General features: G+C 44.5%; 41 protein-coding genes (1 of these 41 only partly in view). 19 read left to right on the top strand and 22 right to left on the bottom strand.

Going from position 1 to position 57,671, the window contains the following annotated elements:
• The 5 genes from QUA23_RS05140 to QUA23_RS05120 all read right to left on the bottom strand — a co-directional run.
• Positions 1 to 367: the beginning of a WecB/TagA/CpsF family glycosyltransferase gene (locus QUA23_RS05140; RefSeq protein WP_333074546.1), read on the bottom strand. It extends 428 nt beyond the left edge of the window; only the first 367 of its 795 coding nucleotides appear in the window; it begins with the start codon at positions 365 to 367; its stop codon lies beyond the left edge, outside the window.
• Between the two features lie 443 nt (positions 368 to 810).
• Complete coding sequence (locus tag QUA23_RS05135; protein ID WP_333074545.1) at positions 811 to 2,181, bottom strand: O-antigen ligase domain-containing protein; 1,371 nt, start codon at positions 2,179 to 2,181, stop codon at positions 811 to 813.
• Between the two features lie 129 nt (positions 2,182 to 2,310).
• Entirely contained in the window at positions 2,311 to 2,691 is a 381-nt protein-coding gene (locus QUA23_RS05130; RefSeq protein ID WP_333074544.1) for a glycosyltransferase, read from the bottom strand.
• Between the two features lie 38 nt (positions 2,692 to 2,729).
• Positions 2,730 to 3,392 (bottom strand): hypothetical protein, encoded by a 663-nt coding sequence (locus tag QUA23_RS05125; RefSeq protein ID WP_333074542.1) that lies wholly within the window; start codon positions 3,390 to 3,392, stop codon positions 2,730 to 2,732.
• 471 nt (positions 3,393 to 3,863) lie between these two features.
• Positions 3,864 to 5,003: a glycosyltransferase family 4 protein gene (locus tag QUA23_RS05120; RefSeq protein WP_333074541.1), complete on the bottom strand. Its 1,140-nt coding sequence runs from the start codon at positions 5,001 to 5,003 to the stop codon at positions 3,864 to 3,866.
• A gap of 1,297 nt (positions 5,004 to 6,300) precedes the next feature.
• Here QUA23_RS05120 and QUA23_RS05115 point away from each other — a divergent pair.
• Positions 6,301 to 6,495 (top strand): hypothetical protein, encoded by a 195-nt coding sequence (locus QUA23_RS05115; protein WP_333074538.1) that lies wholly within the window; start codon positions 6,301 to 6,303, stop codon positions 6,493 to 6,495.
• 71 nt (positions 6,496 to 6,566) lie between these two features.
• On the opposite strand, the gene QUA23_RS05110 is transcribed toward QUA23_RS05115, so the two are convergent.
• Positions 6,567 to 7,247: a CPBP family intramembrane glutamic endopeptidase gene (locus QUA23_RS05110; protein ID WP_333074537.1), complete on the bottom strand. Its 681-nt coding sequence runs from the start codon at positions 7,245 to 7,247 to the stop codon at positions 6,567 to 6,569.
• 374 nt (positions 7,248 to 7,621) lie between these two features.
• Here QUA23_RS05110 and QUA23_RS05105 point away from each other — a divergent pair, with 374 nt between their 5' ends.
• The gene (locus QUA23_RS05105; protein WP_333074535.1) at positions 7,622 to 9,211 is read left to right on the top strand and encodes an Hsp70 family protein; all 1,590 of its coding nucleotides are present in this window, start codon (positions 7,622 to 7,624) and stop codon (positions 9,209 to 9,211) included.
• Positions 9,212 to 9,284: 73 nt separating this feature from the next.
• Positions 9,285 to 10,112, top strand: a complete 828-nt coding sequence (locus tag QUA23_RS05100) for a DUF1963 domain-containing protein (RefSeq protein ID WP_333074534.1) — start codon at positions 9,285 to 9,287, stop codon at positions 10,110 to 10,112.
• 124 nt (positions 10,113 to 10,236) lie between these two features.
• On the opposite strand, the gene QUA23_RS05095 is transcribed toward QUA23_RS05100, so the two are convergent.
• The 4 genes from QUA23_RS05095 to ftsH3 form a co-directional block, all read right to left on the bottom strand.
• Positions 10,237 to 10,758: a L,D-transpeptidase gene (locus tag QUA23_RS05095; RefSeq protein WP_333040548.1), complete on the bottom strand. Its 522-nt coding sequence runs from the start codon at positions 10,756 to 10,758 to the stop codon at positions 10,237 to 10,239.
• A 101-nt stretch (positions 10,759 to 10,859) separates the two neighbouring features.
• Positions 10,860 to 11,498: a bifunctional 4-hydroxy-2-oxoglutarate aldolase/2-dehydro-3-deoxy-phosphogluconate aldolase gene (locus tag QUA23_RS05090; RefSeq protein ID WP_333074532.1), complete on the bottom strand. Its 639-nt coding sequence runs from the start codon at positions 11,496 to 11,498 to the stop codon at positions 10,860 to 10,862.
• Positions 11,499 to 11,738: 240 nt separating this feature from the next.
• Complete coding sequence (locus QUA23_RS05085) at positions 11,739 to 12,101, bottom strand: nuclear transport factor 2 family protein (protein WP_333074531.1); 363 nt, start codon at positions 12,099 to 12,101, stop codon at positions 11,739 to 11,741.
• Positions 12,102 to 12,248: 147 nt separating this feature from the next.
• A complete protein-coding gene (gene ftsH3 / locus QUA23_RS05080) occupies positions 12,249 to 14,087 on the bottom strand; it encodes an ATP-dependent zinc metalloprotease FtsH3 (protein ID WP_006633639.1) in 1,839 nt (612 codons plus the stop codon).
• A gap of 286 nt (positions 14,088 to 14,373) precedes the next feature.
• On the opposite strand from ftsH3, the gene QUA23_RS05075 reads away from it, so the two are divergent.
• The 6 genes from QUA23_RS05075 (at position 14,374) to QUA23_RS05050 (ending at position 28,002) form a co-directional block, all read left to right on the top strand.
• A complete protein-coding gene (locus QUA23_RS05075) occupies positions 14,374 to 14,757 on the top strand; it encodes a hypothetical protein (RefSeq protein WP_333074529.1) in 384 nt (127 codons plus the stop codon).
• 348 nt (positions 14,758 to 15,105) lie between these two features.
• Positions 15,106 to 15,561 (top strand): hypothetical protein, encoded by a 456-nt coding sequence (locus QUA23_RS05070; protein WP_333074527.1) that lies wholly within the window; start codon positions 15,106 to 15,108, stop codon positions 15,559 to 15,561.
• A gap of 16 nt (positions 15,562 to 15,577) precedes the next feature.
• On the top strand, positions 15,578 to 16,837 hold the full coding sequence (locus QUA23_RS05065) for a class I SAM-dependent methyltransferase (protein WP_333074524.1): 1,260 nt from the start codon (positions 15,578 to 15,580) through the stop codon (positions 16,835 to 16,837).
• 36 nt (positions 16,838 to 16,873) lie between these two features.
• Positions 16,874 to 20,359, top strand: a complete 3,486-nt coding sequence (locus QUA23_RS05060) for a methyltransferase domain-containing protein (RefSeq protein ID WP_333074522.1) — start codon at positions 16,874 to 16,876, stop codon at positions 20,357 to 20,359.
• On the top strand, positions 20,356 to 21,228 hold the full coding sequence (locus tag QUA23_RS05055; protein WP_333074520.1) for a GDP-mannose 4,6-dehydratase: 873 nt from the start codon (positions 20,356 to 20,358) through the stop codon (positions 21,226 to 21,228). Before QUA23_RS05060 ends, QUA23_RS05055 begins: the two co-directional genes overlap by 4 nt.
• A 27-nt stretch (positions 21,229 to 21,255) precedes the next feature.
• Positions 21,256 to 28,002, top strand: coding sequence for an O-linked N-acetylglucosamine transferase family protein (locus tag QUA23_RS05050; protein ID WP_333074518.1), 6,747 nt, complete (start codon positions 21,256 to 21,258; stop codon positions 28,000 to 28,002).
• 118 nt (positions 28,003 to 28,120) lie between these two features.
• Here the strand turns inward: QUA23_RS05050 and QUA23_RS05045 are convergent, their stop codons facing one another.
• The 3 genes from QUA23_RS05045 to QUA23_RS05035 all read right to left on the bottom strand — a co-directional run bounded on the left by QUA23_RS05045 (position 28,121) and on the right by QUA23_RS05035 (position 30,558).
• Positions 28,121 to 29,326: a DGQHR domain-containing protein gene (locus tag QUA23_RS05045; RefSeq protein WP_333074517.1), complete on the bottom strand. Its 1,206-nt coding sequence runs from the start codon at positions 29,324 to 29,326 to the stop codon at positions 28,121 to 28,123.
• Positions 29,327 to 29,328: 2 nt separating this feature from the next.
• Positions 29,329 to 30,153: an HNH endonuclease gene (locus QUA23_RS05040; RefSeq protein ID WP_333074515.1), complete on the bottom strand. Its 825-nt coding sequence runs from the start codon at positions 30,151 to 30,153 to the stop codon at positions 29,329 to 29,331.
• Positions 30,154 to 30,426: 273 nt separating this feature from the next.
• Positions 30,427 to 30,558, bottom strand: a complete 132-nt coding sequence (locus tag QUA23_RS05035; RefSeq protein WP_333074514.1) for a hypothetical protein — start codon at positions 30,556 to 30,558, stop codon at positions 30,427 to 30,429.
• Between QUA23_RS05035 and QUA23_RS30985 the strand changes: the two genes are divergently transcribed.
• The gene (locus QUA23_RS30985; RefSeq protein WP_445243469.1) at positions 30,519 to 30,704 is read left to right on the top strand and encodes a Rieske 2Fe-2S domain-containing protein; all 186 of its coding nucleotides are present in this window, start codon (positions 30,519 to 30,521) and stop codon (positions 30,702 to 30,704) included. The genes QUA23_RS05035 and QUA23_RS30985 overlap by 40 nt on opposite strands.
• Here QUA23_RS30985 and QUA23_RS05030 read toward each other — a convergent pair.
• Together QUA23_RS05030 and QUA23_RS05025 are read right to left on the bottom strand one after the other, a co-directional pair.
• Positions 30,677 to 31,570 (bottom strand): CNNM domain-containing protein, encoded by an 894-nt coding sequence (locus tag QUA23_RS05030; RefSeq protein WP_333074512.1) that lies wholly within the window; start codon positions 31,568 to 31,570, stop codon positions 30,677 to 30,679. The two genes, QUA23_RS30985 and QUA23_RS05030, sit on opposite strands and share 28 nt — an antisense overlap.
• 254 nt (positions 31,571 to 31,824) lie before the next feature.
• Entirely contained in the window at positions 31,825 to 32,910 is a 1,086-nt protein-coding gene (locus QUA23_RS05025) for a hypothetical protein (RefSeq protein ID WP_333074510.1), read from the bottom strand.
• Between the two features lie 111 nt (positions 32,911 to 33,021).
• On the opposite strand from QUA23_RS05025, the gene QUA23_RS05020 reads away from it, so the two are divergent.
• From QUA23_RS05020 to QUA23_RS05010, 3 genes are all read left to right on the top strand, one after another.
• On the top strand, positions 33,022 to 33,939 hold the full coding sequence (locus QUA23_RS05020; RefSeq protein WP_333074508.1) for a YihY/virulence factor BrkB family protein: 918 nt from the start codon (positions 33,022 to 33,024) through the stop codon (positions 33,937 to 33,939).
• A gap of 561 nt (positions 33,940 to 34,500) precedes the next feature.
• Positions 34,501 to 35,766, top strand: a complete 1,266-nt coding sequence (locus QUA23_RS05015; protein ID WP_333074507.1) for a glycosyltransferase family 1 protein — start codon at positions 34,501 to 34,503, stop codon at positions 35,764 to 35,766.
• A 102-nt stretch (positions 35,767 to 35,868) separates the two neighbouring features.
• The gene (locus QUA23_RS05010; protein ID WP_333074505.1) at positions 35,869 to 36,927 is read left to right on the top strand and encodes a glycoside hydrolase family 104 protein; all 1,059 of its coding nucleotides are present in this window, start codon (positions 35,869 to 35,871) and stop codon (positions 36,925 to 36,927) included.
• A 116-nt stretch (positions 36,928 to 37,043) separates the two neighbouring features.
• Here the strand turns inward: QUA23_RS05010 and QUA23_RS05005 are convergent, their stop codons facing one another.
• The 3 genes from QUA23_RS05005 to QUA23_RS04995 all read right to left on the bottom strand — a co-directional run bounded on the left by QUA23_RS05005 (position 37,044) and on the right by QUA23_RS04995 (position 40,680).
• Positions 37,044 to 37,760: a DevA family ABC transporter ATP-binding protein gene (locus tag QUA23_RS05005; protein WP_333074503.1), complete on the bottom strand. Its 717-nt coding sequence runs from the start codon at positions 37,758 to 37,760 to the stop codon at positions 37,044 to 37,046.
• 243 nt (positions 37,761 to 38,003) lie between these two features.
• On the bottom strand, positions 38,004 to 39,188 hold the full coding sequence (gene devC, locus QUA23_RS05000; RefSeq protein WP_333074502.1) for an ABC transporter permease DevC: 1,185 nt from the start codon (positions 39,186 to 39,188) through the stop codon (positions 38,004 to 38,006).
• 64 nt (positions 39,189 to 39,252) lie between these two features.
• The gene (locus QUA23_RS04995) at positions 39,253 to 40,680 is read right to left on the bottom strand and encodes an HlyD family efflux transporter periplasmic adaptor subunit (protein WP_333074500.1); all 1,428 of its coding nucleotides are present in this window, start codon (positions 40,678 to 40,680) and stop codon (positions 39,253 to 39,255) included.
• Between the two features lie 114 nt (positions 40,681 to 40,794).
• Here QUA23_RS04995 and QUA23_RS04990 point away from each other — a divergent pair, with 114 nt between their 5' ends.
• Positions 40,795 to 41,403, top strand: a complete 609-nt coding sequence (locus tag QUA23_RS04990; RefSeq protein WP_333074499.1) for a TetR/AcrR family transcriptional regulator — start codon at positions 40,795 to 40,797, stop codon at positions 41,401 to 41,403.
• Positions 41,404 to 41,489: 86 nt separating this feature from the next.
• Here QUA23_RS04990 and QUA23_RS04985 read toward each other — a convergent pair whose 3' ends face one another.
• The 3 genes from QUA23_RS04985 to QUA23_RS04975 all read right to left on the bottom strand — a co-directional run bounded on the left by QUA23_RS04985 (position 41,490) and on the right by QUA23_RS04975 (position 44,884).
• Positions 41,490 to 42,638, bottom strand: coding sequence for a flagellar assembly protein H (locus QUA23_RS04985; RefSeq protein ID WP_333074498.1), 1,149 nt, complete (start codon positions 42,636 to 42,638; stop codon positions 41,490 to 41,492).
• 10 nt (positions 42,639 to 42,648) lie between these two features.
• The gene (locus QUA23_RS04980) at positions 42,649 to 44,160 is read right to left on the bottom strand and encodes a mechanosensitive ion channel domain-containing protein (RefSeq protein ID WP_333074497.1); all 1,512 of its coding nucleotides are present in this window, start codon (positions 44,158 to 44,160) and stop codon (positions 42,649 to 42,651) included.
• 544 nt (positions 44,161 to 44,704) lie between these two features.
• Entirely contained in the window at positions 44,705 to 44,884 is a 180-nt protein-coding gene (locus QUA23_RS04975) for a hypothetical protein (protein ID WP_333074495.1), read from the bottom strand.
• A gap of 264 nt (positions 44,885 to 45,148) precedes the next feature.
• On the opposite strand from QUA23_RS04975, the gene QUA23_RS04970 reads away from it, so the two are divergent.
• The gene (locus QUA23_RS04970; RefSeq protein WP_333074494.1) at positions 45,149 to 50,374 is read left to right on the top strand and encodes a PAS domain S-box protein; all 5,226 of its coding nucleotides are present in this window, start codon (positions 45,149 to 45,151) and stop codon (positions 50,372 to 50,374) included.
• 5 nt (positions 50,375 to 50,379) lie between these two features.
• Positions 50,380 to 51,708, top strand: a complete 1,329-nt coding sequence (locus tag QUA23_RS04965) for a response regulator (RefSeq protein ID WP_333074492.1) — start codon at positions 50,380 to 50,382, stop codon at positions 51,706 to 51,708.
• Between the two features lie 19 nt (positions 51,709 to 51,727).
• On the opposite strand, the gene hpsU is transcribed toward QUA23_RS04965, so the two are convergent.
• The gene (gene hpsU, locus QUA23_RS04960) at positions 51,728 to 52,405 is read right to left on the bottom strand and encodes a hormogonium polysaccharide biosynthesis acetyltransferase HpsU (RefSeq protein WP_333074490.1); all 678 of its coding nucleotides are present in this window, start codon (positions 52,403 to 52,405) and stop codon (positions 51,728 to 51,730) included.
• A gap of 55 nt (positions 52,406 to 52,460) precedes the next feature.
• Between hpsU and QUA23_RS04955 the strand changes: the two genes are divergently transcribed.
• From QUA23_RS04955 to QUA23_RS04945, 3 genes are all read left to right on the top strand, one after another.
• The gene (locus tag QUA23_RS04955; RefSeq protein WP_333074488.1) at positions 52,461 to 53,258 is read left to right on the top strand and encodes a cation diffusion facilitator family transporter; all 798 of its coding nucleotides are present in this window, start codon (positions 52,461 to 52,463) and stop codon (positions 53,256 to 53,258) included.
• A 366-nt stretch (positions 53,259 to 53,624) separates the two neighbouring features.
• Positions 53,625 to 53,777, top strand: coding sequence for a sulfotransferase (locus QUA23_RS04950; RefSeq protein ID WP_333074486.1), 153 nt, complete (start codon positions 53,625 to 53,627; stop codon positions 53,775 to 53,777).
• Between the two features lie 396 nt (positions 53,778 to 54,173).
• Positions 54,174 to 57,671 (top strand): DUF4347 domain-containing protein (locus QUA23_RS04945; protein WP_333110308.1); only part of this gene is annotated, 3,498 nt, incomplete at its 3' end.

Below are 57,671 nucleotides of genomic sequence, written 5' to 3'. Positions count from 1 at the left end.
TTCCAATTTTTTGGTTAATTTTTTCCTGGGCTTTCCTAGCAATACCTTCAGCAGCTCCTAGCAAAAATATTTTAATCTTCTCGTTATCTTTGTGATACATATAAAATGCAGGGAACAAATCAGAACCAGAAATTTTTTCTTTGAGAGGAGTACCCAAAAACTTGGAGGCATACATCAATATTTGACTGTCGCAGACTCTATAAGTAGATGTATTGTAAGCTTCATAGAAGTCGCGGTCATACTGCAACTTAATCAAGTGGTCTACATTGGGTGTAAATACGACACCACCTTCGCCGTCGAGTTTTTCAAACAACTCTGTGATTGACAAGTTATCTATCGAGACATTCAATAAATTAACTGTTTTCATTTATGATGCCCTTCCCGCTTTATATTAAACTACAACTCAAACTATTATCACCCACAATACAGTTTCGTGTTTTAACTAGCTGGGTGCTTCAGTGAACATACTTTTATCAGTATATCCTCCTACACCCTGCCTGTCTAGTGAGTATTTTTAAAGATTATGTAAAGAATCAGCTCGTTTTAGAAAAAGTGTATAAAGCCCGTTTTCTAAGTTTATAACTCGCAACACAGTTTCAAGAAAAAAGCCATCCCGTGCTAATACTTGTTGAAGCATTGCAAATGAATGTAAAAAAGAGTTTATGAGATTAAAATTTTAACCTAGTGAGAATTATCTCGCCACTTCTGAACTGGATTTCATCCAAAAGTGGTAGATTTTTTAGCTGTTGTCTCCAGGACTGGCAAGATAGTGTCAAGCTTGAAGTGAAGCAGCGATCGCATTTCCGAAAATCATCCTGATTTTTGGTGAACCAGCGACTGTCTTCTTGGTGGGGAACTGGTTTTCTTGGCCTTAAGACTTTCTGGAGCTTTTAAGACCAGACCTGATATTCCTCCTGCAATCAGCGCAAAAATCGGGTTAGTCATAGCATTCAAAACACAGTCAAACACGTACATAGTTAAGGCTATTCCCAGGGCGGCGGCAGGTGCCACTTTGGGATTAGACCAGGTTCGGGCGGGATATTTGAATACGGAAAAGACGATAACAGGAAGTAACAATGAAGAAAATAAACTAACTAAACCGACTGCACCGTTGATGCCAAATGCAATAATCCATAAGCTGTCGGTGACTGAGATATCATCACCGTATTCGTTATACACGCGGTTTCCGCCCGAATCTCCCCAGCCAAACATAAATCTTTGTCGCGCCTTTTCCCCCAATATCTCTTCATTGTCAAATCTAAACTTCAAAGAGGCGGCTCGTTCTTCGCCAAATACTTGATTGATGAATCCAATCACGTCTTTGCTCGAAAATTGACCCGATGCAGCCACATACAGATAAAACACTATATATCCAATTATAAATAGCAATGGCAAAGAGGTGCGAAAAAACTTGGCAGAGTATAATACTAGCAACGCCATTACAAATAAACTGTAGGCGCCTGTAGAACGGCACAGGAAAAAAGCGATTATTAATATAATTGCTAAAGTCTTGATGTTACGACCCATAAACTTTTTAAGCGTCCCAGTTTGCCACAGCCAAAGAGCAATTAAGGCGGCTGTCATCATCCACAGGCCCACCATCAAACCGTGCTGCATAAACACTACTGGTCTCCACCCCCCCAAACGCCTTGCTTGACCCCAGTCGTCAAAGGCATTGACGCCGTAAATCATTTGGTGGAGAATTGGGCCCCTAACTCCTTCAACTAAAGTAAAAGGAATGTAGGCTAACCCACCTGCAAAAATTCCGATCGCCAATTGTCGCAGCCCGTCTAAATTGCCCACATACAAGCGTCCTAAAAAATAAGGCAGACCCCAAGTAACGATTTGGTTGATAGTCGGAGAAATCGGGCTGCCGCCATTACTAACTTGTGAAACAATTGGACACAAACAGTAAATTACCATTGGCACGTCCAGCCAACCAGGCTTAAAAGATGTGAGGCGCGCAGTATCGTAGATCAGAGTCCCCAGCAAAATGCCGTAGCAAGCGGCAGAGATTTTGGTATACGGTGGCAATGAGGGGATGGGATAAGAAGCTTGCGGTAAAAAAAGCCACGCTGCCACAAAACTTATAATTACTGCCCGTTGAGCCGGAAACCTCACAAACAGGTAAAAAACGACTGGAATAAAGCCGAACATAGCAAGTGGGATTAATGCAACCATAGGTATTTTTTGGCAGTAAAATTATAGAAAGACAACTCAAATTGCCCGATAAAAATTCTCGTTTAAACGATCGCCCCACCCCAATCTTTTACATCAACCTCAATTTTACGTCTTGTTCGTTAATTGTGCCTAACGTTCCAAAGCAGTGTACAGTGCCGCCTCGAAGAGATTAGTTGCATCCTCCCAAGTATAATTTATCACCCTTTCCAAAGCAGTCTCGGACATTGCGCGCCATTCGGCATCAGACAACTGACAAATCTGCTCGATCGCTTTTGCCATATTCTCTGGGTTTTCTGGCTTGACAAGTATGCCACCCCCGCCAGCAAGTAGTTCCGGAGCCACACCAGAAGGAGTGCCAGTGACTGGAGTGCCGCAAGCTATAGCTTCTAAAACTGGCAAGCCGAAGCCTTCGGATCTGCTGGAAAACACCCAAGCATCGCATTTGCTGTAAAAATCTGTTAGTTGGTCTTGAGTAGGTTCTTTATTATACTCAGTACCCTCATGCAGCAAATTGGGATGAGAACTATCGTGGCCGGAACCAAATCCAACTAAACGAACGTTAGGAATTTTTTAGCAGCTAGAGAGAAAGGTTTTAGCGCAATATCGCAGCCTTTCAAAGGACTTGTAGTATAGTACAGCTCGACTGTGGGAACTAATTGCTTGTCTCGGGGCTGCTTCCCTCGCGACAGGGGGTTGTAAAACTGTTTGGTGTCCACCGTAGAAGGGACAAGAGATACAGACAACTCGCCGTATTCATTCCGAGCTATGTCGGCCAGCCACTGGGCCACAGCGATTTTGTGCATCGGCAGCCGCCAAGTTGCCTCTACTCGACCTTTTGGTACGTAGTCAAAAGCCTCATAATGTTGCAAAAAATATACTTTCGTTCCTTTCCTGGGAGAGAGTTTTGCCACCCACTCGGCATTTTCCCACCAAGTAGCCATGACAATATCGGCATCAGGTACCTCAAGGTCAGTAATTGGACGGTTGGTTTCGATAACTCGACTTTCGACATCCACCTTGTCAAAGTTAGACTTTTGTGTTTTAGGAGCGGACTGCCAACCCCTACCCCTCAGCAGCGATCGCAATTGTTGGATTAAAGTCGGTTGCGACAGGGGCATAGAGACAATAAATATTTTGTGTCCTCTCTTTTGCAGCAGTTCTGTGTAGATAGATAACACCCTCATGCCACCTTTAAGACTAAAGGTAGGCACGACAAAAGTAATTTTCCTGAATAGCTGCTGAAGATGGATACTGGTTAAAACTCCTCCTTATCCTTAAAGCAAGTTGGCACTTACCAGCCTTTGTTTGGCTTGTCTGCGGGGTGCGGATCTGTGCTGGAGGCGATCGTAACTCGATAGTCGAGCCGATCGATCTTACTTTGTCGTCAGGGACTTTTCCCAATTACAAATTGGCAGATGTTTGACGACTAGACAAGTTTAACGTGTAACGGAGCCAGGCTTAAAACCTCCGTTGCACTCTAGTTCAGATTTTGGCCGATCAATTTATAACCAGTATTCCTTCCTCGCTGCGCTCAGAATTCCTTTCGAGACTGCTGCGTAGAAAACAGGACACGGGCAATTTATTTTACTTGTGGCAGAAGCACTCCACCAAAGGATATTGAGTTTCTGCCCAGAAATCCGGCGCCGAAAACGCGGGTAGCGCCGAATTTCAAATTGCAGCAGTTAGCCAACCGGAATTTTTCCATAGGGAGAAAACGAAACTATCTTAACGTCGCGCTGTTTAGATTTGTCTATAGCAACTTTCAAGCCGGCTTCAAAATGATCCGTGGCATCTTCCCACGTATAATTGTTCACCTTGGCATAGGCGGCTTCAGACATGGCTTGCCACTTGGAATTTCGCAACTGACAGATAGACTCTATGGCTTTTGCCATTTCTTGGGGATCTTCAGGTCTTACAAGTATGCCAGTACCCCCGCTCAAAATTTCAGGAGCAGCGCCTGCTGGGGTACTGATGACGGGAGTGCGGCACGCCATTGCTTCGATAATAGGCAAGCCGAAGCCTTCTGAGCGGCTCGCCAGCAGCCATGCATCGCATTTGCTGTAATAGTCTTTGATTTTGTCTTGGTCGGGTTGAATTACATACTCGGCATTTGCCGGTAGTGGCAATTCCGGGGATGGGGCCTCTGTACCGAAGGCAACCAGACGCAGGTTGGGGATCTTTTCGGCCGCTAGGGAAAAAGCTTTGAGGGCGATGTCAGTTCCTTTCCAGTAGACTGTAGAGTACATTAGACCAACTGTAGGAACCGATTGTTTGTTGCGAGGACAGGCGTAAAATTGCTTCGTGTCCACGGTAGGAGGAGCTAAGGAAACTTGACGATCGCCATATTTAGTCCTAGCTAGCTCAACTAACCACTCAGAAATCGTAATTTTGTGCATGGGCAGCATCCAAGTTGCTTCTACTCTTCCTTGAGGTAGATAGTCAAAAATTTCGTGGTGCTGGATAAAATAAGCTTTTGCTCCTTTGCTAGGAGATAGTTTAGCTACCCACTCGGCGGTTTCCCACCAGGTTGCAACTACTACGTCAGCGTCAGGTACATCTTTGTCTTCTACCGGGCGGTAGCGATCGGTAATTTTGTGTTCTACACCTAAGTTATCGAAAAATGAGGGTTCGTTTTCAGGTGGGGAAATCCAACCCCCTCCCCGCAGCAGCGACTTGACTTGCTGGCGCATACTCGGCTGGGGACGGGCTACAGAGATGACGAACACGGAGTGTCCTCGCTTTCTTAAAAGTTCTGCGAAAATAGATATTACTCGTATTCCACCAGTCAGAGACAGAGTAGGGAGAACAAAGGTGATTTTCATTTTTAAGTCCCGCTTAAGACTTGGAATCGCATTCGGCACTGCTACCAGCACTGATGTTAGAGCCCAAAAGGAAAGAGGGGCGGGTGAATATTAATTACCGCTTTCCTGGTGTTTACATAGAATCCAACCGACCGACTGTTCGCAACACCCCAATATCTATCTGCCAAAACTTCACTGTCGTTGCATTGATAATAAAGATTGATGCGATCGCGAAACAGTTCCTAGAGGGATAATTTGCAGGTAAGCGAAATTTCATCCTGAAGATAGATACCTCATGAAATAGTAGCTTTTTTCGCGACAAACACCAAGCTAGACAACACCGTATGTTAAAGATTACATCATTTAGTCTCAAACAGACAAGGATGTACGGTAAACCGAATATCACCCAAATTTCAAGGTGGAATAAAGGTAACATTTGCAACAAAATTCAGTAGATTGACATCGCGTTTGGCAAAATTTTATACAGAATTAAAGAGAGAGATTCTTACCTTGAGAATGTTGAGTCCTCCATCGCTGGAATAGATATAAACATCCATCGGTAGCTGGGATTTTTTGGTAACAGTCCTCTAGGTATTGCTTGATACAATATCCTATTTTGTCAGGATTCAGACATGGTAGTTTTCTCAGATACCAGCAGGGGCGCGATCGCGCGAATCACCGTCGTGGACGTGCGAATGAGGAAATAAAGCCTGTTTTTCAAGCGATATCCCTCGCCCTCACTTGTCGTATGTTCGTGTAAAAACCCAGTTGATGCGTCCACTGTTTGAAAAAATAGGTTTCCCAATCCTGCTACAGAACATAGAGTTTCACCGATATAAATTTAATTAGCTGCCTGAGTTTTAAATTTGTTAATAAAAGGCGATCGCCTGAAAAATTTCCCAAAAGAGACTGACACTGCGGGGCAGAGTATATGTAGCGTTACTGCCCAATTCCTGTCTAAGTAATTACCGTAAAAATAATTCAGCAGCAAATTATCAAATGACCCTATAAAGATCAAAGGAATACTCAAGGTGGATCTGCCTATATCGTGCAAACCTTGACTCCTAAGCAGTAGCAGCAACTTCGTGGTATGTATCAAACGATTTCGCGTACAAAAAATTTCATGTTATGAAAGCATCATTTTTCCTAAGTTTGCAATTGCGGATGACAATCGGTGTAATCTTGGGGGATCTACCACCGATGCTGATAGCGATATGTTGGCCAGTTTTCATGCAGCTAAAATTATGCGATCGCAGCAAAACAAAACTTTGAATTTAAAGCAGATACCTTAACGAAAATCATCTGCCGGTGGGAAGATATGAACGTTCGATTATTGCACAGCATCAGTCAAGAAACCAGTACAATCAGCATGAATGCCAGCAAACAGTTGTCGCTGCTAGTTGGCATGAAGCGCAGCTACAGCCACAAATACCTTGCAAAAGCTTACAATTTATCAGGGTGTACGATGCCTGCGGCAGTGGCACGCCGTCCGGATGATGGGGGGAGAGATTAATCAGGAGAGTGAGTTGGGCAAAAGATAAAATTTTACTGTAGAATTGCCTGCGATAGTCGCTGAAAAAGCAGCTAGTTAAAGAGGATTTGCCAAGCAATAGTTGCTAGGGCTAAATCTGCGATCGCGTGGCTGATATAACTAGGCCAAAGCGAACGGTAAGTCAGATAAGACTGAGACCAAATTATCCCGGCGGTGAAGACAGCTAAGGAACCTAAGAGAACAGCCTGCCAGTCGCTGTAAGCTGCTATTACAAAAATGTGGTGGATTGTGAAAAATAGCGAACTCAGAAATATTGCTTTTGTTCCCGGTATGAGAATCTGGCATTTCTTGCAGACAAACCACCGCCAAGTAAATTCTTCAATCAGCGAGTTAACCAGCACAAAATATGCTTCTACAATCAAGTAAATAGTAGGGCTGGTAATACCTAATTGGTGCGCTTTTTCTTTGGCAACTACAGGATCGATCCACTGCTGCCCAAAGAGGCTATAGATACCCACAATCACCGCAAACATGAATATTCCCCAAATAGATCCAGCCAGCAATTCTTGGCGCTTGGGTAGGGAGAAACTCAGCTTTTTGCGATCGACAAAAACAGACCACGCCATCGGAAAAATCAGCAACCAAACTTGACACAAGACTGACAGTGTTTGCCCCCAGCTTTCCGGGGCAATATACAAGCCTGCTATGATACCAATACTAGCAGCAGGGACAAGTAGTGTTAGAGCCAATAGTGCTTTTTTGCGATCGCCCATATCCAGCATTTTTCACGCTTCATTGGAAAATTGGATTAAGATCAAAGGTAAAATATTGGTCACGGCAGACAGGCGCTACCACTTTCAAAAAACAAGGTAACTGTAGGGCGGTACTCCAAACCTTTATGCAGTTATTCATTCTCCATTTTTCAATCTAAAATTTAAAATGGTATGAGTTTTGTGCCGCTTATGAAAGTGGTGCTTATTTGTGGCATCGAAAAATATACAGTTGCATAAAATTGAAGACTCCGCCGTTAAAGAAGTTTTTGTGGCAAAAAAGTCTTTATTCAAGCACAATTTGATAATCTGTTGGCATTGGTGACTCGAAATACCATAATATGATTAAATCCCTAGTAGCTGTGTATTTTGGCTGAATGACGATCGCAATTGATTTTGGAACTAGCAACACCGTCGTCGCTCGCTGGAATCAAGTCCTCCAGCAGCCCGAAACTTTACAATTACCGGGATTGTCGGCAATCTCGGCTCAAAATCCGCCCCTCATTCCTAGTTTACTCTACGTTGAGGACGCTGCTCAAAGTAAAGTCTTACTCGGTCAGCAAGTCCGCGATAAAGGCCGGGATTTGAGTGGAGATTCTCGGTTTTTTCGCAATTTTAAGCGGGGAATTGGCACTTCAGTTCAGGGTTTTGTGCCGGAACTTGACGGGAAAATTATTACTTTTGAACAAGTAGGTGAGTGGTATTTGAGTCAAATTGTTAATTCAATTCGCCAACTGCCCTTGCCGATCGATTCTTTGATTTTTACTGTGCCGGTAGATAGTTTTGAAGCTTACCGCCATTGGTTGGGCAAAGTGTCTCAATCTCTCCAAGTAGAACAGGTGCGGATGTTGGACGAACCTACGGCGGCTGCTTTGGGTTACGGTTTGGCCGATCGCGAAAATCTGTTAGTCATTGATTTCGGCGGCGGAACTCTAGACCTTTCTTTGGTGCGTTTGGACGCTTCCTCCGACAAAAAGCCCCTTGGTTTTATTCTCAAGTGGGGCGAAAAACTATTAGCTGAATCTTCATCGCAAAAAACAAAAGTTGCCCGGGTTTTGGCTAAAGCAGGACAAAATTTAGGCGGTTCTGATATTGATAATTGGCTGGTTGACTATTTTGTGAAAACAAAAGGGCTGGCAAAATCTCCGATCACAACGAGATTGGCAGAACGGTTAAAGATTCAGTTGTCTTTAGTGAATCAGGCAGTTGAGGTTTATTTTGATGACGAAAACTTTGAGAGTTACGAATTAGAATTAGACCGAACTCGTTTTGAATCTATCCTCGCTGAACATCAGTTTTTTGACAAACTCGACGAGTGCATGAATCAAGTATTGCAGCAAGCGCGGCGTCAAGGCTTAGAAATTGGGGATATCGATGCAGTTTTGCTAGTTGGCGGTACTGTACAAATTCCCGCTGTCGGGCGTTGGGTGGAGCAATATTTCGAGCCGGCAAAAATTCGCTGCGACAAACCCTTTGAGGCGATCGCCCAAGGTGCTCTGCAACTGAGTCAAGGGCTAGAAATCAAAGATTTTCTCTATCACAGTTACGGCATTCGCTACTGGAACCGCCGCGACAATTGCCACAGTTGGCACAGTTTAATCAAATCCGGCCAGTCCTATCCGATGAGCGAACCGGTAGAATTAGTCTTGGGAGCTTCTTTAGAAAATCAGCCAAGTATAGAATTAATTATCGGCGAATTGGGAGCGGAAACTGGCGGCACCGAGATATATTTTGACGGCGACAGACTAATTACTCGCCAACTCACAGGTCAAACATCGGTACAGCCCTTAAATGATAAAGAAGGAGCACGCAGCATCGCGCAATTGACGCCACCTGGGTATCCGGGGAGCGATCGCATCAAAATCTTCTTCCGCGTTGACGAACAGCGCTTTTTGCGAATAACCGTGGAAGATTTGCTGACAAATGAAACTTTGTTAGAGGATAAACCCGTGGTGCAGCTAAGTTAAGAATAGGTTTTACAGGTAAGGTGCGCTTCGGCGCACCCTACTGATTGCCTTCAAAACAAATTGTTAAAAGCAGATGAACTATAAACTAGAATTTCCCCTCTCTCCCGAATTAGAAAAGTATCGCGACAAAATTGAAGCTACAATTAAACCTTACATCGAAATTCAAACCCAGAATAATGATGACGTTAATTGGTGGCAGAGTAAGTTTGGGGGATTTCCTTATTTACCTAAAGGCTTTGAATATCCCAAAACTTGTGACGGTAAATATTTATTTTTCCTAGCGCAACTCAACTTTGATGAAATACCGCCTTTAGATGGTTTTCCCGATCGGGGTATCTTGCAGTTTTATATAGCAGACGATGACCTATATGGTTTAGATTTCGGCAATTACGCCAATGTAGATAATCCCGCAGTCGAGCAAAAATTCAAAATAATCTATTTTACTCAGCCAGACTTCCAAGTTGAAAACATCATTACCAATTATGATTTTGTGCCGGAACTAGAAAATTTTCCTGTTCGTGGCTGTTGCAGCTTGCAATTTACTAAAAAATATGCGCCGCTTAGTACCAATGACTACCAATTTATTGAACTTTTAGGAGAAGAAATTAACGAGTTATTTATGAACCCTGAAATTGAGGATGAGTACCGAGAAATATCGAATTCCTTTGGTCATAAAATAGGTGGTTATCCATATTTTACACAAGACGACGTAAGAAAATATAATAGTAACTCCGATCAAAAACAAAAGCCGGATATTCTTCTATTCCAAATGGATACCGATTGCAATGAGACAGTAGATATCATGTGGGGAGACAGTGGTGTAGGTAACTTTTTTATTGATGAATCAGCACTCAGAGAATTATATTTTAGTAAAGTTTTATACAATTGGGATTGTTGTTAAAAGCAGCAGTTAAGTAAGCACACCTAAAAAAACATAATATCCAGAACCCCGACTTCTTAAAGAAGTCGGGGTTCTAACAGATTGAATAGTGTTTGACTATGCCCAAGGCCCAATGCCCAATGCCCTAAACCTGAGATTTGTGTACCACCACGGGTGTTCCCACCGAGGCCCATTCAAATAGCCATTTAGCGTGATTGACAGCTACATTTGTGCAGCCGTGAGTAACGGGATTGCCAAACAAATTGTGCCAGTAAGCGCCGTGAATTGCCATGCCTCCGTCGTAATACATTGTATAGGGAACGTCCGGCACGTCGTAGTCCGGCCCAGTCATTCTAGTAACGCGGTGTTTGGTTTCAACGGCAAAGGTTCCCGTGCGGGTGGGAGTCGATGATTTGCCGCTGGAAATAATCACCGCGTAAACGGGTGTATTTCCTTCCCAAGCTATTAACCTTTGTCTTGACAAATCTATTTCAATCCAGCGTTCGCTGGATTGCTGCAACAGCATAATTTTATTGGCAATTATGTTGTGTTCTTCGCTGGCCAATGCGGTCATTGAACCGCCGCAGAATGTAGCAAAAGTGAGGGCGCAGCCGGCACAGAAAGTTCCAGCGCGGCGGAAGTAAGTTGAGTTGATAATGCTGTTCATTTCTCACACCTCGTACTATTTTAGATTTTAGGTTTTAGATTTTAGATTGGCTTGTCCTATTTTAGATTTTAGATTTGAAATGTTGGATTGGGAAACTGGACTTAACAAGTTGTTAAGTTTTGGGCGAGAGTTCGGGCAATTGCGGCGATCGCGCGCCAATCGCGATTGTCCACTAAGTGTTTAGGAAATAAGTCTCCGGCTAAACCAACGGCGATCGCCCCGGCGTCAATAAATACTTTCGCATTTTCCAGCGTCACCCCGCCCGTGGGAATTAAAGGAATGTTTCCCAGGGGGCCTTGTAGGCTTTTCAGGTAAGCCGCGCCTCCCAAAGCCGATATCGGAAACACTTTAACGCAGGTAGCGCCTGCTTGCCACGCGGTCACAATTTCCGTAGGAGAAAAAGCACCGGGGACGATCGGCACTCCGGCGTCAACTGCTGTTTTAATCATCGCTACATCGGTGTGGGGAGTAAACAGAAACTGAGCACCGCAGTCGATTGCTTGTTGCAACTGTTCTAAGTTTAATAAAGTGCCAGTACCAATACTAAAAGTAGGGAATTCAGACCGGAGTTCGGCAATTAATTCAGCGACTTTGTGGGTGTTCCAAGTAATTTCAATAAACTGGATTCCGCCTGCTGCTACCGCTGATGCCATCTGCCAAGCAACTTCCTTATCTGAGGAACGGATGACTGCGATCGCCCGATGTTTTTTTAGTAGTGTCAACCAAGATTGATGATTCATGCTAACTGATTTTGCCCCCAGATAATTCAATACAGTTCATATCGGAAGACCGAGCGGTTGAAACCGCATCTATACAAACAAAACCCACCTCCGTGGGTTTCCGAGGGGGCGGTTAAAATTGCGTTATTTTCTTTACACAACAGGCGAGTAGACTGCGTTTGACTCGCTAGCGAGAGTAAGTAAAGCTTCAGCATCGCTCGGTTGTGCCATCCATATTACCGCCATTTGCATAACCTCGCTCTACCCGTTGTAATGAGCAACAACTTTAGTCACTTCTCCAGTTGAACTGACTTCCATAAACTCACCTGCCTTCGTGCCTTTTTGGTTGATGTAGTAAAGGACAACACTGGAAACTCCCCACATCACATCAAGCAACTCAAACTTGAGGTCAGGATAAACTTCCAGCCCCTTTTTGAAGTAGTTTCGTAGCGCTTCTTTGCCTGTCACTGTCCCAGATGGTTCGTTTAGCAGTTGCGCTGCGACAGGCGATATCAGAATTACATCTTCTGCGTAATGGGACATGATTCGATCGAGGTTATGAGTATTCCAAGCTTCTACCCAATCAAGTGCAAGTTCACGCGCTCTATCTTCAGTGACGATCATGGTTTGCTACTCCAATGCTTTTTTTGGCTGCTTCCTGTGTGCCCACAAAAAAATCGGGGCGATTCCAGACAATCCCAGAATCACCCCAATTATCGATTTCAAATTTTAGATTAAATCTAAAATCCCAAATCTAAATTGTAAAATCGATTAGGCGATCGTCGCCATTTTCACATCGCTATTAGCTAACAAATTTTGCAATTCATCCGCATCCACAGTTTCCTTTTCAACTAGCATATCTGCCAAAGCATTAAGGACGTGGCGGTTGCCGACGAGTACATCTTTAGCGCGGCGGTAAGCTTGCTCTACCAACAAACGCACTTCATCGTCGATCGTCGCTGCGGTTTCTTCAGAGAAATCGCGTTCAGCCATGATATCGCGACCCATGAACATATTGCCTTGTTGGCGACCGAGAGCTACAGGGCCTAGCCGATCGCTCATTCCGAAGCGAGTCACCATTTGGCGCGCTACTCTTGCCACTTGCTGCAAGTCGTTCGACGCACCGGTTGTTACTTCTTCTTCGCCGAAGACAATCTCTTCAGCAATGCGGCCGCCCAAAGCTACCGCCATTTGATTTTGCAAGTAAGACCGAGAATACAAGCCAGAATCCATCCGATCTTCGCTTGGTGTGAACCAAGTCAAACCGCCAGCGCGGCCGCGGGGGATAATGCTAATTTTCTGCACGGGGTCATAATCGGGCATCAGCGCGCCGACTAAAGCGTGACCGGCTTCGTGGTAAGCTACCAACGTTTTGCGCTTTTCGCTCATCACGCGGTCTTTCTTTTCCGGGCCTGCGAGCACGCGGTCGATCGCATCGTTGACTTCATCCATCGAGACTTCTGTCAAGTTGCGGCGGGCGGCTAAAATTGCTGCTTCGTTGAGTAGGTTGGACAAATCCGCACCGGTAAAACCGGGTGTCCGGCGGGCGATTTTTTCCAAGTCAACGTCTTTCGACAAAGTTTTGCCGCGGGCGTGAACGTTGAGAATTTCTAGGCGGCCTCCGAAGTCGGGGCGATCGACTACAACTTGGCGATCGAAGCGACCCGGACGCAGCAGCGCCGCATCGAGCACATCGGGGCGGTTCGTGGCAGCAATCAAAATGATGCCTGTATTGCCCTCAAAGCCGTCCATTTCGGTCAGCAACTGGTTCAGGGTTTGTTCCCGTTCGTCGTTACCACCGCCCAAACCAGCGCCCCGCTGGCGGCCTACGGCGTCAATTTCATCGATAAATACGATACAAGGAGCGTTCGATTTAGCTTGTTCAAACAAGTCGCGGACGCGGGAAGCACCGACACCCACGAACATTTCCACAAATTCTGAACCGGAAATCGAGAAGAAGGGAACGCCTGCTTCTCCAGCCACTGCTTTTGCCAGCAAGGTTTTGCCAGTTCCGGGAGGGCCGACCAGCAGCACGCCTTTGGGGATTTTTGCTCCGACTGCGGTGAAGCGGTCTGCATTTTTCAGGAAGTCCACGACTTCTGCGAGCTCTAGCTTGGCTTGTTCGATGCCGGCCACGTCGCCGAAAGTCACCTGAGTTTGTGGCTCCATTTGGACTCTAGCTTTGGATTTGCCGAAGTTCATGGCTTGGTTGCCGGGCCCGTTTTGGGCGCGCCGCACCAGGAAAAACAGTCCGACCAAAAGCAGAATCGGGAAGAACAGGCTGCTGAGGGCTTTTACCCAGAAGCCTTCGTCGCTTTGTGGCAGAACTGAAATATCTACGTTATTTTTGGTCAGGATGTTGATCAGTTCGGGGTCGTTGGGCAGGTTAACGAGTACCTTGTTGCCGTCTTGGGCTGTGACCAGGGCTTTGCTGCGATCGGAACTGATATTTATTTTGTCTACTCTCTTGCCTTCGACTTCCTGAATGAATTGACTGTACTTCCAAACTTCGCGGCTTGGGGGCTGTTTGTCAAAAAAAGCCGTTGCTAAGGCAATGACTACAATAGCCAGCAGTGCGTACAGGCCAGCGTTTCTCCACCGTTTATTCACCGAGGTCGATCCTCCTAATTTTTAGTCCCTGTGATTTGGGAATTTTTAATTATGTTCATCAATCTTAACGTAATTGTAACTTGTTTTTGTGTGGTGAGGATTCCCGGCCATGCTGTGGCGGTCTGAGGTCGCGGGAACGGAACTTCTCATCGGTCTGTGAATTTGCTGTTATCAATACAATATTAAATGATTTTTGTCAAGACTTGGCGCCCCCCAGCCCACAAGGTTTTCGGCGATCGGCGGGCAATTTTCAGTTAATCTAGTAGAAACCAAGAAGTGAGCAGCGATGCTAATTACCTACACTACCTTAAAAATTAGAAATTTTTTGACTGACAGCGACATAGTGGATCAGGAGGCAAAAGTAGATACAGGAGCGACGATGCTAGTTTTGCCAGAATCAACTGCTCCACAGTTTAACTTCCGTAAGATTAGGAGGCGGATAGTTAAGTATGCTAACGAGGAGACTGCTGAAAGAGATATTGTTGGTGGGGTTGAAGTCGAAGTGTGCGGTAGGAAAAGTTGGTTTGAAGCAATCGTCCCACCTGGGAAAAAGTATGCTTTACTCGGTGCTATTGTGATGGAGGTGCTGGATTTGATTGTCGCTCCCAGAGGGTTGCAAATATATCCCAATCCTCGCTCTCTTAGTCTACCTATGTCTGAGATCGAGTAGAGCGTTGAATTTGTCAATTGAACGAGAGAGAGTGATGTTAAAGGTACTTGCGATCGGATGTCTCAATCCTCAGCGTTTTCTATGTAAAATAATCCTGTGTACGTGCAAAAACGTTGTATAAAATAGTAGGTACTATTCTGGGAACAACCGAAATGGGTATTCGTCTGTTAGCAAACGATCTATATTAGTAGCTTGGCGGTAAAAACTACGATAAAATCTTTAGTGTATGACTGAGCGCGAAGGCAGGAGCGAGGGTTAAAGCGTGATGTGCGGAAACTTCCTTTAGAAAAAACGAGCTATCGCCAAACATCCTCAGTTAGATTCTTTTAAACTAATCACAGTTGACCTATGGCAGAAACACTTGGCTCTCTCTGCGACAAATTGACAATTGTTAAATTGAAACAGTGGCATTCCGAAGACGAAATCAGACTCAAGAGCCTTGCTGTTCAAGAAAAACAGCTTCAGCAGGAAATGAACGAATTTATTAGCGCTGCTATATCGGGTCAAATTCCGATCGCTCGCCTGACTTTCGCCTCAAATAAAGTTTATAAACAAGAAGGCAATTATGTGCCTGATGTCCTTGGCAGCATAGGCGAAATCTTTTCGCAGCTCGCCCAAGTTAACTGCAACTTGTGGCACGAACAAGAAAAAGTCTATGAGTTTGAAAAAGTGGCAGCCTCAGAAAAAGATCGAGTTGTCAAACAGCTAGCGATTTTGAACTTAGAACGGAATAAGTGTATAGATGGAATAGATGGAAATTTCAAAGCACTGGTAGAAAAGCTAGGCTCTCAAAAAAATAACTAATTTTAGAGGTAAAACAATGCACTTAGGTCATCGTAAAACTTGTCGGGTATGCGGTTCTTCAGCCCTCACCCCAGTCATTAATTTAGGCGAACAGCATTTGCAAGGTTCCTTTGTCAAGCCAGGGAAAGAAGAACCACCCCTGAGAAAAATTTCCCTTTCTCTAGTGCGTTGCGATCCCACCAAAGACGAGAAAGCCTGCGGTTTATTACAGATGGAACATACGGTTCCGCCGGAAGTTTTATATTCTGCCTACTGGTATCGTTCCGGCACGAACGATACCATGCGAAATCATTTGCAGGGAATTACTGAAGAAGCAGCATCCCTGATTGGCAAAAGCAATGCTCGTGTTTTAGATATTGGCTGTAATGACGGCACTTTACTAAAGTGCTATCCGCAAAACTTCATCAAATTTGGTGTCGATCCGTCTGACGTAGCTCAAGAAATAACTGGAGACATTACTGCAATTCAAGACATTTTTCCTTCAGAAGAACTCACGAAGGTTTTACAAGGCGAAAAAATTGACATTATTACGTCAATCGCCATGTTTTATGACCTGGAAGATCCGGTAAGCTTCTGCAAAGAAATCAAAAAAGCGCTTGCTCCTGGTGGTTTGTGGGTCTTTGAGATGTCTTATATGCCATCCATGCTCAAGATGAATTCTTACGACACAATTTGTCACGAGCATTTGGAATATTACAGTTTAGCAGTGCTGGAATATATACTGAAACAAGCTGACTTGAAAATAGTAGATGCTGTACTTAACGACATCAACGGCGGTAGCATTCGCTGTTATGCAACCCATCTTGACAACTTTGCCTTCAAGAAACAAGAAGCTGTGACGCGCATCAAGCTATTACGTCAGGCAGAATTTGACATGGAGCTGGATACCGACAAACCATACAAAAATTTTCAAGACAGGATCAACGTGCATAAAGAGCAGTTAGTTTCGCTGCTAAAAATGTTGAAAAAAGAAGGTAAGAGCATTCACATTTACGGTGCATCGACTAAAGGCAATACAATTTTGCAGTGGTGCGGCATTGACAATCGCATTATAGATGTAGCGGCGGAGAGAAACCCAGATAAATACGGCGCTTATACCCTCGGTACTGACATTCCGATTGTCAGCGAAGCGGATTCAAGGGCAATGAAGCCGGATTATTATTTAGTCTTGCCGTGGCATTTTAAGGAAGAATTTCTCAAGCGCGAGGAAGAAATACTGAAAAGCGGTGTTGGTCTAATCTTCCCTTTGCCTAATGTGGAGATTATCAAATACTAAGTCAAGAAACAAGACAGCGCACAACAGGATAAAGCTATGACCCATTTCTTCATTCATAACAGTTTTCAGAGCGGTGATGTGATTTTGACAAGAGCCGTAATTCAGGCGGTTAGAGTTAGTTTCCCTGGGGAAAAAATTACCCTGGAGTGCGCTGAAGTCTCTACTTATCTTTGGCAGGATTTAGATTTGCCGATCGCGCTGTATCAAGGCAGCGAATACCAAGGCACAGAACCAACGCCAAACTGCCCCCATGATGCCATATTTGTCAATATGTGGTTTGGCGTTTTTGATGATATTTTCAAACTCTACGGGATGACGTACCAAAATAACGTTCATACCTTTAATCGCCAGATGTATCAGCAGCATCTAAATCATAAATACCTGCTGCCGATACCGATTTACACCCCCATGATTACCTTTTTTGGGCAGCCAGAGAAGGAAATAGAAGTTAGAGAAAATAGCATTTTAGTAGAAAATGGAGAAGTTTTTTCTAATCAAAACTATTTTTATTTAAACGAACACCTGAAGCAGATAGCTTCAGATTTTCCTCAGCTAAATTTTTACTGTTCAGCTCAACCTAAATTTACCGCTAGTAATATTATTGATTGCAGCCGAATGAACCTTAAAGAGTTATCTCAGGTGGGAGATAAATCTATTGGTTTGTTGATGAAAGGAAGTGCTATAAACGCGGCTTGCCAAACGGAGATTAATAGATATAAGCCTCGCTGTATTGTTGGCTGGGACTTACCAGAGAAGCTTTGGGATAACTGGGAGAATCCGGTAGTTTATGCTAAAAATTATAGTGAACTAAAGGCATTCCTTTCTAGTTTAGGCGTAGCGGAGAATACAGCATTACCTGACTCTGTAATATTTACTCCCAGCTTAAGAAAACCGCGCGGTTTGTTTCTGAATACAGTTAAAGCCAATTGCAGCATCTACGAGTCGGGCAAAATGGCTTATGAATGTTTATTGCTTTCGGGCAAGTACGAGCTTGAGTATTTGGAAATTAGCCAAACTGCTTGTGAAATCCCAAATAACTATGAATTTTACATTTTCAATTATCATCATCAAACGATGAGCTGGCTCAACACAAAACAAGTAGGGTTGCTGCCAGGATTAAAAGCTACGCTAGTGCTGGAAACGTTGACTAATAATCCCTTTGTTCTGTGTCCTGCTAACGATTTTGATGCTTATTTAGCGATCGATCCGACCATGAATGTGGCAGACAAGAGAGTATACGCTTTCCCGCGCCCTTTGGAAGTTCCTACCTTGGTTACTCCTTACCGCGAATCGTCGATACCAGTTATCGGTAGTTTTGGATTTGCAACCATAGGTAAAGGGTTTGAATTAGTAGTAGACGCTGTTAACAAAGAATTTGATGAAGCGATTGTCAGAATTAATATCCCGCCGTCCACCTATGGCGACGATCACTATTGGAAAATCCATAAAAGAAATTATGGAGAATACTTAAGCGAATTGTGTAAGAAAGTAGCGAAGCGCGGAGTGCAAGTAGTTATTACTAATGAATTTCTGACCAAAGACCAACTAATTGAGTGGTGCAGCCAGAATACGCTGAATTGTTTTCTTTACAACAGAAATATGCCGGGACTTTCAGCCACTACCGATCAAGCCATATCAAGTGGAAGACCATTAGCAATTTCAGCTAATGAAACATTTCGGCACATTCAGCGCTACATTAAGCCGTATCCGTTCCACAGTTTGAAGGATGCGATCGCATCCTCTGTACCGCAAGTCAAACAAATGCAAAAAGACTGGCATCCCCAGAAATTTGCAACAAAATTTGAAGAAGTTTTAGAAGATTTCGGAATGCTTCCTAAAGCTGAACGGAAGGCAGTAGAGATTAAAGTTGCAGAATCGCCTAAAGCTACTATACTCATTGTTTCCCATAAACAAAAACAATGCGGTATTTACCAGTACGGTGTCAATATTAAAGAAGCTCTGCAAAAATCTTCTCGCTATTCCTTTGCTTATGCAGAGTGTGCTAATTACGCAGAACTTAAGAAGGCAGTATCTCAAACAAATCCGGCTGCAATTATTTACAATTACTATTTGGCAACGATGCCCTGGTTGACAAAGGAGATTACGAGATACCACCAGATGCCGCAGCTAGGAATAATGCACGAAGTCACTCAGGAGGAAGCAGACAAAGCTACCCCAGAACTGTTTGACTACCATTTATGTCCCGATCCGACTTTGGTAAAAAATAATCCTATTGTTTTTAAGACGAAGCGCCTAATTTTTCCTTACATTAATGCTAAAAATATGCCTGATGTTGTCACTATAGGAAGTTTTGGCTTTGGATTTAGTGACAAAGGCTTTGAGCGTTTGGTTGGCCTGGTACAACAAGAATTTGAGCGTGCCAAAATAGTGCTTCATTTGCCTTTTAATAATGTGGTGGAGCAGCAAGGACAGTTTGCTAAGGCAACTGCTGAAAACTGTCGCAAACTTATTTCAAAACCGGGCATACAGCTTGTCATCAACCACGAGTTCTTAAGCAAAAAGGAATTGCTAAATTTTTTGGCAAGTAATACACTGAATGCTTTTTTCTATGACACCCATAAAGACCGAGGAATTTCAAGTGTGCTAGAACACGCTTTAGCTGTTCAGCGCCCTCTGGCGATTAATAAATGCGGAATGTACCGTCACGTCTTTTCGGCGAATCCTTCAATTTGTATTGAAGATACAAGTTTGACGCAAATTATTAATAATGGCATCGCGCCGCTTGTGCCGTTCTACAATGAGTGGAGCGAAGCTAGTTTCATTTTGGATTATGAGCAAATTCTCGATAAAGTGCTAGGTCAAGAGCAAAGCCGCAAGAGCAATTTATCTCAACAATCTTTTAAGGTTGGGGTTCCTAATGTAACATCATTGAATCGCATCTTGGACGATGAAGCGCGAAGCCAGTACCAACCTGTAATTAATCAATTATTTGCCTTAGTTCCTGAGATGATGGCGCGGAAAATACCGGAAGCTAATATTCAGCAAGCTTTTATATTGGACACTGTTCACAAATTTGCAGCGCAATTAGTAAAACCTAAAATTTTATGCGTTGGTAGTCATGAAGATAGTGCTGCTGCTGCCTTGAAGAAACTCGGCTACCACTTAGAAGAAATAGACCCGGCGATTAACTGCGATCTCAATGTTTATTTCCACAAACCGTCTACTATCAAGGGCAGCTATGATATTATTTTTTCAACATCTGTGGTAGAACACGTTCAAAATGACGAACTGTTTATGACGCAAATCGCTGAACTTTTGGCGCCGGGAGGTACTGCTATTTTAACGTGCGATTATAACGATCAGTATAAACCAGGCGATCGCATTCCGGCAGTAGACTTCCGCCTTTACACTCAGAAAGACTTCCGACAACGACTTTTTCCTTTATTGAAAAATTGTGTGTTCCCTGACGTTCCGCAGTGGGATTGTCCGAATCCAGATTTTATCTATGAAGGATGTCGTTATACATTTGCCACCTTTGTTTTTCAGAAAAATAAACTGTGAACGCTCTTATTTTTGGTGCTAACGGACAAGACGGATATTATCTCAGTGAGTTGTGCAAGTCCAAAGGAATCAAACCTACAGGCTTATCGCGATCGGGAGATTGGATTCGTGGCGATGTATCTGACTGCGAGCAGGTTGAGGAGTTCGTAAAAGAATACAAACCAACCTATATATTTCACTTAGCTGCGAAATCAACGACGCGACACGATGCGCTGTTTGAAAATCATGCAGCAATTTCCACTGGTACACTAAATATTTTAGAAGCGGTGTACAAACACAGCCCTACCTCCAAAGTTTTTATTACAGGTAGTGGTGTTCAATTCTATAATGATGGCAATCCTATTTCTGAGGATACTGCTTTTGAAGCAAGCAGTGCTTATGCAGTTGCTCGCATTCAATCAGTTTATGCAGCCAGATATTACAGAAGTCTCGGTATCAAAGCCTATGTAGGATATTTATTCCATCACGAAAGCCCTCTCAGAAAACCAAATCATGTCAGCCAAAAAATTGTACTCGCCGCTAAGCAGATTCTACGGGGTGCTGATGAAAAACTGCAAATAGGTGATATCTCTGTAGAGAAAGAATGGACATTTGCGGGTGATGTAGCACAGGGTATAATGACATTGATTGAGCAGGATAATATTTTTGAAGCAGCGATCGGTTCCGGCAAAACTCATTCCATAAAAGATTGGATAGAAGTCTGCTTTTCTCACCTCGGTTTGGATTGGACGCGCTATGTAGAGCCGGCTGAGAATTTTCAGAGTGAATATAAGCGATTAGTATCGAATCCCGCGCTAATGCACAGCCTGCACTGGCAACCAAACATAGACCTGCGACAACTTGCAGTTATGATGATCGAGACTAGATAAAATTACGCTCTAACTTTAGGTATTTGAATGATGAAACAATTATCTCAGCCAGCTTCTTACCCCTATACACCTATGCACAAACATTACGGTTTTGCGGTTTTTCAGCCCCAGGAAATATCGCCATATTTGGCAACAGCCCAAGAGCTAAAAAACAGCGAACCAAACTGCATAATTACATGGTTCACTACTTCGGAAAGTGAGAGGGCGCTGCAAAACAATCCCTACATTGACCAACTTATTGTTCTGGAGGGAAGCGCGAAGTCCCTAGAAACTGAGATACCGCGCTTGCAGTCAGAACGTTCTTGGTCACGATTTTTTACTTCTGAACAGTCTTCTGGCAAGCGAATATTGCTAGGACAACTTGGCTTAAATGGTGATTGCCTTCATGCAACTACTTTGGCTCGGCAAATCAAGCATGATTATCCAAACTGCCATTTAACTTGGGCAATCTCATCTATGTGCCGGAGTGTAATTGAAGAGAATCCATTTGTCGATGAAATTTGGGAATTTCCCGCCAATAATTGGCAGCAAATAGTAGCAGCTTGGTATGAGTTGGAAAAACAAGTACAGCAGCGTCTTAATCGCGGTGAATTTGATGAAGTATTTTTGACGCAGGTGAGTCCAAATAACTATCAAAATTATGATGGAACTACTAAAGCATCTCTTTTCCGCGGCTATCCAAAACCGATTACTGTTCCCATCCAGAATATTCTGCGCCTGCGAACTGATGAGATTGAAAGAGTCCGCAATTTTGCTGAGCAGCACAACTTGCTGAAACGCAGTCATGTTATTTTATTTGAATTTACGGGCAGTAGCAGTCAATCTTTTGTTAAGCCAGAATATGCTTTGTCTGTTGCTCAATCGCTGCTGTCTCGCTTACCGGATTGCAGCATTATTCTTTCGTCTAACCTGAAAATTCCAGTAGCAGATGCACGAATTATTGATGGTAGCGTGTTGACTCTGCGAGAAAATGCGGAGTTAACGAAATATTGCAGTCTTTTAATTGGCTGTTCTAGCGGCGTAACGCAGACAGTATTAACAGATTGGGCTAAACCGTTACCGATGATTCAGTTGTTGCTGGCATCTACATCAGTATATGCTTCGATCGCCCACGATCTTGAATATTGGCAACAGTCATCAGAGCAAGTTTTAGAAATGACGGATTGCTCGGTAGAACACGCCGTTGAATGTGCTTATACTGCTCTTGTGCAAGGATTTCCCGAAGCGCGACGCCGATTTCACCAGCAAATTCCCTTAAATTTTAACTTCTATTTTAATCTGGTTCGTCAAGCTCTCCTGCAAAACTGGCAGTTTCTTAAAGCGGCGCGATCGGTTTTGCATACTACAAAGCGATACGGTTGGCATCCACAGCTAAAAACTTTTGTACAAAATGAGTTAATCCCTAAGATAGATGTAAATAGAACTTTGCAAATTACCCCGGAAAATTATTCTAAGTTTTTGCAAGAGTTTGTTGGGGACGGGGAAGAGGGTAAAAAAGTTACAGTTTCCGCGATCGCTCCTGAATCGGCAAGCACTCAAAGACCTTTTTGGTCAGTAATAATACCGACTTACAACCCAAAAAATCACTATCTTGAACAAACCCTCAAAAGCGTTCTGGAACAAGCTCCCAACTCCAGCGAAATGCAGATAGAGGTAGTGGATGATTGCTCTGCAAATTCTGAGGTAGAGGAAATTGTCAAGAAAGTCGGGAACGGTAGAATTTCTTTCTACAAGCAATCTCAAAACCTCGGCCAAATTGCTAACTGGAATGATTGCATCCAGCGTGCTCGCGGTAATTGGGTTCACATCCTGCATCAAGATGATATTGTCTTGCCAGGATTTTACAATAGTCTGCAAACAGCATTAGAAACAGCTCAAAATGTAGGAGCTGCTTTCTGCCGCCACTACTATATAGATGCAGGCGGAAATAAGCAATTTTTATCGGAAATTGAACGGGAAACAGCGGGGATTATAGAAAACTTCTTAGAGCGAATTGCAGTCAGGCAAAGGATTCAATTTGCTTCTATTGTTGTCAAGCGCAGCGTTTACCAGACATTGGGTGGGTTTTCGGCGCAAGCTGCTTCTGCTGCTGACTGGGAGATGTGGAAAAGAATTGCATCTCATTGTAAAGTTTGGTACGAGCCTCAGATTTTAGCGTGTTTCCGGCTGCACTCAGCCTCAGAAACTTCTCGCTTAATGCAGTCTGGGGGGAACATTGCAGACGCTCACAAGGCTATTAAAATTTCCCAATCATACCTTCCCCAAAATATCGCTGAGCAATTATCTCATCAGGCGAAAGAACACTATGCGATCGAAGCTCTAAAAATGGCGCATTCAATGATTGCTAGAGGGGAGGTAGATTCGGCGATCGCACAGATTAGAGAAGGATTGAAATGCAGCAATTCCTCAAAAGTAATTAGTTTGCTGCCCGCTGTTTTCCTCTCAAGCGAATCTCAACAACACCCAACTTCAGAAACGCAAAAGCAATCGCCCAAAATTATCATAGACGGCGTAATGTTTCAGCTACACAAATCTGGAATTACCCGCGTCTGGCATTCATTAATTACAGAATGGGCAAGTCAGAGTTTCAGCCAGCACATCCTAGTGCTCGATCGCAATGGAACTGCTCCAAAAATTGCCGGAATAAATTATCGGCAAGTCGCAGCTTATGACTATAGTAATACTGAAAGCGATCGCGAAATGTTGCAGCAAATCTGCGATGAAGAACAAGCCGATTTGTTTATTTCTACTTACTACACTACACCGCGAGCGACACCCTCTGTCTTCATGGCTTATGACATGATTCCAGAAGTCATGGGAGCGAATCTAGCTAACCCGATGTGGAAAGAGAAACATCAGGGTATCCGCCATGCTTCTGCATACCTTGCAATTTCAGAAAATACAGCCCGCGATTTAGTAAAATGCTTTCCAGATATTTCTCAGGAGTCGGTAACAATTGCTCATTGCGGAATTGATAGGACATTCTTACCATCGACATTGGTAGAAGTTAACCAATTAAAGACGAAATATGGTATTTCAAAGCCTTACTTTCTTTGGGTTGGCGATCGCGTCGGATTTAACGGCTATAAAAATGCCGTTTTCTTCTTCAAAGCCTTCTCTCAATTTGGCAGTAAACATCTATTTGAGATTGTCTGCGTCGGCGGTAACTCGGCATTAGAGACAGAGTTGCAAGCATACACTTCCGACATCACAGTTCACCTGCTAAAACTGAGCGACGATGAATTGCGAAGCGCTTACTCGGGCGCTTTAGCATTAGTTCAGACCTCAAAATATGAAGGTTTCGGCTTGCCATTGCTGGAAGCCATAGCCTGCGGTTGCCCAGTAATTACCTCTCCAAATAGCTCCATTCCTGAAGTATTGGGTCAAGCAGCTTTATATGTGAACGGTGAGGATGTTGATGAACTGACAAAGGCATTTATTGAAATTCAAAACTTTGACCGCCGTCAATTATTAATTGCTGCTGGTCTGGAACAAGTTAAAAAGTTCTCTTGGTCTGAAATGGCTACAAAAGTTAGCTCAGCTTTGATAGCAGCTACTCAGCTTTCGGCTAAAAAATCTGTTGCTGCACCCGTGTCTATGACTTCCCTAATCAGCATTGTTGGACAATATCAAAGTAATCAGTCAGACTCAGCAGCATTAGCAAATGTGCGCCAAGCGAGAAAACAAATTGCTGACATCTGGCTTAATTTACTAGCAGATCAACTTGCAAGTGCTTATTCTGGCGACATAGGAAAAGCGCACCAAGCTCTGCTGGCCACCGACATTAGATATGAACCGCTAACGGATACAGAAGAAACTTTTGTGAGCGAATTAGTCGCCAATGTGGCGAAAGGATTTAACGAACCAAAAGCCATCAATTACCTGCTCGCAGCCATGCTGTACCTACGGGCAGACCAATTGTCGCTCAAGTACGATCGCGCTACAGTGCCTAATTGGTTCGCCAACGAATATCTCAAATTCATGTTTACTTGTCCAAACGTATTTCAAAGCCGAGGAGAAGCCGACACTTACTATCTATTCATCCAAGGCTGGATTGATTACTTACATAGTAATTTGTTCAAAAATACAGATTCGCCACTTTGGCAAAATATTGCTTTGTTGTTCGCGCAAGTTGCGAACTTTATCCCGCTTTATTTTACCACTGCCAACCTACGCGATATTTACACCAAACGGGCGGAAATTATTGAGTTTTCGCTTAAGAATCGCGGCAGTTCAATTGATTGTATCTTCCCAGCGCGATCGCCAAATCGCACAAAAATCCGCCTCGGCATCATCAACGACCATTTCGCGCCGCAAACCGAAACCTTCGCCACAATCCCGGTTTTCGAGCATTTAAACCGCAACGAGTTCGAGATTTATCTGTACGCGCTCAACACCAGCGGTCACCAATTAGAACAATACTGTCAAAGTCGCGCCGACAAACTGGTTGCACTCCCGAAAGACTTTGCATCGCAAGTCCAAACAATCCGCGCCGACGACTTAGATATCCTGTTTTTCGGTACAAATTTAACAGCTATTAACAAACCGCTGACTTCACTAGCAATTCACCGTTTAGCGAGGGTACAAACTACATCTTTCTGTTCCCCGACAACCACCGGCATCCGGCACATGGATTACTACATCGCAGGCCAATTTACCGCGCCGGATGCTAGTTATCAAGAACAATATCGCGAACAGTTGGCTGTTCTCCAAGGCAGCGGTTTTTGTTTTAAATATGCAACAGAATCGGAAGTAGCTACCGTTAAACCTACCCGCCAAAGTCTGGGGATTTCAGACAATACAACAGTTTTTATCTCCGGCGCCAACTTCTACAAAATTTTGCCGGAGTTGAGGGAGACTTGGGTAAAAATTCTAGCTGCTGTACCCGATTCAATCTTGATTTTATATCCCTTCGGGCCGGCTTGGACTCGCACCTATCCGGCGACACCTTTTGTCAACAATCTCAACGCTGTTTGCGCTAAATACGGCGTCAATAACAACCGCTTGCGGTTCCTAAAACAACTGCCTAGTCGCGCGGATGTGAAAGAATTTTTGCAGCTAGCAGATGTTTATCTCGATTCCTATCCTTATGCTGGGGCAACATCGTTAATTGATCCTTTGCAAGTAGGATTGCCGGCCGTGGTTGTGGAAGGAAATGCTTTGCGGTTCCGCCAAGGTTCGGCAATGCTGCGGGAACTGCAAATGCCTGATTTAATTGCTTATGACGAAGCATCTTACATTCAGCTAGCCGTTACCCTCGGCACTAACCCGCAATTGCGGCAGCAAAAACGGCAGGAAATTCAGCAAAAAATGCAAGGCAATCCGCGCTGTTTTGACAGTGTTGCATACTCTGGGGCGATCGGCAAATTATTCCAACAACTCTTTGGCCAATGGCAAACCAGCCACCTGGAAGCATCGCGAAACTTAGAGGATAGCATTCCCAAGCAGCCAGATTTGGGCGAGATTCTCTCGAATGCCCTCAAGCTTTACCAAAGAAACTCATCAAACATCTCAGCAATATCCGAACTGCGTCAAATCCGGAAACAAATCGCTGATTTTTGGCTTAACGTTCCCACCGAAAACCTCGAAACCGCTTACAAAAGCACGCCCGGTAACAGCTATAAAATCCTCCTAAAGAGCGATTTCCAACGTCAACCGATGATGGAAAGCGAACAAATGTTTTTGCAGCAATTAACCCAGATTAGCAAAGGATTAGTCCATCCCAAAGCTGTCAACGCCTTGCTTGCCGCGATGCTGTATTTCCCGCAGGAAACCATGCGAATTCCCGACGCTCGCAACCGTTTGCCGCACTGGTTAATTGGGGATTATGAACAAGTTTTTGAGACAGAATCCGCCGTCAAGTCTGATTCAAGTTCTGACTTGCTAGCTCAGTACATTCAATCCCCGCAATTTGCGAATCAACTGTTAGGATGCGTCAATCTTTACCGCATTGATCCGTCTGACGAATCGGTAGTTTTGGAACTCCGCCAAATCAGAAAACAAATGGCTGATTTTTGGCTGACTGTTCCTTCCGAGAAACTAGAAAATTTTTACCGAGGAGAAGTTCGCAAGGGATATCAAGCAATACTCGGATGTGGCTTGCAAGCAGAAGCAATGACTGAAGCAGAACAAAAATTTTTGCAGCAATTGACCGACATTAGTAAAGGGTTGGTGCAGCCTCAAGCTATCAATGCTCTGCTGGGTGCGATGCTGTATTTTGTTCCGGGAAAAATGCGGGTTCCCGATGCTCGCACCCGCTTGCCGCAGTGGTTGCTTGAAGATTACGAAAAGGTGTTTGAAAGCGCATTTACGACAACAGAACAACCACTTGTTAAACAAGATTATCTGCCGCAGTTTCTCAATCAATTAACTGCTGCGGTCAATCTCTATGAAATCGACCCAACGGCTGAATTGGTGATAGCAGATTTGCGGCAAATTCGCAAGCAAATTGCCGATTTGTGGCTGAGCGTTTCCGGCGAACAAGTAGAAGTTTTGTACCAGAGCGATTTTGGCAAGGGTTACAAAGCAATGCTGGGCAGCGGGTTTATTAACGAGCCGCTGCATGAGAGCGATCGCGAGTTTTTTAACTCGTTGGTTGCTGAGTTGAGTAAAGGGTTTGGAGCACCTAAAGCTGTAAATAATTTGTTGGCGGCGATGATGTATTGTCGCCCTGGACAGTTGCGGGTTCAGGATGCGAATACTTGTTTGCCTCCGTGGTTGTTAGAGGATTACGAGCAGTTGGTTGGGGGTGCGATTGAGCTTGCTGTCAAGTAAACGGATCGCGGTGGGCGGGCCGCGGCTCGCCCAGGCCTGTCTGGCGCGATCGATTAGTTAGACAATTGGAACTTGATTTTTAAGGGCAAAACAAATGCTTCAAATATATGGAGCTTCTCTATTCCTCTGTTTCAATCAACTCTAAACCATTCATCCAATCCTTGCCTAGTTTTGAATTAGTAATTATAGTCTTTAAATCATTTTTTATGATGTCTCTAAAATTGGGAGTGTCTTGAATTCTAAGCTTCCAATTTTTTAGCCAAAATTCTTTAGGTAAACGTTTAATGATATCTAACACTTTTTCTTCAATTTCATCATTTTCAAATACATCTAGTAAATCCATCTCCCAAAAATATACTAATCGGTCAGTGATATACTCATTGAAAGCACTAATATTTGCCTTCGTCATAAATTGATTATTTTTTCCAAAAAGCTCTGGGTAATTTCCTTTCACCGCTCTCCAGGTTGCACAGAAAAACTCGATTAAGGAATCTTCATCATTTTCAAGCACTGTAAATGACTTACGAATATATCGCATTGTTTGTTCTATGGCAGTAATTGGCACTAGCTGAGTTTCTTCTGTAATCTCTCTGTTATAAGACCAATTTAATAAATTTTGAAATGGGCTTGATGGAGAATCATTAAGAGATCTAAGTATCAGTGGCTTATCACCATATTTCACACGCGCTAGTACAAGTCGTTTCTCAAGTTCATCTTCATCAAAATCTGCAATAATAGATTTGACATTTTCGGCTGAAACTCGTACTGCTTTATTATTTACTACAATAAACTGGAAAGCTTGTTCTTGATGATTAGCATCTATTAAGCTAACAACTGTTATTGGTAAATCCTCTTTATCAAAATTAGACATACCATAAAGACGGTGCTGTCCGTCTACAATAAGTGCTGGTTTAGCATCCTCTTGTTCATTGCGTTCAAATGAAAACTCAATAACTCCCCAATTGAGTTGATTCTCACACCCATTCAATATGTTGACAGGGTTTTCTAAGGGACTATTTGTTGGAATAATACCTTCGATAATTTCTTTACTTAAAGAAGTAAACTTTGCTTTGCCGGGATCAAAAGCTATAAGTATACTATTAGGAATTGTATTGATTGAACTAGCCTCTATAAATTTTGTAACTGCACTAGCTCTAGCTTTTCTTAGTACACGCTGCGCTCCTTTTTTGACATCTTTTATTCGTCGAATCCCCAACCACTCTTTCAAATCTTTTGCGCGTGCATTAAAAACAAAAAAACGAGTTACATTTTTATCGGCGCGCTGTGATATTAAACTGCCAAAATAACACCTATGTTCAGTCATAACTATCCCCTTATTTTGTGATGTTTTTCGCAAAAAATCTCTATATTTAAGAAATGCCAACTATCATTGGGATTTTTGCGTCCAAATTTTAACTTTCCCGCATCGGCTGCTGATTTTTCACAAATAGAACACTTAAATTCTCTTTTAGCCCATAAAGCCAATTCATATTCCCTGTTCATCTCAGTGGAAAAGTGTTGATCGTTTTCATCACTTACGAGACATATCTTTTCATAGTGAAAATCGCTAGCATCTATATGATCGGACTTTTTACAATTACATTTTTGGCAAGCGACTTCAAGATTGAAATTATCACTTGAACCGCCCATTGCTTTCGGCCATTTATGCTCCACTTGAACTGAGTTGTATGAATCTCCTATATCAAACTCCAGTTCGCCGCCACAGATATAGCAAGCCTTATTATTATTTCTGGCTCTCTTTCTTATTTTATGTTTAGTGCTGTCTGCTACGTCTGCATTTCTCTTATCCCAACACTCACTAATTAAGACAATAATTAGTCCGATATGCTTTTCAGGGAAGCGCATATCATCCTTCAGGAAAGCTCTCAAATCTGTTATGAATTTTTCATTTCCTTTATTCTCTTTTTCACACTTTCTTTTAAAATAATCAGCGGTTACTATAAGCCGTCGCACTACATAGTTTATCGTACTATTGTAAACTAAATCTCTCAATTCTCCATCAGCTTGCAGAATATAATCTATTCTTGAAATAAAGGAGTCATTTTTGACATCAGCAGGAAAAATTTTCTTGATAAATTCCCTTAGCTGTTGTCCTGGGTTAATGTTATTTTCATCGACACTTTTTTGCATCGGATAACTCTCTTTGGATTTTATCTCAAACTCAGATGAATAATCGTTGCTTTTAATCGTAATACTTTCCTTTTTTCGCTTTGAGCCTTAGCTCCTATATTTCAATACGCTCTACTACAGATTTATTATAGTAATCAACTATCCCACTTTTTCTGCATTACTACATCGCTTTTTAATATTTCTTAACTATTAGGATGACTCTAGCAGTTCAATTTTCCCTTGTCGAACAGTAGCCCAAAGTGTTTTCAGCATATCCACCTCATAAACTGTGCTTTATGCAATTTGCAGATTTTTGGTAAGTTGTCGCACTGAGCGACTAATTACAACGTAATACTGTTTTAGCCCGATCGCCTGACAGGGAGTGGCTGGCAATTTTTCGCCCAGAAAATGGACAAGCTGCGACATTACGCGATCGCTCGTTGCACCGCTGCAGTCCTTTATCCCCAGGAAAGGTTTGTAGCGGCGCATTGCAATGCCATTATCACGGTTGGAACTACAATCAAATGTGTACCCCGATTTGCTATCAATTCAACACAAGTTCTGGCTGCTGAGTCTCAAACAAAGGGCGAGTTACCTGACGCAGTAGCACTGTTTCTAAACTGCCTTCTACTACATTTTCTACTTCTATTTCCAACTCGCCCCACAATAGCCGATCGCCTTGATTGGGCATTTTACCTAAATTGTGGATCACGAACCCGGCGATTGTTTGGTAAGCTTGGTTAGTCGGCAGATTTAACCCAAGTTTTTCGTTAACTGCTGTCACTTCCCATAGGCCAGAAATTAGTGCCGAATGAGAATCTTTTTGAACTAGAGTGGTCTGGGAAGGTGATAGCAGCGGTTGAGACTCTTTACTGGTAATCCAACCAGTCAGCAGCCGCACGGTACCGTTGAGAATTGCTAGCAGCGGCCACAGTAATTTTGAGCAAAGTTCGAGGGCAGGCATCAACAGCAAAGCGGTGCGTTCTGGGGCGTGGGTTGCTAATACTTTGGGGATTAGTTCTCCTAAGACTATTTCTACGTAAGTTACTAAGATAAAAGCTGTGGGAACTGCGATCGAATGAGCAGTCAGCACGGCGGACAAATGACCGATCGGCAATTTGTCGATCCACGGTTCGATCCAGTGTACAGTCGCTCCCTCACCCAACCAACCCAACAGCAAACTCCCTGCTGTTGTGCCAGTTTGAGTCACAGACAGGTAATGCGGTATGTTGTTCTGAGCTTGGTGGACGAGTTCGGCGGTTTTAGCCGTTGGGCGATCGTCCAACTGGGCAAGTTGGCGGATTTGATGGCGATCGGCTGATACTAATGCTAGTTCTGACGCCACAAAAAAGGCGATTAAAAGTGTTAAGCCCACCAACGTTGCTAACCTCAACATTGTTTGAGCGACTTCTATTTCCAGGCAAGTAAGGTTGTTCAAGATAGATATCTAATATGATAGAGGTTTTACGTTAATTCTTTTATTTTAGCTTGGGATTCAGATAGGTTTATACCCCGCTATTTCGGATATCCCCACTACCCTTATTCGTAGGTGCGCCGAGGAGGCGCACCTTACCCGTAGAACTTGTAAACTCTTTCTCTTCTCTTATCCTCCTTCGCCATAATAGGGCTAAGGCGAGCTTCATCGGTTCGTTCCAAACCATCCAATTCACAAAACCGGAACTCATTGCTGTATCAACTTTCCCTTACTCCCCGGAGCGAGTTAATTTCCGTAAAAGTCTGCACCGGATCGGACTTCAACCCGCCTTGAATGTAATTCAACTTCACTTCTTCCAACAAATCCGACAGCAGCGACTGCAATTCCCCGAGAGTTTTCTCATCTTGCAATTCCCGCCGCAAACTTTGATTAAATTCTTGGCTGAAATTATCGAGAATTTTTCTACCTTTATCGTCTTCATAAGTAGTAGATACCACATTCACAGCAGTTTGAGTCAAATAACTTGCTAGCTGTTCCGTCATCTCGGTCGGCAAAATGTTAATCGGAGAGAAAGTTTGCAGGATTTGATAAAAATCCGACTGTTTGATTGTTGTTTCCAAATTGTGGTGCAGCAATTCTTCCAAATCTGGTTGCACCTGTGGCAAAACTTTGTAAATTGTCAGATCCAAAATCCGCTTGGTAATTTGTTCGATCGTATTTTCCTGATTGACATGAAGGTACGGCTGCTGCGCCAGCAACATCTGCGCCGCGTCGCCCTGTTTGATCGAACTTTTAGCTTGATTGATAAACCGCACCATCATGTATTCCGAGATCGTATTGGCTAAATAAGCCACCGGTTCGTAGGTAACTTGAGCAACTGCGCGATCGAGATTCACCAAACCCGACTTGTGAAGCCGCACCAATACCGGCAGAATCCGCCACCCCTGCCAAATCGGTATCACCAGAAACACCTCGTACCAGCGCCTCAGCACAAAATCCAACCAAGTTACCCCCGGTTTGCGGCGGGTATGGAACAGACTTTTAATCAAAAATTCCGCCCCAAAAAAACCGATAAACAACGCATCAATTCGCCAAAACTGGTCAGCGCTTTTCAAATATTCTGGATTTTGTAAACTTGAATCAATGCCTTTAATCGGGTCATAAATTTTAACTAAACCTGGAAAGTAGCTCTGATAAACAGGCCGCAACTGAAGGTAACTGAAATGGAAAAGTACCAGCAAAAAATTGACCAGCGCTACTAGGGCGCTCAATTTTGCCCAAGAAATTGCTTTTTTGGACAACGTTATATCGGTGGTGTTAACAGTTGTGTTGGAATCAGACATAAAAGTAATCTTCCGAATTTGCTAATCGATAAATCTATCTTGTGGCTGAGGCTAAAATACTCTTAACCTATTAAGATCCCTTGGACGATAAGTATAAGGAAACCAAAGACCGTGAACTTAAAAACAGTCATATCGCTGCTCAAACAAACTTTTACTGAATGGCAAGAAGATAAAGCGCCAACCTTAGCCGCCGCCCTAGCCTATTACACAGTCTTCTCCCTCGCCCCGCTGCTAATTATCGTAATTGCGATCGCCGGTTTAGTCTTTGGTGCAGACGCAGCCCAAGGTCAAATCGTCGCCCAACTCCAAAGTTTAATCGGCAAAGAAGGCGCCCAAACCGTCCAAGAACTCATCCTCAAAGCCTCCGAACCAAAGTCGGGAATGATTGCTACTTTAGTCGGTATTGCTACACTTTTGTGGGGCGCTTCCAACGTGTTTACTAATCTTAAAGAAGCCCTCAATACTATTTGGAATGTTTCACCGCCCCCCGGACGAGGAATTTGGGGATTTCTGCAAGACCGCGTATTGTCTTTTGCCATGATTTTAGGCATAGGCTTTCTACTGCTAGTATCTTTAGTAATTAGTGCCATTTTAGCCGCCGTCAGCTATTGGTTGAACGGCTTGCTGCAATTACCAATCAACATTTGGCAGATTGTGGACTTTGCTATCTCCTTTGGCGTAGTTACGCTGCTTTTTGCGTTAATTTACAAACTTCTGCCCGATGTCCATCTTGCCTGGAATGATGTTTGGATCGGCGCCGCCATCACCTCAGTGCTGTTTACGATCGGCAAATCCATAATTGGAGTTTACCTCGGAGGTAGCGGTATCGCCTCTACCTACGGTGCTGCGGGATCGTTCGTGATTATCCTGCTTTGGATTAATTATTCCGCTCAAATTCTCTTCTTAGGTGCCGAGTTTACCCAAGTTTGGACTAACCGATACGGTTCCAGAATGCCTGGTTCGCGAAACAATATCCTCAACAGCGAAAACGGCGAATCCTCCCCACGCAAACATCGGAAGAACTCTTAAGATTAGACAAACCGGAAATTAGAAGTTAAACTCGCACTCCTGGTTTGACATAAGAAGCCACAAGCAATAAGCAAGAAGGAAGGCCGAAGGCGGAAGGAAAGAAAAATTTTGAATGCAATAATTTTGCTTTTTTTTCGCTGGCCCTGTAACATTCGGTCTTCGGGACAACCGACTTCTGCTTTGGAGAAACCTTTACTTATTTATCCAGAGGGGTAAAACTATACCTTCGACCGATCTGGCATCTCTAGCAGCAAGCTAAAAGCAGGCTCTAGTTAGAGATGGCTAGAAGGTGCGAGTTTGACACAGGCAAGAATACGGAAAATTCCCTTCACCCTCGTTCATTTCCATTTAGATTATCTAGATTTTTAGCTGCTGCACGTCTCTGTCAGCAGAAGGAAGTCGTTTGTAAATTTTTCCCTGCAACTTATCCCGGAAGGATGATTTATCGATCCCGCATTTTGACTTTAATACAAATTAGCTAGAAGATTCCAGTCCCGGCGCAGCAGCCAAAATGGCACTTTCAATCTTCTCCTAAGAATTTTTAAATTTTTGGTAAAAAACATGAATTCCTTAACTAAAAAACGCATCGCTCTCATCTCCGTACACGGTGATCCCGCTGTAGAAATTGGCAAAGAAGAAGCGGGCGGGCAAAATGTTTACGTGCGTCAAGTAGGAGAAGCTTTGGCTAAACAGGGGTGGCAAGTTGATATGTTCACCCGCTTATCCGATCGCCAACAAGCAAGAATTGTACAGCACAGTCCCAATTGCCGGACAATTCGGCTAGTAGCAGGGCCACAGGAATTTATTCCCCGCGATGAACTTTATGGATATTTGCCAATCTTTGTTCAAGAATTTCAGAAGTTTCAGTTAGAGTCAGGCTTTCAATATCCGTTAGTTCATACCAATTACTGGCTGTCTTCTTGGGTGGGAATGGAGTTGAAAAAATCGCAACCTCTGCTGCAAGTTCACACTTACCATTCTTTGGCAGCAATTAAATACAAGTCGGTTTCGACAATTCCGATGATTGCCAAAACCAGGCTGCAAGTCGAAAAAACACTTTTGGAAACAGCCGATCGCGTAGTGGCTACCAGTCCCCAAGAAAAAGAACACATGAGGTCTCTGGTTTCCTCAAAAGGCAATATTGACATCATTTCCTGCGGTACCGACACTGAACGGTTCGGCTCGATCGCCCGATCGACCGCCCGCCGCCACTTGGGCATAGCCCCGGAAACCAAAGTCGTGTTGTACGTCGGCCGTTTCGACCCCCGCAAGGGCATAGAAACCTTAGTCCGCGCCGTCAGTCTGTCGGCGGTGCCCAAAGCCGATTTAAAACTCATAATTGGCGGCGGGTGGCGTGAGGGGGAAAGCGATGGCAAAGAGCGCGATCGTATCGGCAGCATCGTTGAAGAACTCGGCCTGAGCGACATTACCAGTTTTCCCGGCGCCTTGAGCCGAGACATTCTCCCTGGGTACTACGCCGCCGCCGATGTGTGCGTCGTTCCCAGCCACTACGAACCCTTCGGTTTAGTCGCCATTGAAGCGATGGCCTGCGGCACCCCCGTAATCGCCTCCGACGTGGGAGGGCTGAAATATACTGTAGTGCCCAAAGAAACAGGTTTGCTTGCGCCGCCGAAAAATGAAGCAGCCTTTGCCGATGCGATCGATCGCTTGTTAATGGACTCAGTATGGTGCCAGCAACTCGGACACACAGGCCGCCAGCGCGTCGAAACCTATTTCAGTTGGGACGGTATAGCCTCCCAACTGGGTCAACTTTACACTCAACTGCTCGAACAATCGGTCATTCAGCTTGACCCGGTGAGCGCTTAGTAGTATCACTTAGTATGGTTGAAGCCAGTTTCCCTTGCTCCCTGTTTCACTCATCCGTTCTCACTGGGAACCTTCAACTAGAAGTGATATCAGGAGGTACTCTTGTACGCGCCAGAACATCTGGGAAGCCATCTGCAACCCATTTCAGACATCGAGCTAATTCGCCTCTGGGTGGAGCAAAAATCCCCCCGCAGCAAGCGCTTTAGCTGGCAGGCGGCCAACCGTTTTCGGCTGTTTGTAGAAAAACCGCTGGCAGAAGTGACTCTGACTGATGTCGAGACTTTCGCTGCAACAATGAGATCTCGGAAACTTGCACCCGGTTTCTACAAGCAAACCTTGCTAGCGCTGAAATCGCTGTTCGCCTTCGGCCAGCAAACGGGAATCTTGCCCGCAGCCCTCCCTCTGCACGGGTGGCCTGTGCGGCAGCGCAGGCAACTGTCCAAACGCCTCCGTTTTAAACTTTCGTGGACTTTATTAATCTGTTTGTGCTTTTTCTTAGGTCGAATGACGCCGAGACTGCTGTGGGCACAATCGGTCTCGCCAGAAAGCTCGCCCGCCCCGAAACGCCTGCAGGAAGTTGCGGCGATCGATTCAGCAGACCAAGGAGAGGATAACATCGAGCGCGATCGGGAATCGGAAACTGCAACCCTCAATTCACCAGAGCCAATACAGGATAACAGACTCGATAGCATCGGCCCGGAACGTCGAGTAAAAGCCTTTCTCGACACAATTGCCGCCGCCGAAGGAACTGCTAGCGCCGACGGCTACCGCACTCAGTACACCGGCACGAAATTTGTCAGCTTTCAAGATCATCCTAGGGAAATGAGGTGCGGCCGTCGCTATGGCAAAAAACTATGTTCCGACGCAGCGGGGCGATATCAGTTTCTCAGCACAACTTGGGACAGATTTGCTAAAAAATTTGGCGTCCGCGATTTCAGCCCCCAAAATCAAGATTTGATGGCTATAGAGTTAATCCGAGAAAAAGGTGCCTTAGAAGATATAGAAGCGGGTCGATTGGAGCCAGCAGTCAGAAAACTCGCTTACATCTGGCCTTCTTTTCGGCGTTATGGCGGTTCTGTAGAATCGTCGATGCCCAAACTCGAAGCAATGTACCTGCAAAATTTGGGGATTGACCGCCCAGGATTGGTTGTTAGCAATTAGTGAATAGTCCTGGGACGAGTTTAGATTGGGGTTTGGCAATTTTGGATTAAATTTTGACATCCAAAATTGAAAATGAGGGAGTTATGGGTGATGTCTATTCTTCAGAAATTTAAAAATTAGGCTAATTTTCCATCTTCCATGTGAACGATGCGATCGGCAATATCCAAAATTCGGTTATCGTGGGTTACTAACAAAATAGTACAACCCTGTTCTTTGGCTAATTGCTGCATCAAATTCACCACTTCGCGACCGGATTTGCTGTCCAGGGCGGCTGTTGGTTCGTCAGCTAAAACAATTTGCGGTTGACTGACCAAAGCGCGGGCGATCGCAATTCTTTGTTTCTGTCCTCCCGACAAATCATCTGGATAATAGTTAATCCGCTGTTCCAGTCCTACTAACTCTAGCATTTTTGCAGAGCGATCGCGCATTTGGGAACGCGACAAATTGCCGTGAACTTCCAAACCCATTTGCACGTTTTGCAGCGCCGTCAAACTGCGGTGCAAGTTGTGCGCCTGAAAAATATAGCCTATTTTGCGCCGCGCCTTTACCAATTGGTCTGCACTCGCTTTGCACATTTCTTGACCGAGAATTTGGAGACTTCCCGATTGACCGGATCTCAGTCCGCCAATCAAAGTTAAAAGCGTAGTTTTTCCAGAACCGGAAGGTCCCGTCATCAGCACGATTTCACCTGCTTGAATTTCGAGATTAATATCAAAAAGTACCTGTTTTCGCAGTTGACCTTGACCGAAGTAGTGGTCGAGGTGGTGCGCGGAAACTACAGGTTCAGGAATCTGTAATGGGTTGGTTGTTGGGTAGAGAGTAGTAGAATTCATATGTTATTGGTGTGAGGTTGGAGATTTAATTAAGAGACAAGGTTGCCTAAATCTTTGATTAAGAGGGAAACCGCAGATTAACGCAGATGAAGGCAGATGGATTTCAAGATTGGGAAATTTTTCACTTCAAGTCTAATAAACCGCTTTTGTCGCCAACAAGGCAGAGGAAAAAGAAGAGAAGGATTACAAAAATATGTTTTTAGTCAGGGTTTTAGTCTTTCATACTCTCTGATTCATTTTCCCTTAAAACATATCTGCTGGATCGGCTGCTTGCAGTTTACGGGTGGCAATTGCTCCAGAAATAGTGCACATAATCACGTTCAAAAGTAAGACTATAAATGCTCTAAGCAGCGTCATATAAAGGGGTAAATTTGTAGCTTTGCGAGTTAAAGAGTAGAGTCCGAGAGAGACTCCTACTCCTGGCAAAAAACCGAGGACGGAAAGAATTAGAGCTTCTTCAAAAACGATGCCGAGTAAATAAACATTGCGGTAGCCCATCGCTTTGAAAGTAGCGTATTCTCCCATGTGGTCGCTGACATCGGTTGAGAGAACTTGATAAACAATAATCACACCAACTACAAAACCCATCGCGACGCCTAAGTTAAATACAAAGCCGATCGCAGTATTCTTAGCCCAATAGTTTTTCTCAAAATCGATAAATTCTTGTTTGGTTAGTACCTTGACATCCGGCGGTAAATATGCTTTCAAAACTTGTTGAACTTCCACGGGGTCAGCACCCGGTTGCAGTTGAATTAATCCGGCATTAACACTCGCGGCGTTTTGTCTGGGAAACAGGCGCAGGTAATTTTGATCGCTAGTCATCAAAATACCGTCGGCGGCAAAAGATGCTCCAACTGTGAATAAACCGCTGACGTTAATCGTGCGTCGCTCTACCTCAGCTTTAACGGCTTTGCCTTCAGCAATTTGTGCGATCGTCCCTTGGTAATCTCCCCTAGAAGCTCGATCGAACAGCACAGTATCCGGCAATTTAATCGCGCTCAAATTTTGGTTAACTTCTGGAAGCGCAAACGCAGGGCGATCGGGATTGAAACCCACGACCATCAGCGACGTTTCGCGCCGAGTTTCGGGATTTTTCCAGTTAGCAATTTTCACGTAAAGCGGCTCGGCTGATTTCACGCCCGGTACGTTCATTGCTTGATACAATCTGCGCCTGGGGAAGGAAGACAAATTAATCAAATTTCGCGCTTGGGGGTGAATCAAAACTAAGTCTGTTTGCAAAGTTTGGTGCAGGCGCGTATTGCTGGTGTAAAGCGCATTTTGAAAGCCTAACTGCATGAACATCAAAACGTCAGCAAAGGCAATTCCTGCTACTGCAACGGCCATTCGGCCTTTGTCGTGACTCAGTTGCAGCCATCCGAGGGAAGTTCTGCGTTTTAACTGTTGTAAGGGTTTTATGAGTCCAATCATAGGATTTTAGATTTTAGATTTTGGATTTTGGATTGAAGAAAGCGACCCTGCGGTTTAAGTCTTTTTAATCTTTAATTTCCCCGATCGCCACTTTGACTTGCAAATTGGTTAATCCCGCTACTTTCTGGCTGGAAGCTTCATCTAAGCGCACTTTTACTTCCACAATTCGACCATCAATATTCGCAGAAGGATCGGTGTTAACAATGTTTTGCCGCTGCACTTGCAAACCAATATGTTCGACAGTTCCCCGCAATTCGCCGGTCAAAGCATCGCTAGTAATTTTGGCGGTTTGTCCGAGGCGTACTTTGTCCACATCGCTTTCGTAGATTTCCGCAACAGCTAGCATCTCGCGAGTTTGTCCGAGTTCGACAATGCCGTCGTTTCCCACCCTTTCCCCCGGATGCGTGTGAATTTTCAGGACTTGGGCGTCTCTGGGAGCACGGATGTAAGCTAGATCCAGATTGGCTTTGGCTTGTTTGGCGGCTGTTGCGGCGGAACTGACTTCGGCGGCGGCTGCTGCTATGTCAACGGGACGCACTTCGGCGATGCGATCGAGATTTGCCGCTGCTTCATTAATCTGCTGTTGTCGAGATTCCTGAATTTGGCTGAGTTTGGCTTGGGCTTCGTTAATTTGCTGTTGGCGGGATTGCTGAATTTGGTTGAGTTTGGCTTGGGCTTCGTTAATTTGTTGTTGGCGGGATTGGCGAATTTGATTCAGTTTTGCCTTTCCTTCGTTGAGTTGCTGTTGGGCTGTTTCGGCTGCGAGGCTTTTGCTGTCGCTAGTTGAGGCGGAAATTGCTCCCTGTTCATACAGTTGGGAGTAGCGCCGATCCTCGCTTATCGCGTTGCGGAGTTCGGCTTGTAGACGGGCAATTGTGGCTTGTTGGGTTTGAATTTCACCTTGTTGTTCGGCCTTGATGCGGGCAATTGTGGCTTGTTGCGCTGCAATTTCGGTGCTGCGATCAATTTCTAGACGGGCAACGATCGCCTGTTGCGCTGCGATCTCGTTGCTGCGATCGGCGGATAAACGGCTAATAGCCGCTTTCTGGGCTTGGATTTCGCCGTTTTTTGCTCCTGCTTTCACTTTTGCTAGGTTTGCCTCAGCGACGCGCACCTGTTCTTGAGCTTGGTCGAGGGCGGCTTGCTGGCGATCGCGACTGTCCAAAATTGCGATCGTCTGACCTGTTTTCACCCTGTCTCCCTCTTTTACCAACAGTCGATCGATCCGGTTTCCTTCCGCCGCACCGGAGGCGGAGACTTTAATTACTTCTCCTCTGGGTTCGAGTCGCCCCAAGGCTGTAACTGTGGTTAATTGGGATGCCGCCACGGATGCTGCTGCGGCTACTGCGTTGGGATCGGGTATGCGCGATCGCCAGATCGTGTAGCCTGTGGTTCCCCCTGCCGCCAGGGTTGCTAGTGCTGCCACAACTAGGAGTTGTTTAACTAGGGATGGAGTTGAGGATAAGCCGTCTGCTGTTGGTTGGTGTACCATGACATACCTCTTTTTGAGGAATAAAACTAAACCGTTTAGTTCTGATATGTTTTAATACTAAACCGTTCAGTATAATGATGTCAAGAGCCCAAATAAAAATTACAGAAGCAAGGTATGGCAAGGACAAAACCGATCGAACCAGACGCAACAGGAGGTGACAAGAGCGAGCAAATCCTCCAAGGTGCGATGCAAGAATTTTTAGCCCACGGCTACGCGGGCACGAGTATGGACAAGGTAGCGAAGACGGGAGGAGTTTCCAAAGCCACGGTTTACAGCTATTTTGCAGATAAAGAAGGATTATTCGTGGCCTTGGTACAGCGGCTGGCGCGAGAAAAAGTCCATTTTACAGTTTTGGATGAAGAACCCGCCGTAGCGCTGCGATTCGTTGCCACCAATCTATTAGAGCAGGTGACGCAGGAACCTGAATTCCTGAATTTTGTGAGGCTAGTGATTGCGGAGTCGGGGCGTTTTCCCCAGCTAGCGCAGACTTTTGTGAAAAACTTAGCTAAACCGGGTATTGAGCGGCTTACTCAATATTTTGCATCGCATCCAGAGTTAAAATTGCCCGATCCGGAGGCAACGGCGCGGATTTTTATCGGATCGCTGGTATATTTCCAATTAACGCAGCATATGATGCACGGCAAAGATATTATCCCCATGGAGCGCGATCGACTGATCGAGGGTCTGCTGCACTTGATTTTATCCGCGCAGTCCAATTCCTAAGTGCGATCGACAGAATCGAGGAATTTTATGTGAGAATTATCGCAGCCATAAAGAGCGATCGCGCTTTATGGCTGCGATCGTAGGTTTTAGTCAGGTGTTTTACCTAACCTGTCCCTCAATTCCTCAGCCGATAACTGCGCCAGTTGTTCTACAAACAATGTCAATTCTGTCACAGGCAAAGCCAATAAATTAGTAACGGCTGTAGGCAGAAGATCGCCCAATTCAGGCGATCGTATTTGCAACGCACTTTCAGCTAACAATTTAACCGCTGATTCCCGCCCAGCTTCATCAACCGTTAACATCGATATAGCTACCAATAACACGGTAAATTCCGCAGCAGACAACTTTGATATTGGAGATAGAAAAGCAGTCATTTTCGGGCTTAATTCTCCAAATCTAACTCGCAGGAAGTTTTCTAAGATTAAGCGCTGTTGTTCTTGTCTGCCTTGTTCTAGTCCTTGTTCTAGTCCTTGTTCTAGTCCTTGTTCTAGTCCTTGTTCTAGTCCTTCTTCTCTAGCTTGTTGCTGTGCTGCTTGTATTTGTTGTTGAAAAAGTGGTGCAATGGCCATAATTAACTCCCGCTCTTCTGGCTCTAATTCTTGTGGCGCATCGGTTACTAAATTTGACTGTAACCGATACAGCAATTCTAGCGCGATAATCCGCAACGGATCGTCTGTTGCTAAAGCGCTCAATTGGGAAATAGCCCTTTGCTGCACTCCCCCTTTGCCCAAAATCCTCAACCACAGGGTTTCTGGAGTTTCTGGTAACTGGTGGATCGCTACAATTGCCGATCGCAAAGATTCACCTAAAAAATAAATTCCCTGCATCCAGTTCTCTGTGTCTGGTATCGCATTAAAGCTATCTACCAATGCTTTCGATGCTGTGGGCATCAAAATCCACAGTTTGGGTAACTGAGCATCATCATAGCGAGTATTTTCTCTCCTAAATTTTCGCTCCAATTCACCTCGCACGTCCAATAACTTGCCCAGACAGCTACAAATCTCGCTGACGTTGGCAGGATTGCGAAACGGTTCAAAAATCGCAGTTGTGTTTGCCATTTTTCCCAACAATCCCAGGGTTTCTGAGTATTCAGGAATCGCGGTGCTAGGAGTGAAATAAACATCGATTTCTCGGACTTCGGAAGTCACATCGCGGCCGATATTAACCGTTCCGATAGGCGACAGCAATTCCTCCAGGTATTCTTTGGCAAAAAGATCGTGAATAAATCGCGTCATATAAATTTTTTCAAACACTAAATAGATTTTTTAGCCGTTTTCTCACCCATTCTACAGGATTTTCATCCTCTTCTGCTGCATCTACTAATTCCATTTCTCGCAATAATTGCTGTCTCTCGCTTAGTTCTTCTTTGTGCTTGACTATTTCTTTAATAATCTGTTCCGATAAATCAGGTCGTTCCGTTAAAACTTTCTGGAAACCTTCTTTATTGATGGCAAACAAAATTGTTTCTTCTAAAGCTCTCACCGAAGCAGTTCTGGGGATTCCCAACATCAAAGAAAGTTCCCCAAAAAACTGACCAGTGCCGAGGTTATTTAGATGTTTGTCAATAGCTTCCACAAAAACTTCGACTGAACCTGAAAGAATCATGTAAAAAGCATCTCCAGGGTCGTTTTCGTGAAATAAAAATTCTTGCGATCGCAGCCGTTTGCGGTACCCAACTTCAATCAATTGCCGCAATTCAAGATCGGTCAGGTTTTCAAAGTATTCCACCTCCCGCAGCAAACAACTAAGGGACGATGGCTTTTTCAGTTTCTCGCCAAAAATTGGCGGTTTTTGCTCATTTTCCGAGTAGCTATTCGAGAGGTCAATAGCAGTTTCTTTTTTGTTAAATATTGACAACAGAACTTCGGGGTTTTGTAAATAAATTTCTCTGTCATTGAACGGAAATTCGATTTTCTGGTGGCGAAAATTGTACTCGATAGCAAAATTCAAAGAACTTTTAATTACTTCTCTTTCAGTCGGCTTGTCCGTCCAAACTAAAAGTTCAAATTTAAAACTATCATCGCCAAACTCGACAAACAATACTTTCGGATTCGGTTCGTACAAAACTCCCGCTTCCGCGTAAGCAATATTTAACAGAGTTTCTGTCACTAACAGCGGGTTACTATTCTCCGCTACTTCTACGGGAACTCGCAGACAGAGTAGCGAGTTTTCGTAACTCCAATTAACAATTTTGTTGCTAATCATTTTGCTGTTGGGAACTATGACGCTGGAGTCCTCAATGGTTTGAATGATTGTCGATCGAATCGAGATTTTTTTGACTATTCCCATTAATCCTTCTAATTCCACAAAGTCTCCGACTTTCACGGGTCTGTCTAAAAGCAGCGTTAAGCCGCTGACAAAATTAGTTGTTAAATCTTGGATGCCAAAGCCAATTCCGACTCCCAGCCCCCCCGCAACTACTGCAAAAGAAGCGAGGTTGAAGCCAATGCTTTGGATGGCGACTATCACCCCCAAAGCTACTATTAAATACCCAATGATTACTGCGATAGCTTCCCGATTTCCCTCGTCAATTCCCAGTCTGACAAGCAATCTTTCCTTAAGAAAGTTGGTAAAAGATCGTGCTATCACAAGGATAGCCATAAACAATACAATCAGTTCCACCAGTGACTGCAAGGATACAGGGTTTTCACCTATTTTAAATAGGGTAGCGGTAAATATTTGCGAGATCTGTGTGAATACTTCTTCTGGTATTGTATTTAATTTAAATTCAGGATTTAAGGTTGTTTGTGTTGTCATTTTTCAAGGGGGAGTAGTAAAAAATAAAGGCTTCAGTACCCAATGTAAAAATAAAATACTGAACTCGTAATCATAAATTTTAACCTATTTTTAGGGGCAAAAAAAGTGAAGTCGTTACAGACAGATGTGGTTCCTCATACTACGCAGTTCTCCCTATTGCCAATTTTTAGGATACCTGGTCTTCGCAGGCCTGCGGTTAGTGTGCCACTTTTGCGCGATCCCAGAGCAAACTCATCTATTATTAAAGCGATCGCTCTGCTAACTTTAGTCAACATTAACTCGATTCGAGTTTATCATACTCTCCACTAATTTTTTTTGAAGTCCCGTTATCAACTTAAGCAGGGATTATTGAATGACTATTTAAGTGGACAAGTCAAATATCCAAGTATTACAATGACTTTAACTGGTGGGAGACATATTGCTATTACTCTGCTAGTTGCGTGCGTTTGGTGTATTTATAAGTGAAAATTTAACGGATATAGCTAAAATTGATAACGTTCCAAGAATACTTGGCATTCTACCGACATGGAGGACCCACTATAACTTAATCACATTTGTCAATCAGTAAAATTACTGAAAATACTTGCTTGTTCAAGAGTGGAAAATTGGCGGTTTGGGGTTGGGTGGAAATAAATATGGCGCGAGACATGATTGCTCGATCGCCCAAATCTAAGTTCTCCACCCAAAAACTGAGTAAATACTGAGCATAATTGCTGATTGACAAACGCTTCCCTAGCTTATGTTGTCACCAAGGTTCTACCAATAGGATTGATTAGGAATAGAATTGATGAGCAATAGAACTGCTTGGCAATACATCCGAAGCATTAACCGAAATATTGTCGCAAGGTATACATATATGGCCGATTGAAAACCGAATGGTCGCCCTACTGAACGTTTTCTTCAGTACCCAAATAGGAAACAAGGAAAACCTTGCGATCGCGCCATTGGAAAGAAGTTTTAGAATAATAGCTGAAATGCACGAGCCAACATGAGCAAATTCCCACCAGAGAAAACCCAACCGCAACCGCAAGAGAACACAACAGCACAGGCATTGCGACAGGCTCACTTCGACGCTTTTTTTGCAGGTGCTAACGCCGGGATGCTGATTTTTGACCGCCAACTTCGGTACGTCCAAATTAACGAAGTTTTGGCCCAGATGAATGGCGTTTGTGTGGCAGACCATATTGGTAGGTCAGTGCGTGAGGTGCTGCCAGAATTGGCTCCGACTGTGGAACCAATGCTGCAAGGCATTCTGGATACGGGCAAGCCAATTCTCGACTATGAATTAGTGGGTGAAACGCCGAAAGAACCGGGCATCGTGCGCTACTGGCAAGCATCTTACTATCCTTTGTTGGATGAAAATGGCCTGGTTTTTGGTCTTGGTGGGATTGTAATTGAAATTAGCGATCGCAAGCGGGCCGAACAAAAGCAGGCAAGACTGACGGCAATTTTAGAAGCAACTTCCGACTTCGTAGGGATTGCGGATGCAACAGGGCATAACGTCTACCTCAACAAAGCCGGACAGAAAATGATGGGGGTACCTCCCGAGGAGGCACGATCTCCGTTTAGTGTAGATTTTGTATTAGCTCCCTCGGCAACGACAAAATTCCAGAATGAAGTCTTTCCAACCGCCTTAAGAGAGGGTAGCTGGGCTGGTGAAACCGTGTTTTTGTCACACGATGGGAAAGAAATTCCAGTTTCCCAAGTTTTAATCGTCCACAAAACGGAAACAGGCGAAGTCGAGTTTATTTCCACTATTGCACGGGACATTAGCGATCGCAAAAAAGCAGAGGAAGAACGGCAATTGCTCGCTACAACGATCGAGAACAGCCGTGACTTTATTGGCGTTGCCTCAATGGATGGTCGCCCGATGCTACTGAATCAGGCTGGTCTGGATTTGGTTGGACTCAGTAGTTTGGACGAAGCCAGAACCAAACACATTACCGACTTCTTCATGCCAGAAGATTTGGACTTTGTACAGCAGCGTGTTCTGCCTACTCTAATGCAAGAGGGGGGGTGGCGGAGTGATTACCGGTTCAGACATTTCGTGACAGGTCAACCCATTGCGGTAGACTACACCCTATTTCTGGTCAAACATCCAGAGACTAATGAACCAGTAGGGATTGCCACTATTACGCGGGATATTCGCGATCGCAAAACCGCAGAAGATGTCCTCAAACAAAGTGAAGAACGATTTCGTTCTTTGATCGAAGCCAGCGCTCAAATTATTTGGATCTGCAATGCCGACGGCGAAATGGCGATCGAGCAACCTACTTGGAGTGCATTTACAGGACAGACATTTGATGATTACAAGGGAAGGGGTGGGAGCAACGCTATCCATCCAGACGATCGCTCGTCTATTACTACTGCCTGGTTAACTGCTGTTGCCAATCGATCATTCTATGAATCTGAATTTCGTATGCGTCGCTATGACGGGGAATATCGCTACATGAGTTGTCGTGGTGTACCAATTCTAAACGCGGATGGTTCAATTCGGGAATGGATTGGGGCTAATACAGATATTACCGATCGCAAACAAGCTGAAGAAGCTCTGCGCGAACAGCAAGCTGTGTTGCGCGATCGCAACCTCTTGCTGAGCTCTATTTTGGAAAGTACGCCAGACATAATTGTTGTTAAAGACCGGGAAGGCCGATATATTGCCCTTAATTCCGAGGCGGCAAAATCCTTTTACGATAGACCCATTGAGGAAATTATCGGTAAAGATGATTCGGAACTCCTTCCCCCTGATGCCGCCGTTTCAATAATGGCAAAAGACCGCGAGATCATGGAAGCAGGCACTACAGAAAGCTACGAAGAAGATGTTTCTAATGGTAAGGGCATCACTTCTTTTTTAACCACAAAAGCCCCTTGGCGGGACGCTCAGGGCAATATTATCGGCATGATCGCCATAGCACGAAACATTGGCGATCGCAAGCAAGCTGAAGCCCAGATGCGCGATCGTAATGCACTGCTAAACTCAATTTTGGAAAGTACACCAGACTTCATTGTCGTTAAAGATCGGGAAGGGCGTCATGTTGCCCTTAACTCCAATTTGGCAAACTTCATAGGCAAGCCAATTGAGGAAATCATCGGCAAAGATGATTTGGAATTACTGCCGCCTGAGAGTGCCCGTGCAATTATGGCGAAAGATCGTCAAGTCATTGCAGCAGGCATCACTGAGACTTACGAGGAAGATGTCTCTGACGGTGAAAAAACCGCGACTTTTTTCACTACAAAAGCTCCTTGGCGAGATGCTAATGGTAATATCTTGGGCATCATCGCTACCACACGAGATATTACCGATCGCAAAAAAGTCGAGCAAACACTGCGTCAAACCCTAGAAATACTCGACTTAGCCAGCGATAGTATCATTATTAGGGATATGGATGACCGGATCATCTACTGGAACCAAGGTGCAGAAAAGCTATATGGTTGGACAAAAGCGGAAGTAGTCGGGCAGTACATTCACACATTCTTGGCAACCGTCTTCCCTACACCCTTAGAAACCGTATTGGGAGAGTTTTTCCAGCAGGGAATTTGGGAAGGAGAATTGCAGCACACCACCCGCGATCGTCGGCATATTATTGTGGCAAGTCGCTGGACATTACAGCGCGATGGCGAAGGAAAGCCTTGTGCCCAACTCGAAATTAATAATGACATTAGCGATCGCAAACTAGCCGAAGATGCTCTAAAACAAAGCGAAGGACGCTATCGTTCGCTAATCGCTGCTACGTCCCAACTTGTCTGGACAGCGGATGCTGAAGGAAGATGTGTGGATCAACCGAGTTGGAGAGCTTACACCGGACAAACCGAAGCTGAGATGGCTGATGGTTTTGGCTGGTTAGATGCAATTCACCCGGACGATCGCGAACGAACGGCTCAGGTGTGGATGGAAGCAGTGCAAACGAAAACCCTGTATGACACAGAATATCGAATCCGGGGAGCGGATGGAAACTATCGTTATTTTCAACTTAGAGGGGTACCAATTCTGGATGAAGATGGCAGCATCCAGGAGTGGATTGGCACTTGCACCGATATCCACGACCGCAAACAAGCCGAAGATGCTCTAAAACAAAGCGAAGAACGCTATCGTTCGCTAATCCTTGCCACGTCCCAAATTGTCTGGATATCGGATGCTGAAGGAAGATGCCCGGATCTACCGAGTTGGAGAGCTTACACCGGACAAACCGAACCTGAAGTGCTGGGTTTTGGCTGGTTAGATGCAATTCACCCGGACGATCGGGAACGAACCGCTCAGGTGTGGATGGAAGCAGCGCAAACAAGAAGCGTGTATGACATACAGTATCGAATGCGCGCAGCGGATGGAAACTATCGTTATTTTCAAGTTAGAGGGGTACCCATTCTGAATGAATATGGCAGCGTCCGGGAGTGGGTTGGCACTTGTACCGATATTCACGATCGTAAACAAGCCGAAGAGGCTATCAAACAAAGCGAAGAACGCTATCGATCGCTCATCGCTGCTACGTCCCAAATCGTCTGGGCAATGGATGCTGAAGGAAGAGGCACGGAGCTACAGAGTTGGAAAGCTTACACCGGGCAAACTGAAGCTGATGTGCTTGGTTTTGGCTGGTTAGATCCAATTTATCCGGACGATCGCGAACGAACGGTTCAGGTGTGGATGGAAGCAGTGCAAACGAAAAGCCTGTTTGAGATAGAATATCGAATCCGGGGAGCGAATGGAAACTATCGTTATTTTCAAGTTAGAGGGGTACCCATTCTGAACGAAGATGGCAGCGTCCGGGAGTGGGTTGGCACTTGCACCGATATCGACGATCGCAAACAAGCAGAATTCCTAATGACAAAAGCTAAGGAAGCAGCCGAAGCAGCAAGTCGGGCTAAAAGTGAATTCCTTGCTAACATGAGCCACGAGTTGCGAACTCCCCTAAATGGCATCATGGGATACGCACAGATTCTTCAGCGTTCCAAAGTCTTGAATGAAGAAGAGCGATCGCGCATTGATGTCATTTATCAGTGCGGTTCCCATTTACTAACGTTAATCAATGATATTCTCGATTTGTCGAAGATTGAAGCACAGAAAGTGGAACTCATGCCCACGGATTTTCATTTCCCGGCGTTCCTGCAAGGTGTCGCAGAAATGTGTCGTATCCGAGCTGAGCTAAAGGGAATTCACTTCCATTTTCCATCAAGCCCCGAACTCCCGATCGGTATTAGTGCGGATGAAAAACGCTTGCGACAAGTGTTAATTAATCTTTTGAGCAACGCTATTAAATTTACGGATGAGGGCAGTGTCACTTTTATAGTCAGTTTTGCAGCAGAAGGAAAAATTCGCTTTGAAATACGCGATACAGGTACCGGCATTGCACAAGATCAACTCCAAGCTATCTTTCAGCCCTTCGAGCAGGTAGGAGATCGCAGGCGGCAGACGGAAGGTACGGGATTGGGACTGGCAATTAGCAAAAGGATTGTAGAACTAATGGGCAGTACCATTCACGTTCAAAGTGAGATGAATGTGGGCAGTATTTTCTGGTTCGATGTCAATCTGTCTCAAGCCGATGAATGGGTGAAAACGTCTCAAATCGACAATCGCGGGCAGATTATCGGCATCAAAGACCGCCAACCTAAGATTGTGGTTATCGATGACAAATGGGCTAACCGTTCGGTAATTAGCAATTTACTCAGTCCGATCGGCTTTGAGGTGTCTGAAGCCAACGATGGCCAGGAAGGCTGGGAAAAAATTCTGGAGGTACAGCCAGATTTAATCGTTACCGACTTACTAATGCCCGAACTAGATGGCTTCGAGCTGATTAAGCGGGTTAGAGAATCGGAAAATTTCAAAGACATCGTGATTATTGTCTCTTCTGCCAGCGTATTTGAAACCGATCAATACAGAAGTTTAGAAGCAGGAGGCAACACCTTTATTCCCAAACCTGTTCAAGCAACGGAACTCCTGCAAAAATTACAACAGTATCTTGATTTGGAATGGGTTTACGAAGCTAATGAAGATCCGCTGGCGATCGCATCAGACACCGATGAGCTAATTGCCCCGCCTGCTACAGAAATGGAAATGCTATACGAACTGGCTATGAAAGGAAATTTCCTAGAAATAGTTAAGCAGGCGGTCTTACTTGAAGCAATAGACCCAAAATACATTCCATTTGCTAAAATATTGCATCAGATGGCAAAGGACTTTCAAGACGAAGAGATTATAACGTTTATTCAGTCCTACAAGTAAGGTTTATGAATTCAGAAATTCAAGCAAACGGTACGATTCTTATAGTTGATGACAATTCAGCCAACTTAGGTGTATTATCTGATGCCTTAAGCCAAGCAGGATTTGAAGTTCGGGTTGCGAAATCTGGAAAAATGGCACTAGAGAGAGTTAAATATGCTCTACCAGATCTAATCTTGCTAGATGTCATGATGCCAGAGATTGATGGATTTGAAACCTGTCGTCGATTACAGGCTAATCCAGACACTAAACAGATTCCCGTTATATTTATGACTGCTCTCTCGGATACGGCTAATAAAGTTGAGGGGTTTAAGCTTGGGGCTGTAGATTATATTACCAAACCCTTCCAACAGGAGGAAGTATTAGCTCGCGTCAAGCTGCATTTAAAGCTTCATGTTCTAGCTGAAAAATTAGAAGAAAAAAATATCTTATTGGAGCAGAAAGTTTTAGAAGTTAGCCAAGGCTATGAAGATTTACAACAAATGCAGCTTAAGTTAATCCAAAGCGAGAAAATGTCCGGCTTAGGGCAAATGGCCGCTGGGATTGCTCATGAAATAAACAACCCTATAAATTTCATTTCTGGCAATCTGGGTTATGCCCAAGAGTATGCTCATAACTTACTAAAAATTATACACCTCTATCAAGAAGATTATGTAAATCCCACCCCTCGGATTCAAGCAGCAATGGATGAAATAGAACTGGAATTTCTGGAGGAAGATTTTATCAAAGTTCTTAACTCAATCAACTTAGGAACGCAGCGCATCCAGGAGATAGTCAAGTCTATGCGAATTTTTTCTCGCCTGGATGAGGCAGACGTGAAAGCAGTAAATATCCATGAAGGAATTGATAGTACACTCACCATCCTGCATCATCGTTTAAAAGCAAAACCAGAGCATCCTGAGATTGAACTAATAAAAGATTACGGGCAGCTTCCACAAGTAGAATGCCATGCCGGACAATTAAATCAAGTGTTTATGAATATTATTTCCAATGCCATTGATGCTTTAGATGAATCAAATCAGCAGCGTTCCTTTGGAGAAATCAAACAACACCCGAACCGCATTCAAATTTCTACAAAAGTAATTGACGATAATTGGGTTGCTATTCATATTAGTGACAACGGTCGGGGAGTTTCCGAAACTTTACAACCGAAACTCTTTGACCCTTTTTTTACCACCAAACCTATCGGTAAAGGAACTGGGTTGGGGTTATCTATCAGTTACCAAATTATCGTTGAAAAGCATGGGGGCAGATTATACTGCCAGCCTGGATTAGGAAAGGGAATAGAATTCGTCATTGAAATTCCAATTCGGCAGCAAGCTTGTAAAGCTGCTTAGTTTCCCGGTGCAATGTCTCTCATGAACTTTGGTTAATTTCTCGCCGATAGCGGGGACGACAAGGTGTTCCTGTGCAAATAAAGCCTGCAGGCATATTTTTAAAGACGCTGCTGCGAGCTCCAATTAACGCATTTGCACCGATTTCGACACCTGGGCCAATGAAGCAGTCGGCGGCAATCCAAACGCCGTTATTAATGATTACAGGTGCTGTTATTAAGCTAAAGGCTGGGTCTTGAGGGTCATGAGTACCGGTGCAGAGGTAGCTTTTTTGAGAAATGACGCAGTGTTTGCCGATCGCAATTCGATCGAGACTGTACAATACAACATCATCTCCGATCCAACTGTAATCGCCGATTTCAACTTTCCAAGGATAGGTAAAACGAGCCGTGGGACGAATGAACGCACCCCGACCTATTTTCGCTCCAAATAACCGCAGCAAGCCGCTTCTGATGCCGTTAAGAGGGTGTGGAGTGAGAGGAAATGCGATCGCCTGGACGAACCACCACAGCAAAATTAGCCAACCGGGCTTTCCTCGATCGAACTTTGATTGATCGTACTTCCGCAAATCAACTAAAGATTCGCCTGTCAAAGTATTTGCGTGATTGTCGCTAATTGGACGATCGTTTATTTGAGAATTTGGGGAATTTGCGCTCAAATTTTCCGGATCTTGGTTCGGATTTGGTATATAATCGGTCATTGATAGTTAATTTAATGTTTAATTTAAAATCGAGTTTAACCTTAAGGACTGCTGCATGACATTTCTAGTTAGGGACAATTTTGACTCGGAAAACGCCAAGGATATCGCACAATGCGAGAATATAAATCCCAGAATTGGCAAAGTGCGACTTTTACAAACAGCATTGGTACTGCTTAGCAGCTTTTTTGTAGCAGAGTTAATCGCCGCACTTAATTCTCATAGTTTGTCCCTATTAGCAGATGCGGGTCACGTTTTTTCAGATGTAGCAGCTTTAGCAATAACTTTGACAGCGACTTGGTACTCCTCAGTCAAACGCAAAAGTAAATCCGTAGATTGTACGATCGCACAATCGTCAATCCCTGAACGAGGAGAAATCATTGCTGCTTTAATTAATAGTATCAGTTTAGTGGCGATCGCCCTGTGGATTGCTGCTGAGTCGATCGCCCGTTTGCAGTCCCCAACTCCCGAAGTAGAAGGGCTGCCGATGTTAATTACCGCCATAGTGGGTTTAAGCATCAACTCGATTAATGCTTGTTGCTTGCATTCCTGCTGTCACGGCGACTTAAATCTCAAAAGCGCGTTTCTGCACGCAGTCGCCGACATTTTTTCATCGGTTGGAGTAATTTTAGCGGCGATCGCCGTAGCGTGGCTACACTGGAATTGGGCGGACGGCTTAATTAGCTTGCTGGTGTCGGCATCAATAATTTTATTAACTCTACCATTACTAATCGAAAGCATCCAATTGCTGGGAGGAAAAGTATCAGCAATATCCGCAATTCAACAAGGTTGTGATTGCGAAAAAGTGAGCGCCGAAAAATTGCTTTTTCCATCCCTCGAAGAACTCATCAAATAACATCTCTTCATCTGCGTATATCCGCATATATCCCCTGATATCTGCGGTTAAAATAGCTAAGTAATTAACCCAGCGATATCTAGATTGTAAAGATATCGTAAACCTTATTATCTACTCATCACAAAGACAAAGATCCGACTTTTCCGACTTTACGATCCGACTTTTCCGACTTTACAGAGGCAGGGGCCCGAAGCAATGATTAGAGATAGGGAAAGCCAACCCACGATGTCTAGATTGTAAAGATATCGTAAACCTGGATGTTGTGTTGCGAAATGTTAAATAAAGATATGCTATAAAAGATATGTCTTTAGGGGGATACATTAAAGTTGCATCTAAGCTATATCCCTTCATTCCCACGCGAGGCCAGTGAAAGCCTACTTCATATCAGGACTACCCCGCTCAGGCTCTACTTTACTGGCTGCACTACTACGACAAAACCCCCGGTTTTACAGCGCTATGACTTCCCCTGTTGGGGGTGCAAGTCGATCGAATGCTGGAAACCGTGAGCGAAGACAATGAGTTTTCCGTGTTCATTTCCCCTGAACAAAAACAGGCACAGCTTATTACCACCCGCCAACTGATCGAGAAGTGATCTCTGACACCAATCGCCGGTGATGCAGCAAATTGTCATTAATTCTGGAACTATTTCCCGAAGCCAAAGTGATCTGCTGTGTCAGAAACCTCGCTTGGATTATGGACAGCATCGAGCTACTAATTCGACGCAACGCCTTTGATGTTTCCAGATTATTTATTTAATGCTCCAGCGGAATGGGCTAACAATTGTACCGCCCGATTGATTTGAGCAATAGGACTAATAAATTATTCAGTCCTCATAGCGAGGACTTAAGCGAGGCGGGGGTTTCAACCCCTGCCAGACTTGAATGTAAACAATAGATATCAAGGATTTCAGCAATTATGAACGTACCAAACATGAACAAGCAAATCACTTTCGTAGACTCCTCTGTACAGGATTATCAAAGCCTGATTCAAGGCATCGATCCCGCTCAAATTGTGATTTTAAATGAAAATGCCAGCGCGATCGACCAAATTACTCAAGCCTTGGCCAATCAAAAAGATATTGAAGCTGTTCATATCCTTTCTCACGGTAGCGACGGCACCCTATTTCTGGGTAACTCACCCCTGGACAAAACAACCCTAGAAACCCATGCAGCCACCCTAAAAAAATGGGGCAAAGCCTTAAAACTAAATGCAGATATTCTCCTCTACGGCTGTAATGTTGCCCAAACGGAGCAAGGAAAAGCCTTCGTTAAACGCCTCAGTCAATTAACGAAAGCGAATGTTGCCGCATCCACTACTCTCACAGGCAATGCCAAATTAGGAGGTGACTGGAACCTGGATTTTATCATAGGAAAAATTCAAGCCGCCTTAACATTTTCCCCAGAAGTGATGCGGGATTACAGTTTTGTCCTAGGTGAGTTTGTGAACGAAAGCTTTAGTGGAACAAGCGTTAGCAGTTATTGGATATACGGGAAGACAGGCTCATCGGCTAACCCTGGTTTGACCGCTACTGGTACTGGTACTACTCTACCCGTTTTGAATCTTGACCCTGCTGGCAGTGGAGTCTTACGATTAACTTCAAATGCTGCCTATCAAGCTGGATTCGTTATCTACAACCAGCCTATTTCTTCAACAGCAGGGGTAAAAGCTACCTTTGACATCTTTGCCTACAATGGAAATGGTGCGGATGGATTGAGTTTCTTCCTCATTGACGGTAATGCCAGCCCCACCCAAGCCGGAGCTAATGGTTCCAGCCTTGGCTATGCCCGCAACGATGTCAACAATCAACCCGGTTTGGTAGGAGGTTATGTAGGAATCGGATTTGATGCCTATGGCGGTTTCTCTTCGACTGCCGAACATTCAAGCGGATTACCATTGACGCGATATGCGGATAGTGTGGCAATTCGAGGCAAAGCATCAACTGATTACCAATATATAACCTCCGGAAATGTCTCGGCTGGCATAGATACACCCAGTGCGATAAATCGCACTAATGCCAGAAGAAGAGTTCAAATTCAATTAACACCCAGCAACGCAGCCGACGAGCCAAATCGCCTGTCGGTACTGATGGATTTGAACAACAACGGCAACTTTACTGATTCGGGCGAAACCATTATCGCTCCCTTCGACATTACTGCTACCAATGGGGCTGTACCAACTACTTTTAAATTTGGCTTTGCCGCGTCAACGGGAGGTCAGACAAATATTCACGAAATCGGCAATCTCATTTACGAGACGATTAACCCTACTACCGCCCCCACCCTCACCGATACGGTGGTCACCCTCAACAACATCCCAGAAGACTCCGGTACTCCTACAGGCGCTGTCGGTACCCTCATCTCTTCTATTGCTGCCATCGGCACGGGGCAAAATAACATCACCGACGCCGACGCTGGAGCCGTAGCAGGTGTAGCCATCACCGCCGCCAATACAACCAACGGCACTTGGTACTACACCATAAATGGCGGTACTACTTGGAATCCCTTGGGCGCAGTATCCGATACCAACGCTCGCCTACTCGCCGCCGATGCCAATACCCGTATTTACTTCCAACCAAGCGCCAACTACAATGGCCCGGTCACCAACGCTATCACCTTCCGCGCCTGGGATCAAATGGCGGGTGCTAATGGTGGGACTGGCAACACCACTACCAACGGCGGCTCCACTGCTTTCAGCACCGCCACCGACACCGCAGCCCTCACCGTCACCCCTGTCAACGACCAACCCAGCTTCACCGCTACCAGCCCAGCCTCCGTCAACGAAGACAGTGGCGCGCAAACATTAACAAGTTGGGCTACCTTCAACCCCGGGCCTGCCGATGAAGCCACCCAAACAGCCACCTACACCGTCAACAACATCGGCACCCCTGGCTTATTTGCGACATTACCGGCAGTAGATGCCAGTGGCAACCTCACTTACACACCCGCCCCTGACGCCTTCGGCACCTCCACCTTCGCTGTAACAGTCCAAGACAACGGTGGCACCCCGGGCGTCGGTATCTCCACTACCCAAACCTTCACCATCACCGTTAACCCCGTCAATGATAAACCCAGTTTCAGTAACTTAGGAAATCAAACCCTAACAGCTTGGACAAACACAATTCAAACAGTTAGCAACTGGGCAAATACTGTTATCTTCGGTCCCGCCAATGAAGCCACTCAAACAGTTAGCAAATACACCGTTACTAACAACGACAACACCTTATTTACAACTCAACCAAGTGTAGCAACCAATGGCACACTGACCTACACTCCCAGTGGTAAACCCGGTACCGCCACCGTTAACGTGCAACTCCAAGATAACGGTGGCATAGCGAATAATGGTGTTGACACTTCCAGCCCAGCCACATCATTTAATATTACCATTCCCGTACCGAAAGTTAACCTCACTGCCAGCACAACTACTGCCAGCGAAGCCGGGACAACAGCTATTACCTTTACCGCCACTGCCGAAGGTAATGTCGTCGGCGCTCAAACCATTAATTTAGCATTAACTGGTACTGTTAGTGCTGCTGATTTTACTGGTACTATTCCCGCTCAAATAACTATAGCAGATGGGAGTAGTACGGGGCAAGTAACTGTCACAGTTAATGATGATAATTTTAGCGAAGGTACGGAAACAGCTACTTTAACAATTAGCAACCCGTCAACAGGGATAGCATTAGGAACTACTACTAACCAAAGTGTGACGATTACTGACAATGATACTGCGGGAGTAAGCATCACACCCACGACACCTTTAACTACCACAGAAGCGGGTGGAACTGCTACATTTACAGTCAAGTTAAATACGCAACCCACAGCCGATGTCACCATTCCATTAACTAGCAGCAAAACTACCGAAGGTACTGTAGATAAATCCAGTTTAACCTTCACTTCTGCTGACTGGAATGTAGCACAAACAGTCACAGTTACAGGAGTAGATGACTCAATAGCTGACGGCAATCAAGCCTATCAAATCATCACCGCTGCTGACACAACTACCACAGATACCAACTACAAAAATCTCAAACCTGCCGATGTAGCTGTCACCAACACCGACATAGATACCACAGCACCCACAACACCCACGATCACAACTTCTGGGAGTACCAAAGGCGCGATCGCGGGTAAGGCAGAACCGAACAGTACAGTTAACATCTTACAAGGCACAACTGCACTGGGTACTGCCACAGCGGATGCGGATGGTAACTGGACATTTACCCCCACGACAGCTTTAGCCGATGGCACTTATGCCTTCACTGCTACAGCTAAGGATGCTGCGGGTAATGTTTCTGGGGCTTCAACTCCAGTTAATCTCACAATCGATGCCACAGCATCCACAACACCCACGATCACAACTTCTGGGAGTACCAAAGGCGCGATCGCGGGTAAGGCAGAACCGAACAGTACAGTT

It is taken from the genome of Microcoleus sp. Pol1C5, assembly GCF_036701115.1.
Taxonomy (GTDB): Bacteria; Cyanobacteriota; Cyanobacteriia; order Cyanobacteriales; family Microcoleaceae; genus Microcoleus.
Note: the sequence above shows the minus strand (reverse complement) of the source record. Positions and strands in the feature narration are given on the sequence as shown.

Bases quoted from the DNA above. Each gene is read 5' to 3' on its own strand.
- QUA23_RS05135 (WP_333074545.1), bottom strand. From the start codon at position 2,181: ATGGTTGCATTAATCCCACTTGCTATGTTCGGCTTTATTCCAGTCGTT.
- QUA23_RS05070 (WP_333074527.1), top strand. From the start codon at position 15,106: ATGGCAGAAACACTTGGCTCTCTCTGCGACAAATTGACAATTGTTAAA.
- QUA23_RS04955 (WP_333074488.1), top strand. From the start codon at position 52,461: ATGACATTTCTAGTTAGGGACAATTTTGACTCGGAAAACGCCAAGGAT.
- QUA23_RS04990 (WP_333074499.1), top strand. From the start codon at position 40,795: ATGGCAAGGACAAAACCGATCGAACCAGACGCAACAGGAGGTGACAAG.
- QUA23_RS05110 (WP_333074537.1), bottom strand. From the start codon at position 7,247: ATGGGCGATCGCAAAAAAGCACTATTGGCTCTAACACTACTTGTCCCT.
- QUA23_RS05120 (WP_333074541.1), bottom strand. From the start codon at position 5,003: ATGAAAATCACCTTTGTTCTCCCTACTCTGTCTCTGACTGGTGGAATA.
- QUA23_RS05115 (WP_333074538.1), top strand. From the start codon at position 6,301: ATGAACGTTCGATTATTGCACAGCATCAGTCAAGAAACCAGTACAATC.
- QUA23_RS05065 (WP_333074524.1), top strand. From the start codon at position 15,578: ATGCACTTAGGTCATCGTAAAACTTGTCGGGTATGCGGTTCTTCAGCC.
- QUA23_RS05085 (WP_333074531.1), bottom strand. From the start codon at position 12,101: ATGATCGTCACTGAAGATAGAGCGCGTGAACTTGCACTTGATTGGGTA.
- QUA23_RS05050 (WP_333074518.1), top strand. From the start codon at position 21,256: ATGATGAAACAATTATCTCAGCCAGCTTCTTACCCCTATACACCTATG.
- QUA23_RS05035 (WP_333074514.1), bottom strand. From the start codon at position 30,558: ATGTCGCAGCTTGTCCATTTTCTGGGCGAAAAATTGCCAGCCACTCCC.
- QUA23_RS05100 (WP_333074534.1), top strand. From the start codon at position 9,285: ATGAACTATAAACTAGAATTTCCCCTCTCTCCCGAATTAGAAAAGTAT.
- QUA23_RS05040 (WP_333074515.1), bottom strand. From the start codon at position 30,153: ATGCAAAAAAGTGTCGATGAAAATAACATTAACCCAGGACAACAGCTA.
- QUA23_RS05090 (WP_333074532.1), bottom strand. From the start codon at position 11,498: ATGAATCATCAATCTTGGTTGACACTACTAAAAAAACATCGGGCGATC.
- devC (WP_333074502.1), bottom strand. From the start codon at position 39,188: ATGATTGGACTCATAAAACCCTTACAACAGTTAAAACGCAGAACTTCC.
- QUA23_RS05045 (WP_333074517.1), bottom strand. From the start codon at position 29,326: ATGACTGAACATAGGTGTTATTTTGGCAGTTTAATATCACAGCGCGCC.
- QUA23_RS05075 (WP_333074529.1), top strand. From the start codon at position 14,374: ATGCTAATTACCTACACTACCTTAAAAATTAGAAATTTTTTGACTGAC.
- QUA23_RS05015 (WP_333074507.1), top strand. From the start codon at position 34,501: ATGAATTCCTTAACTAAAAAACGCATCGCTCTCATCTCCGTACACGGT.
- QUA23_RS04980 (WP_333074497.1), bottom strand. From the start codon at position 44,160: ATGACAACACAAACAACCTTAAATCCTGAATTTAAATTAAATACAATA.
- QUA23_RS04995 (WP_333074500.1), bottom strand. From the start codon at position 40,680: ATGGTACACCAACCAACAGCAGACGGCTTATCCTCAACTCCATCCCTA.
- QUA23_RS04965 (WP_333074492.1), top strand. From the start codon at position 50,380: ATGAATTCAGAAATTCAAGCAAACGGTACGATTCTTATAGTTGATGAC.
- QUA23_RS04985 (WP_333074498.1), bottom strand. From the start codon at position 42,638: ATGACGCGATTTATTCACGATCTTTTTGCCAAAGAATACCTGGAGGAA.
- QUA23_RS05105 (WP_333074535.1), top strand. From the start codon at position 7,622: ATGACGATCGCAATTGATTTTGGAACTAGCAACACCGTCGTCGCTCGC.
- hpsU (WP_333074490.1), bottom strand. From the start codon at position 52,405: ATGACCGATTATATACCAAATCCGAACCAAGATCCGGAAAATTTGAGC.
- QUA23_RS05005 (WP_333074503.1), bottom strand. From the start codon at position 37,760: ATGAATTCTACTACTCTCTACCCAACAACCAACCCATTACAGATTCCT.
- QUA23_RS05060 (WP_333074522.1), top strand. From the start codon at position 16,874: ATGACCCATTTCTTCATTCATAACAGTTTTCAGAGCGGTGATGTGATT.
- QUA23_RS04970 (WP_333074494.1), top strand. From the start codon at position 45,149: ATGAGCAAATTCCCACCAGAGAAAACCCAACCGCAACCGCAAGAGAAC.
- QUA23_RS05025 (WP_333074510.1), bottom strand. From the start codon at position 32,910: ATGTCTGATTCCAACACAACTGTTAACACCACCGATATAACGTTGTCC.
- QUA23_RS05095 (WP_333040548.1), bottom strand. From the start codon at position 10,758: ATGAACAGCATTATCAACTCAACTTACTTCCGCCGCGCTGGAACTTTC.